56 protein-coding genes (1 of these 56 cut by a window edge) are annotated in these 56,009 nt (G+C 65.9%); 36 read left to right on the forward strand and 20 right to left on the reverse strand.

Annotated features, from left to right (window positions below):
* Positions 1-82 precede the first annotated feature (82 nt).
* From acnA to PKE71_RS11500, 3 genes are all read left to right on the forward strand, one after another.
* On the forward strand, positions 83-2,758 hold the full coding sequence (gene acnA, locus PKE71_RS11490) for an aconitate hydratase AcnA (RefSeq protein WP_271187120.1): 2,676 nt from the start codon (positions 83-85) through the stop codon (positions 2,756-2,758).
* Between the two features lie 251 nt (positions 2,759-3,009).
* A complete protein-coding gene (locus PKE71_RS11495) occupies positions 3,010-3,753 on the forward strand; it encodes a DUF1223 domain-containing protein (RefSeq protein WP_271187121.1) in 744 nt (247 codons plus the stop codon).
* 331 nt (positions 3,754-4,084) lie between these two features.
* Positions 4,085-5,974: a DUF3857 domain-containing transglutaminase family protein gene (locus PKE71_RS11500; RefSeq protein ID WP_271187122.1), complete on the forward strand. Its 1,890-nt coding sequence runs from the start codon at positions 4,085-4,087 to the stop codon at positions 5,972-5,974.
* A gap of 26 nt (positions 5,975-6,000) precedes the next feature.
* On the opposite strand, the gene PKE71_RS11505 is transcribed toward PKE71_RS11500, so the two are convergent.
* The gene (locus PKE71_RS11505; RefSeq protein ID WP_271187123.1) at positions 6,001-6,552 is read right to left on the reverse strand and encodes an ActR/PrrA/RegA family redox response regulator transcription factor; all 552 of its coding nucleotides are present in this window, start codon (positions 6,550-6,552) and stop codon (positions 6,001-6,003) included.
* 40 nt (positions 6,553-6,592) lie between these two features.
* Positions 6,593-7,915, reverse strand: coding sequence for an ActS/PrrB/RegB family redox-sensitive histidine kinase (locus tag PKE71_RS11510; protein WP_271187124.1), 1,323 nt, complete (start codon positions 7,913-7,915; stop codon positions 6,593-6,595).
* Positions 7,916-8,062: 147 nt separating this feature from the next.
* Between PKE71_RS11510 and PKE71_RS11515 the strand changes: the two genes are divergently transcribed.
* The 4 genes from PKE71_RS11515 to PKE71_RS11530 all read left to right on the forward strand — a co-directional run bounded on the left by PKE71_RS11515 (position 8,063) and on the right by PKE71_RS11530 (position 14,111).
* Positions 8,063-8,689 carry an SCO family protein gene (locus tag PKE71_RS11515; RefSeq protein WP_271187125.1) on the forward strand — a complete coding sequence of 209 codons (627 nt, stop codon included), beginning with the start codon at positions 8,063-8,065 and terminating at the stop codon, positions 8,687-8,689.
* 45 nt (positions 8,690-8,734) lie between these two features.
* A complete protein-coding gene (locus PKE71_RS11520; protein ID WP_271187126.1) occupies positions 8,735-10,000 on the forward strand; it encodes a polyhydroxyalkanoate depolymerase in 1,266 nt (421 codons plus the stop codon).
* A 204-nt stretch (positions 10,001-10,204) separates the two neighbouring features.
* Positions 10,205-13,228, forward strand: coding sequence for a TonB-dependent receptor plug domain-containing protein (locus PKE71_RS11525; protein WP_271187127.1), 3,024 nt, complete (start codon positions 10,205-10,207; stop codon positions 13,226-13,228).
* 82 nt (positions 13,229-13,310) lie between these two features.
* Positions 13,311-14,111, forward strand: a complete 801-nt coding sequence (locus PKE71_RS11530) for a hypothetical protein (RefSeq protein WP_271187128.1) — start codon at positions 13,311-13,313, stop codon at positions 14,109-14,111.
* A gap of 56 nt (positions 14,112-14,167) precedes the next feature.
* Here PKE71_RS11530 and PKE71_RS11535 read toward each other — a convergent pair whose 3' ends face one another.
* Both PKE71_RS11535 and PKE71_RS11540 read right to left on the reverse strand, forming a co-directional pair.
* Entirely contained in the window at positions 14,168-15,742 is a 1,575-nt protein-coding gene (locus PKE71_RS11535) for a hypothetical protein (RefSeq protein WP_271187129.1), read from the reverse strand.
* 104 nt (positions 15,743-15,846) lie between these two features.
* Complete coding sequence (locus PKE71_RS11540) at positions 15,847-17,838, reverse strand: transglycosylase domain-containing protein (protein WP_271187130.1); 1,992 nt, start codon at positions 17,836-17,838, stop codon at positions 15,847-15,849.
* A 129-nt stretch (positions 17,839-17,967) separates the two neighbouring features.
* Between PKE71_RS11540 and PKE71_RS11545 the strand changes: the two genes are divergently transcribed.
* From PKE71_RS11545 to PKE71_RS11555, 3 genes are all read left to right on the forward strand, one after another.
* The gene (locus PKE71_RS11545) at positions 17,968-18,405 is read left to right on the forward strand and encodes a hypothetical protein (protein ID WP_271187131.1); all 438 of its coding nucleotides are present in this window, start codon (positions 17,968-17,970) and stop codon (positions 18,403-18,405) included.
* A gap of 21 nt (positions 18,406-18,426) precedes the next feature.
* Positions 18,427-18,603: a DUF1328 domain-containing protein gene (locus PKE71_RS11550; RefSeq protein WP_271187132.1), complete on the forward strand. Its 177-nt coding sequence runs from the start codon at positions 18,427-18,429 to the stop codon at positions 18,601-18,603.
* Positions 18,604-18,739: 136 nt separating this feature from the next.
* Positions 18,740-18,928 carry a hypothetical protein gene (locus tag PKE71_RS11555; RefSeq protein WP_271187133.1) on the forward strand — a complete coding sequence of 63 codons (189 nt, stop codon included), beginning with the start codon at positions 18,740-18,742 and terminating at the stop codon, positions 18,926-18,928.
* Here the strand turns inward: PKE71_RS11555 and PKE71_RS11560 are convergent.
* Positions 18,922-20,802, reverse strand: coding sequence for a cation:proton antiporter (locus tag PKE71_RS11560; protein ID WP_271187134.1), 1,881 nt, complete (start codon positions 20,800-20,802; stop codon positions 18,922-18,924). The two genes, PKE71_RS11555 and PKE71_RS11560, sit on opposite strands and share 7 nt — an antisense overlap.
* Positions 20,803-20,870: 68 nt before the next feature.
* Between PKE71_RS11560 and PKE71_RS11565 the strand changes: the two genes are divergently transcribed.
* Positions 20,871-21,080 (forward strand): hypothetical protein, encoded by a 210-nt coding sequence (locus PKE71_RS11565; protein WP_271187135.1) that lies wholly within the window; start codon positions 20,871-20,873, stop codon positions 21,078-21,080.
* Here PKE71_RS11565 and PKE71_RS11570 read toward each other — a convergent pair.
* Positions 21,077-21,616: a hypothetical protein gene (locus PKE71_RS11570; protein ID WP_271187136.1), complete on the reverse strand. Its 540-nt coding sequence runs from the start codon at positions 21,614-21,616 to the stop codon at positions 21,077-21,079. The genes PKE71_RS11565 and PKE71_RS11570 overlap by 4 nt on opposite strands.
* Before the next feature lie 62 nt (positions 21,617-21,678).
* On the opposite strand from PKE71_RS11570, the gene PKE71_RS11575 reads away from it, so the two are divergent.
* On the forward strand, positions 21,679-22,695 hold the full coding sequence (locus PKE71_RS11575; protein ID WP_271187137.1) for a glycerophosphodiester phosphodiesterase family protein: 1,017 nt from the start codon (positions 21,679-21,681) through the stop codon (positions 22,693-22,695).
* Positions 22,696-22,779: 84 nt separating this feature from the next.
* Here PKE71_RS11575 and PKE71_RS11580 read toward each other — a convergent pair whose 3' ends face one another.
* Complete coding sequence (locus tag PKE71_RS11580; RefSeq protein WP_271187138.1) at positions 22,780-22,992, reverse strand: cold-shock protein; 213 nt, start codon at positions 22,990-22,992, stop codon at positions 22,780-22,782.
* A 325-nt stretch (positions 22,993-23,317) separates the two neighbouring features.
* Here PKE71_RS11580 and PKE71_RS11585 point away from each other — a divergent pair, with 325 nt between their 5' ends.
* Positions 23,318-23,623, forward strand: a complete 306-nt coding sequence (locus PKE71_RS11585) for a hypothetical protein (RefSeq protein WP_271187139.1) — start codon at positions 23,318-23,320, stop codon at positions 23,621-23,623.
* A 226-nt stretch (positions 23,624-23,849) separates the two neighbouring features.
* Complete coding sequence (locus PKE71_RS11590) at positions 23,850-24,872, forward strand: aspartate-semialdehyde dehydrogenase (protein WP_271187140.1); 1,023 nt, start codon at positions 23,850-23,852, stop codon at positions 24,870-24,872.
* Positions 24,873-24,878: 6 nt separating this feature from the next.
* On the opposite strand, the gene PKE71_RS11595 is transcribed toward PKE71_RS11590, so the two are convergent.
* On the reverse strand, positions 24,879-26,885 hold the full coding sequence (locus PKE71_RS11595) for an acyltransferase family protein (protein WP_271187141.1): 2,007 nt from the start codon (positions 26,883-26,885) through the stop codon (positions 24,879-24,881).
* 163 nt (positions 26,886-27,048) lie between these two features.
* Between PKE71_RS11595 and rarD the strand changes: the two genes are divergently transcribed.
* The 3 genes from rarD to PKE71_RS11610 all read left to right on the forward strand — a co-directional run bounded on the left by rarD (position 27,049) and on the right by PKE71_RS11610 (position 29,428).
* Positions 27,049-27,969 (forward strand): EamA family transporter RarD, encoded by a 921-nt coding sequence (gene rarD / locus PKE71_RS11600; protein WP_271187142.1) that lies wholly within the window; start codon positions 27,049-27,051, stop codon positions 27,967-27,969.
* 101 nt (positions 27,970-28,070) lie between these two features.
* Positions 28,071-29,036: an alpha/beta fold hydrolase gene (locus PKE71_RS11605; protein ID WP_271187143.1), complete on the forward strand. Its 966-nt coding sequence runs from the start codon at positions 28,071-28,073 to the stop codon at positions 29,034-29,036.
* Positions 29,036-29,428 (forward strand): VOC family protein, encoded by a 393-nt coding sequence (locus PKE71_RS11610; protein ID WP_271187144.1) that lies wholly within the window; start codon positions 29,036-29,038, stop codon positions 29,426-29,428. The genes PKE71_RS11605 and PKE71_RS11610 overlap by 1 nt, the downstream gene beginning before the upstream one ends.
* Here the strand turns inward: PKE71_RS11610 and PKE71_RS11615 are convergent.
* The 3 genes from PKE71_RS11615 to PKE71_RS11625 form a co-directional block, all read right to left on the reverse strand.
* A complete protein-coding gene (locus PKE71_RS11615; RefSeq protein WP_271187145.1) occupies positions 29,419-29,748 on the reverse strand; it encodes a VOC family protein in 330 nt (109 codons plus the stop codon). The genes PKE71_RS11610 and PKE71_RS11615 overlap by 10 nt on opposite strands.
* A 235-nt stretch (positions 29,749-29,983) precedes the next feature.
* Complete coding sequence (locus PKE71_RS11620) at positions 29,984-31,123, reverse strand: serine hydrolase domain-containing protein (RefSeq protein WP_271187146.1); 1,140 nt, start codon at positions 31,121-31,123, stop codon at positions 29,984-29,986.
* A gap of 65 nt (positions 31,124-31,188) precedes the next feature.
* On the reverse strand, positions 31,189-32,046 hold the full coding sequence (locus tag PKE71_RS11625) for a PfkB family carbohydrate kinase (RefSeq protein ID WP_271187147.1): 858 nt from the start codon (positions 32,044-32,046) through the stop codon (positions 31,189-31,191).
* A gap of 55 nt (positions 32,047-32,101) precedes the next feature.
* On the opposite strand from PKE71_RS11625, the gene PKE71_RS11630 reads away from it, so the two are divergent.
* Together PKE71_RS11630 and arsC are read left to right on the forward strand one after the other, a co-directional pair.
* Positions 32,102-32,950, forward strand: a complete 849-nt coding sequence (locus PKE71_RS11630) for an HpcH/HpaI aldolase/citrate lyase family protein (RefSeq protein WP_271187148.1) — start codon at positions 32,102-32,104, stop codon at positions 32,948-32,950.
* Between the two features lie 84 nt (positions 32,951-33,034).
* Positions 33,035-33,388, forward strand: coding sequence for an arsenate reductase (glutaredoxin) (gene arsC, locus PKE71_RS11635; protein ID WP_271187149.1), 354 nt, complete (start codon positions 33,035-33,037; stop codon positions 33,386-33,388).
* A gap of 15 nt (positions 33,389-33,403) precedes the next feature.
* Here the strand turns inward: arsC and PKE71_RS11640 are convergent, their stop codons facing one another.
* Both PKE71_RS11640 and PKE71_RS11645 read right to left on the reverse strand, forming a co-directional pair.
* Positions 33,404-33,928 carry a GbsR/MarR family transcriptional regulator gene (locus PKE71_RS11640; protein WP_271187150.1) on the reverse strand — a complete coding sequence of 175 codons (525 nt, stop codon included), beginning with the start codon at positions 33,926-33,928 and terminating at the stop codon, positions 33,404-33,406.
* Positions 33,929-34,072: 144 nt separating this feature from the next.
* On the reverse strand, positions 34,073-35,017 hold the full coding sequence (locus tag PKE71_RS11645; protein ID WP_271187151.1) for a hydrogen peroxide-inducible genes activator: 945 nt from the start codon (positions 35,015-35,017) through the stop codon (positions 34,073-34,075).
* A gap of 120 nt (positions 35,018-35,137) precedes the next feature.
* On the opposite strand from PKE71_RS11645, the gene PKE71_RS11650 reads away from it, so the two are divergent.
* From PKE71_RS11650 to rimM, 13 genes are all read left to right on the forward strand, one after another.
* Positions 35,138-35,689, forward strand: coding sequence for a peroxiredoxin (locus PKE71_RS11650; RefSeq protein WP_271187152.1), 552 nt, complete (start codon positions 35,138-35,140; stop codon positions 35,687-35,689).
* 173 nt (positions 35,690-35,862) lie between these two features.
* Positions 35,863-36,384 (forward strand): carboxymuconolactone decarboxylase family protein, encoded by a 522-nt coding sequence (locus PKE71_RS11655; RefSeq protein WP_271187153.1) that lies wholly within the window; start codon positions 35,863-35,865, stop codon positions 36,382-36,384.
* Between the two features lie 131 nt (positions 36,385-36,515).
* Positions 36,516-36,812, forward strand: coding sequence for a hypothetical protein (locus PKE71_RS11660; protein ID WP_271187154.1), 297 nt, complete (start codon positions 36,516-36,518; stop codon positions 36,810-36,812).
* 109 nt (positions 36,813-36,921) lie between these two features.
* Positions 36,922-38,196: a dicarboxylate/amino acid:cation symporter gene (locus tag PKE71_RS11665; RefSeq protein ID WP_271187155.1), complete on the forward strand. Its 1,275-nt coding sequence runs from the start codon at positions 36,922-36,924 to the stop codon at positions 38,194-38,196.
* A gap of 61 nt (positions 38,197-38,257) precedes the next feature.
* Positions 38,258-39,496: a glycosyltransferase gene (locus PKE71_RS11670; RefSeq protein WP_271187156.1), complete on the forward strand. Its 1,239-nt coding sequence runs from the start codon at positions 38,258-38,260 to the stop codon at positions 39,494-39,496.
* 155 nt (positions 39,497-39,651) lie between these two features.
* Positions 39,652-41,796 (forward strand): methyl-accepting chemotaxis protein, encoded by a 2,145-nt coding sequence (locus tag PKE71_RS11675; RefSeq protein WP_271187157.1) that lies wholly within the window; start codon positions 39,652-39,654, stop codon positions 41,794-41,796.
* A gap of 82 nt (positions 41,797-41,878) precedes the next feature.
* Positions 41,879-42,523: a hypothetical protein gene (locus tag PKE71_RS11680; RefSeq protein ID WP_271187158.1), complete on the forward strand. Its 645-nt coding sequence runs from the start codon at positions 41,879-41,881 to the stop codon at positions 42,521-42,523.
* Positions 42,524-42,586: 63 nt separating this feature from the next.
* Positions 42,587-42,889, forward strand: coding sequence for a hypothetical protein (locus tag PKE71_RS11685; RefSeq protein ID WP_271187159.1), 303 nt, complete (start codon positions 42,587-42,589; stop codon positions 42,887-42,889).
* 189 nt (positions 42,890-43,078) lie between these two features.
* Positions 43,079-43,267 carry a hypothetical protein gene (locus PKE71_RS11690; RefSeq protein WP_271187160.1) on the forward strand — a complete coding sequence of 63 codons (189 nt, stop codon included), beginning with the start codon at positions 43,079-43,081 and terminating at the stop codon, positions 43,265-43,267.
* 124 nt (positions 43,268-43,391) lie between these two features.
* On the forward strand, positions 43,392-44,093 hold the full coding sequence (locus tag PKE71_RS11695; RefSeq protein ID WP_271187161.1) for a class I SAM-dependent methyltransferase: 702 nt from the start codon (positions 43,392-43,394) through the stop codon (positions 44,091-44,093).
* 223 nt (positions 44,094-44,316) lie between these two features.
* Positions 44,317-45,864 (forward strand): signal recognition particle protein, encoded by a 1,548-nt coding sequence (gene ffh, locus PKE71_RS11700; RefSeq protein WP_271187162.1) that lies wholly within the window; start codon positions 44,317-44,319, stop codon positions 45,862-45,864.
* Between the two features lie 38 nt (positions 45,865-45,902).
* On the forward strand, positions 45,903-46,364 hold the full coding sequence (gene rpsP / locus PKE71_RS17645) for a 30S ribosomal protein S16 (protein ID WP_348509542.1): 462 nt from the start codon (positions 45,903-45,905) through the stop codon (positions 46,362-46,364).
* Between the two features lie 188 nt (positions 46,365-46,552).
* Complete coding sequence (gene rimM / locus PKE71_RS11710; protein WP_271187163.1) at positions 46,553-47,098, forward strand: ribosome maturation factor RimM; 546 nt, start codon at positions 46,553-46,555, stop codon at positions 47,096-47,098.
* A 135-nt stretch (positions 47,099-47,233) separates the two neighbouring features.
* Here rimM and PKE71_RS11715 read toward each other — a convergent pair whose 3' ends face one another.
* The gene (locus PKE71_RS11715; RefSeq protein ID WP_271187164.1) at positions 47,234-47,743 is read right to left on the reverse strand and encodes a hypothetical protein; all 510 of its coding nucleotides are present in this window, start codon (positions 47,741-47,743) and stop codon (positions 47,234-47,236) included.
* Positions 47,744-47,870: 127 nt separating this feature from the next.
* On the opposite strand from PKE71_RS11715, the gene trmD reads away from it, so the two are divergent.
* The 3 genes from trmD to PKE71_RS11730 all read left to right on the forward strand — a co-directional run bounded on the left by trmD (position 47,871) and on the right by PKE71_RS11730 (position 50,009).
* Positions 47,871-48,611, forward strand: coding sequence for a tRNA (guanosine(37)-N1)-methyltransferase TrmD (trmD, locus tag PKE71_RS11720; RefSeq protein WP_271187165.1), 741 nt, complete (start codon positions 47,871-47,873; stop codon positions 48,609-48,611).
* Positions 48,608-49,000, forward strand: a complete 393-nt coding sequence (gene rplS / locus PKE71_RS11725) for a 50S ribosomal protein L19 (RefSeq protein ID WP_291882159.1) — start codon at positions 48,608-48,610, stop codon at positions 48,998-49,000. Before trmD ends, rplS begins: the two co-directional genes overlap by 4 nt.
* A gap of 298 nt (positions 49,001-49,298) precedes the next feature.
* A complete protein-coding gene (locus PKE71_RS11730; RefSeq protein WP_271187166.1) occupies positions 49,299-50,009 on the forward strand; it encodes an NAD-dependent deacylase in 711 nt (236 codons plus the stop codon).
* Between the two features lie 134 nt (positions 50,010-50,143).
* On the opposite strand, the gene PKE71_RS11735 is transcribed toward PKE71_RS11730, so the two are convergent.
* A complete protein-coding gene (locus tag PKE71_RS11735) occupies positions 50,144-50,554 on the reverse strand; it encodes a metallopeptidase family protein (RefSeq protein WP_271187167.1) in 411 nt (136 codons plus the stop codon).
* A gap of 70 nt (positions 50,555-50,624) precedes the next feature.
* Here PKE71_RS11735 and mmcB point away from each other — a divergent pair, with 70 nt between their 5' ends.
* Positions 50,625-51,092 carry a DNA repair putative endonuclease MmcB gene (gene mmcB / locus PKE71_RS11740; RefSeq protein WP_271187168.1) on the forward strand — a complete coding sequence of 156 codons (468 nt, stop codon included), beginning with the start codon at positions 50,625-50,627 and terminating at the stop codon, positions 51,090-51,092.
* A gap of 252 nt (positions 51,093-51,344) precedes the next feature.
* Here mmcB and PKE71_RS11745 read toward each other — a convergent pair whose 3' ends face one another.
* From PKE71_RS11745 to PKE71_RS11765, 5 genes are all read right to left on the reverse strand, one after another.
* Complete coding sequence (locus tag PKE71_RS11745; RefSeq protein WP_271187169.1) at positions 51,345-52,034, reverse strand: DJ-1/PfpI family protein; 690 nt, start codon at positions 52,032-52,034, stop codon at positions 51,345-51,347.
* Between the two features lie 2 nt (positions 52,035-52,036).
* Positions 52,037-53,032, reverse strand: a complete 996-nt coding sequence (locus PKE71_RS11750; protein WP_271187170.1) for a GlxA family transcriptional regulator — start codon at positions 53,030-53,032, stop codon at positions 52,037-52,039.
* Between the two features lie 82 nt (positions 53,033-53,114).
* Positions 53,115-53,495, reverse strand: coding sequence for a VOC family protein (locus tag PKE71_RS11755; protein ID WP_271187171.1), 381 nt, complete (start codon positions 53,493-53,495; stop codon positions 53,115-53,117).
* Entirely contained in the window at positions 53,461-54,537 is a 1,077-nt protein-coding gene (locus tag PKE71_RS11760) for a DUF4340 domain-containing protein (RefSeq protein WP_271187172.1), read from the reverse strand. The genes PKE71_RS11755 and PKE71_RS11760 overlap by 35 nt, the downstream gene beginning before the upstream one ends.
* Positions 54,534-56,009: the 3' portion of a Gldg family protein gene (locus PKE71_RS11765; RefSeq protein WP_271187173.1), read on the reverse strand. It continues 372 nt past the right edge of the window; 1,476 of the gene's 1,848 nt are visible here — the last part of the coding sequence; its start codon lies beyond the right edge, outside the window; it ends in the stop codon at positions 54,534-54,536. The genes PKE71_RS11760 and PKE71_RS11765 overlap by 4 nt, the downstream gene beginning before the upstream one ends.

The raw sequence follows: 56,009 nt of genomic DNA on the forward strand, positions 1-56,009 counted from the left end.
CCAAAACATACGGCCACTTCGAAATGGCCGACCTCCCACCGGGCATTCCCCGCCCCTTCGACGCCTTACGAGGATGACGCATATGGCCTCTCTCGACAGTTTTTCCTGCAAGCGCACCCTCACCGCCGCCGGTGAGACCTATACCTATTACGACCTCAAGGTCGCCGAAGCGAACGGCCTGACCGGGGTCTCCCGCCTGCCGGCCTCGCTGAAGGTGCTGCTGGAAAACCTGCTGCGCTTCGAAGACGGCAAGACCGTCACCAAGGCAGATATCGAGGCGATGGCCACCTGGCTGACCACGCGCACCTCGGAACACGAGATTGCCTACCGCCCGGCCCGCGTGGTGATGCAGGACTTCACCGGCGTTCCGGCCGTGGTCGACCTGGCCGCCATGCGCGATGCCGCCGGCAAGCTCGGCGCCGACCCGCAGCGCATCAACCCGCAGGTCCCGGTCGATCTGGTGATCGACCACTCGGTGATGGTCGACAATTTCGGCCAGGCCAACAGCTTCGCCAAGAATGTCGAGCGCGAGTACGAGCGCAATGGCGAGCGCTACAAATTCCTGAAATGGGGCGCCAAGGCGTTCGACAATTTCCGCGTCGTCCCGCCGGGCACCGGCATCATCCACCAGGTGAACCTGGAAAACCTGGCCCAGGCCGTCTGGACCAAGGAAGAGAATGGCGAGACCGTCGCCTACCCGGACACCTGCGTGGGTACGGACAGCCACACCACCATGATCAACGGCCTGGCCGTGCTGGGCTGGGGTGTCGGCGGTATCGAGGCGGAAGCCGCGATGCTGGGCCAGCCGGTCTCCATGCTGATCCCGGAAGTCATCGGCTTCGAGCTGACCGGCAAGATGCCGGAAGGCGCCACCGCCACCGACCTCGTGCTGAAGGTCGTGGAAATGCTGCGCAAGAAGGGCGTGGTCGGCAAGTTCGTCGAGTTCTACGGCGAAGGCCTGGATCACCTGTCGCTGGAAGACGAGGCGACGATCGCCAACATGGCGCCGGAATACGGTGCGACCTGCGGCTTCTTCCCAGTCGACAATGAAACACTCGAATACCTGCGCGCCACCGGCCGCGACGACAAGCGCGTCGCGCTGGTCGAGGCCTATTCGAAGGCCCAGGGCATGTTCCGTCCGGACTACACCGAAGCGCCCGTCTTCACCGACACGCTGCACCTGGACATGTCGACCATCGTTCCGGCGGTCTCCGGTCCGAAGCGCCCGCAGGACTGGGTCGAGCTGTCCAAGGCCGCCGAAGGCTTCGCCAAGGTGATGGAGACCGAGTACGGCAAGGGCGGCGAGCTGGACAAGTCGGCCCCGGTCGAGGGCGAGGACTATGTCTTCACCAATGGCGACGTCGCCATTGCCGCGATCACCTCGTGCACCAACACCTCCAACCCCTCGGTGATGCTGGGCGCCGGCCTTCTGGCCCGCAACGCGCTGGCGAAGGGCCTGAAGGTGAAGCCGTGGGTGAAGACCTCGCTGGCGCCCGGCTCCCAGGTCGTCACCGACTATCTGGAAAAGGCCGGCCTGCAGGACGATCTCGATGCGCTGGGCTTCAACCTCGTCGGCTATGGCTGCACGACCTGTATCGGCAATTCCGGCCCGCTGCCGCCGGCGATCTCGAAGACCGTCAACGAGAACGATCTCGTGGCGACCTCCGTCCTGTCCGGCAACCGCAATTTCGAAGGCCGGATCTCGCCGGACGTGCGCGCCAACTATCTCGCCTCGCCGCCGCTGGTGGTGGCCTACGCGCTGGCCGGGTCGATGAAGGTCAACCTGACCACCGACCCGCTCGGCCAGGACGAGGACGGAAACGACGTCTACCTGAAGGACATCTGGCCCTCCTCGGCGGAAATCGCCGAAGCCGTCCGCACCGCCGTCACCCCGGACATGTTCGCCAAGCGCTATGCCGACGTGTTCAAGGGCGACGAGAACTGGCGCGACATCGAGGTTACCGGCGGCCTGACCTATGAGTGGGATCACACCTCGACCTATGTACAGAACCCGCCCTATTTCGAAGGCATGACGATGGATCCGGAAGCCCCGGGCGATGTCGTCAACGCCAAGATCATGGGTCTGTTCGGCGACTCAATCACGACCGACCACATCTCGCCGGCCGGTTCGATCAAGGCCGACAGCCCGGCGGGCCGCTACCTGCAGGAACGCCAGGTGCCGGTTCTGGAGTTCAACTCCTACGGCTCGCGCCGCGGCAATCACGAGGTGATGATGCGCGGCACCTTCGCTAACATCCGCATCAAGAACAAGATGCTGGACGGCGTTGAAGGCGGCTTCACCAAGAAGGACGGCGAGCAGAAGTTCATCTACGACGCCTGCATGGAATACCAGGCCGAGGGCACGCCGCTGGTCGTGTTCGGCGGCAAGGAATACGGCACGGGTTCGTCGCGTGACTGGGCTGCCAAGGGCACCCGCCTGCTGGGCGTGAAAGCCGTGATCGCAGAGAGCTTCGAGCGCATCCACCGCTCCAACCTGATCGGCATGGGCGTGCTGCCGCTGCAGTTCGAGGACGGCCAGTCCTGGGAAGCCCTGGGCATGACCGGCGACGAGATCGTAACGATCAAGGGTGTCGAAGCGCTCGAGCCGCGCGCCGAGATGGACATCGAGATCACCTTCCCGAACGGCGACAAGAAAGTCGCCAAGGCCCGGGCCCGGATCGACACCGAGAACGAGCTCGAATACTTCCGCAATGGCGGTATCCTGCACTACGTGCTGCGCAATCTGGCGCGGGACTAGGCCAATAGTACAAAGCACGCGCTCCATCCTCCCCCTTGATGGGGGAGGTGGGACGCGGCGCAAGCCGCGGGTCGGAGGGGGTGGGAACGAGGTGTTTCCAATTCGCAAGCACAGGGATTCACCCCTTCCGCCCGGCTTCGCCGGGCACCTTCCCCATCAAGGGGAAGGACTGATCGGCTCTCGACGCCGTCACGCCCAAGTGATTGGCGCGCCCGGACCGGGGTGATTATCTAGACAGCATGCGACAGCTGGTGTCCCTCTTCCTTGCCCTGGCCACTGCCGGGCCTGCCCTGGCCGGCGAACCGGATACGCGCGAGACCGCGTGCTGGTCGGAACGGCCGGTGCTTGTGGAACTCTTCACCAGCCAGGGCTGCCCGCTCTGCCCCGACGCCAACCGCTATCTGGGCGAACTCGACCGCCACGAAAACGTCTTCACCCTCGCTTTCGCCGTGTCCTACTGGGACATGTATGGCTGGACCGACACCTATGCGCGGCCGGAATATGTCCAGCGCCAGCGCATGTATCTGCCCAATCTCGATGTCAGCCGCCTCTACACGCCACAATTCGTGATCGACGGCATCACCGACGCACCGGGCTGGAACCGCGACAAGGTTTCCGGTGCCGTGAATGAACGCCTCTGCGCCATGCCGGACAGCCCGGTCATCCGCCTCGAAGACGGTCCGTTCGGTTCCTTCATGGTACATCTGGACGGCGAAGCGCCGGAAGAAGAGCTCGATGTCTGGCTGGTCGCCTACGCGCCGGGCTGGGCGATGGTCGAGATCGGCGCCGGCGAGAATGAGGGCCTCGACATGCCGCACTACAACATGGTCAAGAGCCTGACCTATCTGGGCTCATGGTCCGGCGGCGAAGCCACCTTCATGGGCGAGAGCTTCCGCCGTTTCGGCACGGTCGCCATCGTGCAGGGCACGGGCGGCGGCCCGATCTACGGCTACGCCCACGCCGAACCGGAAGACGAGGACGGCCGGCAGCACTAGAGCACTTGCAAGCCAATTTCAGCTTGAGCCCTCCCGGGCCATCGCCCTAAAGTGGTGCGAGGCTGGGGGATACGGTATGTGGTGGCGTGTTTTTGCAGGTGCTGTGCTGGCAATTCCGCTCAGCATAAGCGCGGTTTTTGTGACCGAGACCTTTCAGCGTGGCCTGTCGGCTAACAGTCCGGACGAACGCGATGTTCTGCGTCCGCTGAGATTCGCCGAAGCGCCAGATCCGGAAGTAAGCTTCGCGCCGATACCGGACTTCGTAGTTGACGTAGATGTCCCGGCCGCAACAGAGAGAAACAAGACCCCGCCCGACGGCGTTCTGCCCCTGTTGTTCGACTATCAGTTCTTCGCCGGACGTAGCCACGCCGACCATTTTCATCGCCAGATCGTCGATACGGCGAACCAGGCTGGTGCCAATGCGATCTCGCAAATCTCGGTTCCGTTCGACCCGGCACGCCAGTCGGTCCAGCTGCATCACCTCGTGCGGACGCGCGACGGTGTCGTGGAAACACTGAACGACTCGGTTCGGCTTGAATTCGTTCGTCCGGACAGCGGACGGGAAACCGGCATGTTCAGCGGGCAGGTCACCGCGCTTCTTCGCGTACCGGGGATGCGCGCAGGCGACAGACTCGAGCTGGCCTATACAATCCGCGATCAGTCCCCGGTCACGGGACATCGCTATACGCTGGCGATCTCCTATGCCGATCAGATGGTTCTGTATGACCAGGTGCATGTGCGCTCCTCCTGGCCACGTGGACCGCTGAATTTCAGCGGCCATGGCGGAGCGCCCGAAGTGAGCGAGACGCACGAGGACGGGCGCACGATATTGTCATACGGTCCCGGACCCGTGGAGTTCACAGAGCCGGATTATCTGACCCCGCCCTGGCGCTACCCCTACCCCGTCTGGGTCGGCACCCAGTACGAGAACTGGCATGAGGTCGCTGAGTGGGCTGCCGAGCTCTTCCAGCCGGTGAGCGATCCCGATGTCGACGCGCTTGCGCAGACAATCATGCAGGCCCACCCGGACGAGGACGAGCGCATTATGGCCGCGTTGCGCCATCTGCAGTCGGAAATCGATTATTTTGCGATCATGCTGGGAGAAGGCGGATACCGCCCCCTTCACCCGGCGGAGACGCTGCGGTTCTCTGAAGGTGATTGCAAGGCGAAGACCCTCCTGCTGATCTCCCTGCTGCACGCAATGGGCATCGAGGCCGAAGCCGCGCTGGTCAGCACCACGACGGGCCGGGGTCTGGACGTCCTGCCCCCGACCCCGCAGGTCTTCGATCATGTCATCGTCACGCTTGCCCGGGGCAATCGCCGCTACTGGCTGGATCCGACCGGCACCCCCCAGCACGGCGACCTGAGAGACCAGCAGCCCCTCGCCTGGGGCTATGCGCTGATCGCGAACGACAACAGCTACGCCCTCACACAGGTCGAGCGTCCGCTCGATCGCGTCCCCTTCCTCGATATCGAGGAGCGGTTCTCGATCGCTTCAGCCGACCGCGACGATCACCGGGCCGTCCTGCGCACGGAATGGGTCTATCGGACCGCGATGGCCGACCTGATGCGTGCCGCCGTGGACTTCAACGGAGAGGATACCGTTCTGGCCGGAATCAACAGTTTCTACGCGGCCCGCTTTGCCGACATGACTCCCATCGGAGAAGCGACCCTGGAGGAAGACCCGGAATCCGGACATCTTGTCTTGTCTGCGGAGTACCAGGTCGAACTGTTCGACTTCAGCGCCGAGGACGCCCCGGAACCGACTTATGTCTTTGTTGCACACGGCCCGTCGCGTCAGATCGTCATGGCACCGCTGGAGAACCGGGAGGCCCCGCTTGCCATGCCCTATCCCTACGATGTGCGGCACCGCATCGTCATCAACCTGCCGGAGGGGGCAGAAGGCTGGATTCCCGACAGTGAGGAAGCGCTGGAATATGCCGCGGACCTGACCGTCGAGAATGATGTATTCGAGCTGATGGATGAGCGCCACTACGACGCCGAACAGACGGTACTGACGGCACGGACCCGCGTCATGTCACCCGAAATCCTGCCGGAGCACTTCACCCGGGTCGGCAATGATCTGCAGACGGCAGATCAACTCGCTTTCATCGTCCTCGGTGAGCACATCAATGTGGCGATGGACCCGGGTCGCACACGCGGCCTGGTCACGCCCAGTGCGCCGCCCATCATACCGGGAATGGCCGCGGCCACACGATAGGGACTGGAAGCGGCCGTGTTCCCGTCCTAGCGCGGTGCGCGCTTTGCCAGGATGCGCTGCAACGTCCGGCGGTGCATGTTCAGGCGGCGGGCAGTTTCCGAGACATTGTGATCGCACAGTTCGAAAACGCGCTGGATATGCTCCCAGCGCACCCGGTCGGCCGACATCGGGTTTTCCGGCGGTTCCGGCTTGTCTTCCGGGTGGGCCAGCAGCGCCTTGATGATGTCGTCGGCATCGGCCGGCTTGGACAGATAGTCGACCGCGCCCGCCTTCACCGCAGCCACCGCCGTCGCGATATTGCCGTAGCCGGTCAGCATGACGACGCGGCAGTCCGGCCGCGAGGCGTGCAGCGATTTCACGACATCCAGGCCGTCACCGTCCTGCAGGCGCAGATCGAGAACCGCGAAGGCGGGCGGGTTGTTGCGCGCGACTTCCTTGGCCTCATCCACGGATCCAACGGCGGACACAATGAAACCCCGGCCCGTCATGGCGCGGCCCAGCCGTGTCCGGAAAGGCGCATCATCATCGAGAATGAGCAGGGATTTGTCTTCGGGAAGCTGGTATTCGATCTCGCTCACACGTCCGTCCTCGTCATTATTCCGGTGTGCAGAACCTTCACTAGCCCAGAGCGGGCGGGGCCTCCACCTCTTTGCGCGGCCAGCGGATCGAGACCACTGCGCCGCCCTGGGGGCCGGCATTGTCGAAACGCACCACACCGCCGGAGTTTTCAATCATCGTCTTGGCGATGAAAACCCCCAGCCCCAGCCCGCCCTGTCCGGGCGTTCCCGAACGGGTCGTGGTGTAGGGCTCGCCAATCCGGGACAGGATTTCCGGTGAGAAGCCGGGGCCGTCATCGATCACGCGGATATAGACATTGCCCGGATCCCAGCGCCCCTCGACGGTGACGCGTGTATCGGCGAAATCGACGGCGTTCTCGATGAAATTGCCGATGCCGTAGAGGATTTCCGGCATGCGACGCAGGACGGGCGGCTCGGACCCCTGGCCCTCGGCCAGCTGCACCTCGACCATCGGCCCCAGACCGCGAAGCGGCGCACTCGCCTCCTCCAGCGCGGCCAGGAATTCGAGCCGGTCGTGACGGATGTCGCTCACCGAGCGCTCCTGGCTGAGCCGCTTGAGAATGTCGCGGCAGCGACGGGCCTGGGCGACCATCAGCTCGGCATCCTCGCGAAGAAGCTCATTGTCCTTGAGATCGCGCAGCATTTCCTTGGCGGTCAGCTGGATCGTGGCCAGCGGCGTGCCCAGTTCGTGGGCGGCCGCGGCGGCCAGCGCGCCCAGAGCCGACAGGCGCTGCTCCCGCGAGAGCACGCTCTGCGTGGCCGCCAGCGCCGTGGCCATGCGCTTGCCTTCCTGGCTGACGCGCCAGGAATAGATCGCCGTGAAGGCAATCGAAATGAAAATCGCCGACCACAGGCCCAGCACGTAGACGCCGGGCAGATGGATCTGCTCGCCGGCGAACCAGGGCAGCGGCAGGCTCCACAGCCACATGGCGCCGGTGCCGGCCATCGCCAGGGCGCCCACGCCGATCGACCAGCGCGGCGGCAGTGCGGCGACCGAGATCATCACCGGCGCGACAAGCATGATGACAAAGGGGTTCCACAACCCGCCGGTCAGCATCAGCAGGACGCACAGCTGGACCACGTCATAGCCCAGCTGGGCAAAGGCCTCCCAGTCGCGGGCAAAGCGTTGCGGCGGCACCGAGAGGGTCAGCCAGGTATTGATCCAGGCACTGGCCAGGATCACACCGAGACAGAAGCCGATCGGCAGTTCGAAACCGATCACGAAGTGAACGAGGAGAACCGTCAGGGTCTGGCCGGCAACCGCCAGCCAGCGCAGCATCACCAGCGTGCGCAGGCGCAAGCGTCCGAAAACCGGGGTCAGCTGGGCGTCACCGCCATATGGATCCCAATCGGTATCGACCATTCAGACCTCCCCCAGCAGCGGGCTGGCATGGACAGACGGGGCAAGCGCGCTTACCTTCGCATCTGCAACATTCCCTTCCGGCGAGGCTTATCATGCTTCGTCCGAGTCCGGATAGACACCGACACCGGACCCACAGATGGAGCGTCCATGCCGCGTCCCGTGATCTGGCTGCTGATTGCCGCCCCGGCCACGCTGATGATCGTGTTCTTCATTCTGGTCCTCACCCGGCCGGGCGCCGAAGCGCCGCGCCAGGCGGGTGTGCGCATCAGCGGCGAGGCGAATATCGGCGGCCCCTTCACCCTGGTCGACCAGACCGGGGCAACGGTGACCGAGGCTGATTTCCGCGGCAAGGCCATGCTGATCTATTTCGGCTACACCTACTGCCCCGATATCTGCCCGTTCTCGCTGCAGGTCATGGCCGCAGCGCTGGACCAGATGGAGCCGGAAGAGCGCGCACGGATCCAGCCTGTGCTGATCACCGTCGATCCTGAGCGTGACACGGTCGAGCAGCTCGCCCGGTACGTGACGTCGCCGGCCTTTCCGGACGGTCTGACCGGGCTTACCGGGACCGAGGAGCAGATCGCCGAGGTCACCGCCGCCTACCGGGTCGTCTACCGGCGCGCCGGCGAGGGCGACGATTATCTTATGGACCACTCGTCCATCGTTTACCTGATGAATTCCGAAGGGGAATTCGTCGATGTGTTCACCCATGGCACCGACCCCGCCGCAATGGCGTCGCGGCTGCAAGACTTCCTTGAGGAAGAGGGCGCATAGTCCCCGGTCCTGAGGGGGCCGCAACACCGCGCCTGAGGAGACGCCATGCTGTACTCCATGTATGAATTCAACCGCATCGCCATCACGCCATGGCGGGCCGCCGCCAATGCCACGCGCCGCACGCTGCGCGCGCCCTGGAACCCGGTCGGCGAGACCATGGCCGGGCGCACGATCGCGGCCGCAGCCGAGCTGTTCGAGAGCGTCACGCGCCGCTACGCCAAGCCGGAATGGATGATCGACAGCACGCAGATCAATGAACGCTGTGTCGGGGTGTCCGAAGAGGTCGTCTGGTCGAAACCCTGGTGCGACCTGCTGCATTTCGAGCGCGACCATGATGCGCTTCTTGCCGCGCGCGGGACTGACACACCTGATCCCAAAGTGCTCTTTATCGCACCCATGTCGGGCCATTACGCGACCCTTCTGCGTGGCACTGTGGAAGCATTCCTGCCCGATCACGAGGTCTACATCACCGATTGGGCGGATGCCCGAACGGTACCGGTGATCGAAGGCCGTTTCGATCTCGACGACTTCGTTGCCTATGTCCGCGAAATGATCGCGCTGCTCGGACCCGATGTGCATGTCGTTGCGGTCTGCCAGCCCGGCCCGCCGACACTCGGTGCCGTTTCGCTGATGGCCCAGGATGATGATCCGGCCCGTCCGGCCTCGATGACCTTCATGGGATCGCCGATCGATACCCGCCTGTCGCCGACCGTGCCGAACAAGCTGGCCGAGGAGAAACCTTTCGACTGGTTCGCCGGCAATCTGATCCACACGGTTCCCGCGCCCAATCCCGGCGCTTTCCGGCGTGTCTATCCCGGCTTCCTGCAGCTGGCCGGCTTCATGAACATGAATCTCGACCGCCACGTCGACGCGCACTGGAACTTCTTCACCCATCTGGTCGAAGGCGATGGCGACAGCGCCGAGAAACACCGCACCTTCTATGACGAGTATCTGGCGGTGATGGACCTGTCCGAGGAGTTCTACCTGCAGACGATCAGCGACGTGTTCCAGGAACACAAGCTGGCCCGCGGCGAACAGGCGCATCATGGCCGTCTCGTGGATCCGTCGAAGATTGTCGATGTCGCCCTGCTCACGGTGGAAGGCGAGAATGACGACATTTCCGGCATCGGCCAGACCCAGGCGGCGCATACGCTGTGCAGCGGTCTGGAAGAAAGCCTGCGCATGGACTGGATCCAGCCGGATGTCGGCCATTACGGCGTCTTCAACGGCCGCCGCTTCCGCGAGCATATCGCGCCGAAGATGAAGGCCTTCATGCGCGAACAGGGTGCAGCCGCGCTCGCCCGCCGCTGACCCGGTTCCACGCCTGGCCAGAACCCGATGCAGACTCTGCCGGACGCGGATCGCTCCCGGCTCCGGAGCGTTGAGTCCACCAACCGTCATTCATCGCGTTGTTTGTCGCTCACCGCTCTTTCACAACGGTTGGTCTTTCCTCAATAGCTCCCACCCTTGCGGGCCCATTACCCTTTTCTTTTCGTAGGTTAATGGGAGGGGGCTTTGTACACACCCATTGAAAAGGGGCGCTTGCTGCGCTCGACAATCCTGGCCGGGCTGGCGGTTGCCAGCCTGTCCGGCGCACCCGTCTTCGCTCAGGATGCGGAACAGATTCCCGAGCAGGCCGAAGACGATGCCGAACCGGAAACGAGCGATCGCATCGTCGTTACGGGGTCACGCATCCGCCGCGACGGCTTCAACAGCGAAATCCCGCTCGACGTGTTCACGGCGGACGATGCGGCGCTCGAGGGGAATGTCGACATCGCCGACTTCCTGCAGTCCGCAACCGTGGCGGCCGGCTCGGCCCAGGTGACCTCGGCGACATCGTCGCAATTCGTCCAGAATGGCGGCACCGGGGTGGAAACCCTGTCCCTGCGGGGTCTCGGGGCCAACCGGACGCTGGTCCTGCTGAACGGACGCCGCGCCGGTCCGGCCGGTGTGCGCGGCGGCGTGTCAGCCTTCGACCTCAACGTCATCCCGCTGGCCGCTATCGAGCGTGTTGAAGTCCTCAAGGACGGCGCCTCGTCGATCTACGGCTCGGACGCTGTGGCAGGCGTGGTGAACATCATCACCCGCCAGGACGAAGGCGGGACGATCGATGGCTTCATCTCGGTGCCGGGGGACGGCGCTGCGGAGCAATACCGTCTGAGCGGGTCCTATGGCTGGGAGTTCGATCGCGGCGGCTTCCGCGTCACGCTGGACGCATTCCAGCAGCGCGAACTGGCCCAGGGCGATCGCGACTATTTCAGCTGCGGCGAACCCTATGTCTTCAATAATGACGGTTCCCGCGCCGACCTGATCGACCCGCGCACCGGCAGCTATTCGTGCGAGGATCTCTACTGGGGCCATGTCTGGGTCTATGACTACGCGCCCTTCTTCGGCGACGGCACCACGAACCTGCCGCTGCAGCGGCCGCGCCTGATCCAGTATGATTATGACGGCTCCCTGGCCGCCAACGGGCTGACCCCGATCGGCACCAGCCACGCCAACCCGTTCTGGTTCACCGCTCCGACCGACGACTGGTTCCTGGTCGATCCGCGGGTGCCGGAACAGCGCGCCCTGGTCAATTACGACCACCCCTTCCAGGACGAGTCGTCCATGGTGCCGGAGACCGAGCGCTACACGGTCTTCGCCGACGGCCATTTCGATGTCACGGACTCGATCGAGCTCTATGGCGAAGCGCTGCTCAACCGGCGCGAGACCTATGTGAACGCCTACCGCCAGTACTGGATCTACATGTATAATGGCGAGGATCTGTGGGGCGCTTATCCGGATCCGTTCGCGGCCGGCTGGGGCGGCATGAACGAGCTCTCGCCGACCCCCATCACCGACCACAATGACAGCTCGGTCAGCATCGACTACCAGCGCTTCGTTGCCGGTCTGCGCGGCGACACGCTGTTCGGCCTCGACACCTGGAGCTGGGACATGGCCTTCCAGGTCTCGCGCTCGGAAGGCGAGTACTGGGACCAGCGCATCTATGCCGATGCGATCTATGACCAGTATTACCGCTCCGGTTCCTGCGTCGGCACGCTCACCTCGATCCGCGGCGCGCCGTGTATCGATGTCGACTGGCTGGACCCGGAACTGCTGCGCGGCAATGTGCCCGACGATGTCGCCGAATATGCCTTCGGCGAGGAAACCGGCCGCACGGTCTACGATCAGCGCTCCTTCGAGGCGGTCGCCAGCGGCGAGGTGTTCGACCTGCCGGCAGGCGCCGTCGCGATGGCGCTTGGCGTCCACTATCGCGAGGACGAGATCAACGACACGCCGGGCGAGCTGACCCTGTCCGGCAATGTCTGGAACTCCTCCGTTGCCGGCATCACGGCCGGTTCGGACACGACCGAGGCCATTTTCGGCGAACTCAGCGTGCCGCTGCTGGCGGATTCCCGCTTTGCGGACTCGCTGGAGCTGACCGTCTCCGGCCGCTACACCGATGTCGAAAGCTATGGCTCCGGCGAGACCTACAAGGTCGGTCTGAACTGGGCGGTCAATGACGTGGTCCGCCTGCGCGCGACCCATGGCACGTCCTTCCGGACGCCGGCCCTGTTCGAGCTCTACCTGTCGAACCAGACCGGCTTCCTCGGTCAGCGCACGATCGATCCGTGTATCGACTATGCGGCCAACCTGGCTGCCAATGTGATCAGCCAGCGGGTAGCCGACAATTGCGCCGCCGACGGTCTGCCGGACGATATGAGCGGATCCGGCGCCGCGGCCACCATCGTGACCGGTGGCGGGTTCGGCGTTCTCGACGCGGAAACATCCGAAGCGACCAATATCGGCCTTGTCCTGACACCGCGGACCATCAATTTCCGCCTGTCGATCGACTATTACGAGATCGAGGTCAATGACGAGGTTTCACGCCTCGGCGCGCCGGGCATTGTCGGCGGGTGCTACAACTCGGAAGACTTCGCCAACGAGCCGTTGTGCGATCTGTTCACCCGCAATTCGCCGACCGATCCCGGCCCGTACCTGATCAACACGGTCCGCGACAGCTTCATCAATATCAACAGCCAGATAAACCGGGGCGTCGATATCAATGCCGACTATCTCCACCAGTTCGACTTCGGCGATCTGTCGGTCAATCTGAGCGCGGCCTACCAGCTGGAGGACAAGACCGACCTGCTGGGCGGTGTCGTGGCCGACTTCAACGGCGAGGGCGGCGATCCCAAACTGGTCGGCGATCTCAGCTTCACCTTCGTGCGCAATGACTGGACCGCCTATTGGGGCATGCGCTACGTGGGCCCGACCTCGAACCGGCAGTCCTACGGCAACGCCGCACAGACCTATGTCGGCCAGCCCGTGAACTACAAGCTGTGGACCGAGACGACGATCTATCACAACGTCTCGCTTCAGCGGACATTCGGCGACTGGTCGGCCCGGGTCGGCGTGTCGAACGTGTTCGACGAACACCCGCCGTCCGTGACCGCCATCTCCGGTGAATACAACACGGTCGGCCGCTCCGCCTTCTACAGCCAGTATGACTGGTTCGGACGGCGCTTCTTCGCCAACATCGTGCGCACCTTCTAGGCCGCACGCCTGATCGAGACTATCGGGGCGGCGGCCATGGCGGCCGCCGCCCCTTTTGCATCCGATGCGACAGGAGGGATACATGCCGCTGATCCGAATGCACGCCGACAATCTGGACGCCCGCAATACCGAGTTTGACCAGCAACCGCTTGCGCGCCCCGTTTTCCTGAATTCCGTGCCCAAGTCCGGCACGCATCTTCTGCGCAATGTGATGCGCATGTTCGTACCGGTCGAGCAGCACTACCCTGCCGCCTTCATCCAGCACCCGATCCTGGCCCAGCACCGCAAGGCCTTCGATGCCGAAGCACCGAAACTGAGCTGGGGGCATCTCCTCTTTTCCGATCTTTCGGCGATCGCGTTGAAAGGCGTGCGCCACATCCTCCTGGTCCGCGACCCCTACGACTGGGTGATCGCCCGGGCGCGGTTTTTCCTGTCCGACACCTTCCAGGCCAATCTGGAGCACCTGAAGAAGGATGCGGTCAGCGTCGAGGACATGCTGAACATGATGATTTTCGGCATTCCGGGCAAAGCGCCGACCCTGTCGGAAATCTATACGCACAACGCCGTTTCCTGGCTGGGAACGGGGATCCATCTCGTGCGCTATGAGGAACTGGCCGTGCATTGCGGCGATCCCGACACGCTGGACGCCCACGCCTATTTCGCCCGGTTGCTGGACGCGGCCGGGGTTGGAGAATTGCCGGAAGACTGGCGGGACCGGGTGCGCGTCGGCGCCGATCGCGGGCAGAGCGGCACGGCGCGGGAAAATCTGGCAGGCCGGAGCACGACGTTTCCCGACACCCTGCCCGACACCCAGAAACGTCTGGTGGACTATGCCGCACCGGGACTTCGGGCTCTGCTGGGCTATGGCACTGGCCCCGTCTGAAATGCAAAAGGGCGCCCGCTTCCGGGCGCCCTTCGCGCTGTTGCCGCCGGTCGCCGCTATTGCGGCGCGTCGGCGCTGAACGTGATCCCCAGTGCATTATAGTCGAACGTGCCGTCCTCGACCTGTTCGGCAATCGTGCCGATGCTGACCGGTTCCGGCGGCGTCACATCGATGGTCAGGCTGCCGCCATTATTGATGAACTGGGTGAGCGCACCGGACAGCTGCGAGAGCAGCGGGCGCGGGATTTCCGGCGGCGCGGACATCATGCCCATGCCGACCATGGCCGCGGTCTGCATCCGCAACTCGTCGGTCGTGATGCCCTGGGCAGCGGCCCCGGCTTCCAGCGCCCGCTCGAGCAGGGACTGATCGACGATGCGAAGGGACATATTGTACAGGATGATCGGTGCCATCATCTCCAGTACGGCATCGGCGTCTTCGGACGGCGCTTCCTTGGCGCCCTCGCCGAAACGTTCGGCCATTTCCGGCAGGGCGGCGTAGTATTCGTCATACCCGCCGAAATCCTGCTCCATTTCCAGGCGGACGCCGTCGCGCAGTTCCAGGTAATTATCGCCGACGGTCTGCATCCGGCCCGTGCTCTCGTCATAGACGGCGCTGGAGGCCATGCTCAGCTCGAGGCTTTCATAGCCCAGCATGCCGATCGCGGTGGCGACCTGGGCGCCGGCTTCCTGCGCCGCGTCCGGAACGATGCGGGCGGAATCGAGCGCGAAATCCCATGTATAGCGGGATCCGGCCTTGTTGATCGTGCCGACCAGATTGTCGAGTGCAAAGCCGACGCCTTCCGCCGACCCTTCGAGCCCGCGCATGGCAAACCGGTCGAACAGGTCCAGCTGCGGCGAGAAGGCACTGCGGTAATACGCGCTCATCACCTCGTCCTCGCCGGCCCCGCTGGCCATGGCTTCCATGAGTTCGGAATAGGCGCTGGACTGGAAACCGGTCACGGACAGCTCGCCCAGACGGAAGGCTACGGGTGCGCCTTCGGACACGGCGTCGACGGAGACATTCATCAGCGCCATCCGGCCCAGCTCGACATCGCCGAAGTCCTGCAGGATGAATTGTTCAACGGAAATGTCGAACGGGCCTTCGCCGTCATCGCCCTGCGCACCGAAACCCTCAAAACCCAGGGACTCGAAGCGATAGGCCGACCAGTCGGGATCGAAATCGTCCTGCCCCGACAGCAAGCGCGCCAGATCGGCCGCCATCACCGCATTGGGGCCGTCAACGGCAATCCGGGAAATCTCGACCCGGCCGCCATCGGCATCGATCATCGACAGCCCTTCGACCGCGAAGGCGTCGAACACGACATCGTCGTCGGAATTGATGCGCGGTGCTTCGAAGATCATGCGCGCGATGTTCATTTCCCCGGGACCGTCGACATCGATATCTTCGTTTGCGATGTCGAGATTGCGGACCACGACATCGGACAGGATGTAGCGGCCGCGCGACCAGGACGCGTCGGCATAGCTGAAGTCTTCACTGGCGCTGCCGATGAGGCCCATGCGCGTCAGCGCGGCCTCCGCATCGGCACGGCTCTGGGCCAGGGCGCTGCCAGCCGGCAATGCGGTCACGACCAGGCCGGACAGGGCGAGCGCGGGCAGGATATCAAGTCTCATGGGTCCCCTCTTTCGATGACAGGAGTTCGTACCGGTCCCTCGGCACGCAACCTAGCACCGTGCCTGCGCGGCGTCCTGCAAAACAGGTGTAATTGCGCGGGGGATTACTCGCTGTCGGGTCCCCCCAGACCCGCCAGGAAAGCGGCGATCGGATCGCGCGGCTCCTCGCGCCCGGCCGGGGTGGCGACGGTTTCGGCATCGCCGACCGGCGGCGCGATGGCCGGTCCATCTCCGGCGGGGCGCGAATGGCCGCTGGCCAGTCCGCTGTGCGGCGCCGACTGCATGTAGGCGCTGAAGATCAGGGCGGGCGGACCGCCCCCCGTCGCGTGATCGCTCGGCGCATTATCGTCATTGCCGGTCCAGATCGCCGTCACCACGTCGGCGCCATAACCGGCGAACCAGGCATCGCGGAAATCATTGGTCGTGCCCGTCTTGCCGCCGGTCTCAAGGCCGGGCACCGCCGCATTTCGGCCCGTGCCCCACACCACGACGGCGCGCAGCAGATCCTGCATGCGCGAAACCGTGCGCGCGTCCAGCACGCGGCGATCGGCCGGCGGCGGCGTTTCGAACAGCAGATCGCCGGCTTCGGTCTCGATGGAGATGATGCCGAAGGGCGAGACCCGGTAGCCGCCATTGGCAAAGGGCGTATAGGCCCCGGCGAGTTCCAGCGGCGTGACTTCATAGGCGCCCAGCGCCAGCGAGCGGTCGGCCCGCATCGGGCTTTCCATGCCCAGCCGGCGCGTCAGCCGGGCGACATGGCCGCGGCCGGTCTCCTCGGCGATCTGCACGGCGATGGAGTTGGAGGAGCGGGCGAAGGCCTCGCGCAGGGTCATCTCGCCGCGATAGGTGTCGTTGTAATTCTGCGGTTCCCAGTCGCCGACGCGCACGGGCCGGTCGTCGCGCACATCGTCCGGTGACAGGCCGGCCTCGAAGGCCGAGGCATAGACAAAGGCCTTGAAGGCCGAGCCGGGCTGCCGGCTGGCCAGGATCGCGCGATTGAACTGCGAGCGGACATAGGAGCGCCCGCCGACCATGGCACGCACTGATCCATCATGCGCCAGCGAGACGAGTGCGCCCTCGCTGACCCCGGCGGCGCGGGCCGGATCGGCCAGCACGCCCTCCAGAGCGGCTTCAGCAGCGCGCTGGGCATCCACATCAAGCGTCGTGCGCACCACCAGATCGCCATGGCTGGGACCGGCGATTTCGCGGACGGACGGGAAAATCCAGTCGATGAAATACTGCGCGCCCGGGCTCGACGCGCCGCGCGATACGCGGATCGGCGTGCTGGCAGCCGCAACGCGTTCGGCCTCGGTGATGCGGCCGGTCTGCATCATCAGGTCGAGCACGACCGTGGCCCGCGCCGCGGCACGGCTGGCATCATTGACCGGGCTGTAGCGCGAGGGCGCCTTCAGGAGGCCGGCCAGCAGCGCCGCCTCGCCCAGCGACACCTCGCTGGCGGGCTTGCCGAAATAGCGCAGCGACGCCGCCTCGATGCCATAGGCCCCGCCGCCGAAATAGACGCGGTTGAGATAGAGCTCGAGAATCTCGTCCTTGGTGAAGCGGCTCTCCAGCCAGAAGGCGAGCATCATTTCCTGCAGCTTGCGGCGCCAGGTGCGCTCGGGCGAGAGGAAGAGGTTTTTCGCCAGCTGCTGGGTCAGGGTCGACCCGCCCTGCACGATATGACCGGCGCGGATATTGGCCAGCATGGCCCGCGACAGGCCGATCACGTCGACCCCGGGGTGGCTGTAGAAGCGCCGGTCCTCGACCGCCAGCACGGCATCGACCAGGAAGGGCGGCAGGTCCGCCACCGCGACTTCGTGACCATGGGCGGATCCGCGGCGTGCAATCAGGCGGCCGCGATGGTCCAGGAAGGCGATGGTCGATGAGCGCTCGACCGCGGCGAGGCTGGACGTGTCGGGCAGATCGCGCGCGACGGATACCAGAAGCGCGGCGGCGGCCAGGGTCCCGATGACGAAGAGAGCCGCAAAGACCCGCCACAGGGGCAGGCCCGGCTTGCCGCCACGCCGCCGTCTGCGGCGCGCGGGCGCCGGGCGGGCGCGGTCGGCCGCAGGGGCATTTCGGGGCCGGCGGGCCATGGCATTTCCTGTGTGAATCCGGACGCCCTATCTGCCGCCTCCAGGGTTAATTCCCCATGAATGGGGCCGGTGGCGGGGAACGCCTGGCGCAGCTGCGCGTTGAATACTCGAGCGGCAAGGAGGCCCGTCATGTCCAGGCTGACACACTTGGCCGGCGCCGCGCTGGGAAGCCTGCTGATTGCAGGTTTCGCCCAGCCCCCGGTGCTCGAACTGCGCAATCGCCCGCCGGAAACGGCAACCGCGATGCCTGTTTCGACCGCCACACTCGAAGCCCTGTCCGTGACGGACAGGACCGGGATTGCCCGCGGTCACGTCATCACCGTCCTGAGACGGCCCGATGACAGCATCGCCGCTCTGGAAATCGCCTGGACGGGACCGGACGCCATTCCGGGCATGACGATCGAGCACGCCGTCGGCTTTCTCGACTACCGGCCGGACGCCAACACGATCGTCGCCCACCAAAGCTGGTCCGAACTCGTGGCCGGATACCGCGCAGCCCGCGTGGAACCGGCCCCGGAGCCGCCGCGCGCCGGCCCGATCGACGCCGCCGGATCCGTCACTGGATAAGAAGCAAAAAAGGAGTCCGTCATGCTCAGCTGGGCAATTCTGTTCTTCATCCTTGCGGTCGTCGCCGCCATTCTCGGTTTCGGCGGCCTGGCCAGCGCCTTTGCCGGCATCGCACAGATCCTGTTCGTGGTGTTCCTGGCGCTGTTTGTCCTGGCGCTCGTCGCCCGGGCCATCCGCGGCCAGTCACCGCCCGCCTAAACCCGTCCGGTCACAAACGACCGGCTGGACGAAAACGCGCTCCGGGACATCCGGGGCGCGTTTTTTTGATGGTCAGGCGGACTTGCGCAGGTCGCGAGCTGGCGTCACCATTGGGGCTCCACAAGGGGTGCTTCCAATGACCGTAAAGCGTGTGTTTCTGGTGTGTGCGGCGCTGCTGGGCGCGGCAAGCCTGTCCGGCTGCGTCATCTATGAAGGCAGCGACGCGGTCTGCCCCCATGGCGACCCCAATGCCGACAACTGGCCCTATTGCGGCGGCGCCCGGCCCGGCGGTTCGCAACCGGTCGACGACTTCCCCGACTACTGACGCGCCGGACCGGCGGGCTCGCCGCTCTCGGCCTGCCCGTCACGCGGCGGCGCAAAGCTGACGATCACACTTCCCGGCGCTTCCGGCGGCTCGCGCCCCGGCCCCAGCAGGATGAGTGTGCCGTTCGGCTGACGCGCCAGAACGAGGTCGGCGTTTTCGTCGAGATCTTCGAGATAGCGCGACAGCGGGTATTCCTCGGTCAGCCGCGTGGTGCGGAAGCGCCAGCCGCGCCACCAGTCGCGCGCCAGACCGTCATAGCCGCGGCCGCGCCGGATCAGGGTCCGGCCCCGGGCCGTGAAGGCGATGGAGCGGGGATCGTCCTCGCCCCGCTCGCCCTCGTCGAGCCCTTCATGGGCCGACAGCTGGTAGACGCGCGACCGGCCCAGCTCGGGCGCATAGTCGATACAGACCAGGGCGTTGTAGGCATCATTGGCGGAGGCCGCGATGAGGGCCGAGAAACGCGACGGTTCCAGCCGCCACTCGGCAGCCTCGGACAGCACCTCGCCGTAATAGACGTCATGCCCGTCCAGCCGTGCAGCCCGCAGGCGCCGCCAGCTGGTGTCGGCCACCGTGTGCGGCACCTCGATCTTCTTCAGCACACCCGCAAGCCCCAGGCTCCAGGGATTGGCACCGACGATCAGCAGCCGCTCCGGCCCTGACTGCGACAGGCCGAACAGGCGCGCCAGCGGCGTCACGGCAAAGCCGCAGCCCACCACGCTGGCGAACACGGTTGCGAAGACCAGCGGCGCCAGGATGGCGGCGTCCTCGCGGCCGGCCTCGACAAGCTCGGCGGCCAGGTGTCCGGCGGTCGCCGCCGCGACCACACCGCGCGGACCGATCAGGCCGACAAAGGCGGTTTCGCGCAGATTGAGGCCGGAATTCAGGGTCGCGAGGAAGATGCCGAGCGGCCGGGCAATCAGGATCAGCACCACCACAAAAGCCGCATGCCGCCAGTTCAGCTCGGCCAGGGCCGACGGCGTCAGCCCGGCGGCGAGCACAACGAAGACACTCGCGACGAGAATGGAGGCGATGCCTTCCTTGAAGCGGCGCATTTCCTCGATCGAGGCCAGCCGCGAATTGGCGACGACAAGGCCGAACACCGTCACGGCGACCAGGCCGGTCTCGTGCGCCAGCGCTTCGGCCGAGGAGAAGCAGACCAGAACCGAGGCGAGCACGAGCGGCGCCTTCATCTGTTCCGGCACCCAGCCGCGGCGGAAGGCCCGCGACAGGCCGAAGCCGAAGGCAATGCCCAGCCCGGCCCCGATCACCGCGCCGAAGGCCAGCGCCCCGGCCGCACCGGCCCAGTCCTGGCCCAGCGCAGTCTGGCGCACGGCCTCGAACACGAACACGGCGGCAAGCGCGCCGATCGGGTCGTTGACGATGCCTTCCCATTTCAGCACCGAGGCGATACGCGGCGGCAGTTTTGCCTGCCGCAGCAGCGGCAGCACGACGGTCGGCCCGGTGACGGTCAAAAGCGCACCGATCATTGCCGACAGGTCGAGCGCCAGGCCCGCCACATAGTGCAGCGCCAGCGTCGCCAGGATGCCGTTGAGCGGCACACCCAGCAGAACCAGCCGCCAGACCGGTTTCGACACGCCACGCAGCTCGCGGAAGTTCAGGGTGATACCGCCCTCGAACAGGATCACGCCGACCGCCAGGGCGATCATCGGCCGCAGATAGCCGCCGAAACTCGCTTCCGGATCGAGCAGGGGCGCGCCCGAGATCAGCGCGAAGACCGGCCCCAGAAGGAGACCGGCCCCCATCATCAGCACGATGGACGGCCAGCGCAGCCGCCAGGCGAGCCATTGAGCGGCAACGCCTGAACCGGCGATGAGTGCGATAGTCAGGGTGAGGTCAGGCGGTGCGTGCATCATGGCGGCGTTGTTAGCGCGTTTCGAACCCGCCGTCGCCTGTGCGACGGCAAACAGTCGGGGAGGCTGTCATGACCACGCTACCGCTCGAGTTCCAACTCGCCCTCGTTTCATTCGCCACGGCGCTGCTGATCGGCGGACCGGTCACGCTGATCGGCGCCTCGAACCTCGCCACCGCAGCCCGGATGGCCGGCGGTGTCGTGTTGCGACGGCGCATGATGTCCGGGCTCGCGGTTACACTGGCGAGCGGTGCTGGCCTGGCATCGGCCTGGCCGTTCTAGCCCTCGCCCTTTTCGGCCGTGTCGTTGTGCAGGAAGTCGAAGCCGATGGACTGCCCGCCATAATCGCCATGCTCGAAGAGATCAGCGGCATCATCGAACCAGCGCACCAGATGCGCGTGCAACCGCTCGAACAGGTCGAACAGCTCGGCATCCGAGACCGGCAGGCCGATATCGAAGACCGGCCCGTTGGCGATGGCGATCTCCATGTGATGCCCCTTCTTGGCGCAGGTCAGCACAAGCCGGATCCAGTCGCCCGTGCGCGACACCTTCACAGCCAGGCCGAAACTGATCGGCCCCAGCGGCAGGAAACCGGTTCCCGAGACAGAAAAAGCGCCGGAGCGATAGGGCTGCGGCACCCAGGCGCCCTCCGGCGGCACGAGATGCACGCACACACCCTTGTCATCGCCGAGATAGCGGCAGAAGCCCGCCGACACATTCTCGGCGACGCTGCGCACGATGGCGTAGTTGTCCAGGCTCAACCGGCCATAGCGCTCGGCGGCTTCGGTCAGCGTGTCGAAACGCGACTTGTCGCTCATTTGTCACTCCTCTTGCCGCAGGGCTCGCGCTAGTGTGCCGCGCAATGCACGGGGAGGGAAAGATGCGCCGACACATCATTCTGGCCGGACTGGCCTTTTCGCTGGCTGCCGGACTGGCCGCCTGCGGCGAGGAAGACACCGTTGCGCCGATCGAGTGGCAGACCCTGTCTGGCCTGCCACCACTCGTGATTGCCCATCGCGGCGCCAGCGGCGATCGGCCCGAGCATACGCTGGCGGCCTATCAACTGGCCATCGAACAGGGCGCCGACGTGATCGAGCCCGATCTGGTGATGACGGCCGATGGTGTGCTCGTGGCCCGCCACGACCATTATCTCTCGACCACGACCGACATTGCCGGCCGGCCCGAATTCGCCGACCGCCGGCGTGAGCTCGACGGCCGGGCCGACTGGTGGGTCGAAGATTTCACGCTCGCCGAATTGCGCACCCTGCGCGCCATCCAGCCCTGGCCCCAGCGCGATGCCGGCTTCAACGGCGAATTCCTGATCCCGACCTTCGAGGAGGTCCTCGACCTCGCCGCGGAATACGGCGTGCTCACCGAGCCCGAGGTAAAGGTGCCCGGACACTATGTCTCGATCGGTCTCGACCCGCTGCCCGAACTGGTCCGCATCCTGCGCGAGCGCGGGCTCGACAGCGCCGATGCACCGATGACCATCCAGTGTTTCGAGCCGGATTTCCTGGCGCGGCTGAATACCGAGATCGACACGCCGCTGGCGATGCTGGTCTTCCCGATGCAGGAACTCGACCCCTCGGCCGATCCGCTGCAGCCGAGTGTCGCGCTGGACGATCTGGCCGTGTTTGCCGATGCCGTCGGGCCGGCCAAGAGCCTGATCATTACCGAAGCCGGTGAGGATACCGGTTTCGTCGCCCGCGCCCACGCGCTGGGCCTTGAGGTCCACCCCTGGACCTTCCGCGACGATGTCCCGCTGGCCGGGGATATCGATATCGCCACGGAGCTGGAACGCGTCTACCGGCTGGGCGTGGACGGTGTGTTCGCCGACTTTCCGGCCACCGCAGTGGCGGTGCGCGATGCCATGACCGGCGAGGCGGCCGGCGAATAGGCCCCGGCCAACAAACCCATCGGCAAAAGAAAACGGCGTGGAGATTGCTCTCCACGCCGTTCGATCTTTGGATCCTGCTGCGCCTTAGTCGGCGTATTGCAGGTTGATCGCCTTCGGTCCCTTGCCGCGACGGTCCGGTTCGGTCTCGAAGGAGACCTTTTGGCCGTCGTTCAGCCCCGGCAGGCCAGAAGCCTGGACAGCGGAGATGTGCACGAAGACGTCATTGCCGCCCTCGTCCGGGGTGATGAAGCCAAAGCCTTTGCTTTGGTTGAAGAATTTGACCGTACCTGTGGCCATGGGGAACCTTCCCTTGAATGCGTGCCCTGCGTGCGGGCATAGAAAAAATGCAATGTCAGCGCCCTGACACTGGTATTACGGACGTAGAAAGTCGGGGAAGGCTGAAGTCTAGGTGTCCGATGTGACCCCCTCACGGGCGCCACCGGGTAGGCGATCAGAATTCCGTCCGGCCTCTGGGGCCGCCCGTCGCCGCGGATATGCGCACGGATTTGCTCGCAAAGCAAATGAAACTCTTGTGGCATGCGCAACAAAACCTTGCTGTCCACGCCAGGCCATGCAGCCGTGGCGGCTTGACCCCGCCGGAAGATCGCATACTCCTGCCGGTATGAGCCGACGCCGCTTTCTCGACCGCACCCATCGCCAGCGTGACCGGCAGCGCCGGTCCACCGGCGGTTTCAACCCCGGCGCGATGATCCGTCTGGCGGGTTTCGGGGCCGCCCTGATGGTCGGCGTCGCGGTCTATATCGGCTTTGCCCGCCAGGGCGAGACGATCTATGACGGCCGCTGGGGCGTCCTGCAGCGGCTGATCACGCCACTCTTTCTGGGCTTCAACGCGCTCGATCTGATCGTCCTGCTGCTTGCCGGCCTCGTCGCCTGGCGCATCTGGCTGCGCATGCAGAAGACGCGCTAGCGGCGCCCCTCAGCCAGACACCTCGGCGCCGGCAAGAACGCCCCACAAACCCGCAAAAGTGAAGTCGATCCGTCCACGCGGCCACCCGAAGACCGCGGGGTTAGGAAAAAATTTGCCCGCAACCCCGCTTTCCCTGAACTCCGCCCTAGCCTTGCCTCAATGAGGGGTTTAAGGCGTCACCTGTCGGCACGAGATCAACTCCGGGCATGCTGAAAGGTCAGTCAAGATGGGCGTGAAAGTCGCGGTTTTCGGTGCAACAGGCGCGGTGGGCAAGGAGATGCTCACCATTCTGGCGGAACGGCTGTTCCCCGCCGATGAGGTGTATGCACTGGCGACCCGCAAATCCATGGGCGTGGAGCTCTCCTATGGCGAGAAGACGCTGAAATGCCAGGACGTGGAGACCTTCGACTATTCCAAGGTCGACCTTGTCCTGATGTCTGCCGGCGGTGAGCCGTCGAAGGAATGGGCGCCGAAGATCGCCAGGGCCGGCGCCATCGTGGTCGATAATTCCTCGGCCTGGCGGATGGATCCGGACGTGCCGCTGGTGGTGCCCGAGGTCAATCTGGACGCCCTGGATGGCGTGAAGAAGAAGGGCATTGTCGCCAATCCGAACTGCTCGACCATCCAGCTCGTCGTCGCCCTGAAGCCGATCCATGACCGTGCCGGCATCAAGCGCGTATCCTGCGCCACCTACCAGTCCGTCTCCGGCGCCGGCCAGGAAGGCATGGACGAGCTGTGGACCCAGACCAAGGGCATCTACGTCAACGACCAGCCGACCCCGCAGAAATTCACCAAGCAGATCGCCTTCAACGTCATCCCGCACATCGACGTCTTCATGGAAGACGGCGCCACCAAGGAAGAGTGGAAGATGACGGTGGAGACGAAGAAGATCCTCGATCCGAAGATCAAGCTCTTCGCCACCTGTGCCCGGGTGCCGGTTTTTGTCGGTCACTCGATCGCGGCACACCTGGAGCTGGAAGACGAACTGTCGGCCGACGAGGCCCGCGCCCTGCTGCGCGAAAGCCCCGGCCTGATGGTCATCGACAAGCGCGAGGACGAGGGCTATGTGACGCCGGTCGAATGCGTCGGCGAATTCGCGACTTTCGTGTCCCGTATCCGCGAGGACCCCACGGTCGAGAACGGCCTCGCGCTGTGGGTCGTCTCGGACAATCTGCGCAAGGGCGCCGCCCTGAACGCCGTGCAGATCGCCGAAGGCCTGCTCAACAAGGGCCTGCTGAAAAACAGCTGATACCGGCTATTGCCCGCCGCCCGGCACCGTCACGGTGCCGGGTGCGGCCGTCGGCGGCGGACCGAACAGGTCCGGGTTCTGCCCGGCATACATCCGGCCGGCCATTTCCGCGAATTCCAGAGACATGTGGTGCTCGTCATAGAAGACGGGGACGCCTTCGGGTGTCCGGGTGAGGCAGGTTTCTGCCCGGCGCTCCTCGCACAACAGGGCCACCCGGTCGATATACATATCCGCCAGCGCCATGACCTCGCCATAGAGCGGCTCTTCCTGCGGATGGCCCTCGAACCCGGTGACATGCTCCGGCGCGGCGCAATTGCGCGGGTCTCCCGTCTCGTTCACGATTCTCGCGCACGGGATATCGGTCGAGAAATACCCGCCCATAACAATGATGCGAAGGTCGGGGTTGCGGGCCTTGAGCCAGGCAAGCAGGTCGACAAAACCGCGCTTGTTCGACCAGAACGGCCCCCGGACGGCGTAGACGAGGTCGTCGAGCGATGCGAGAAAATCGTCGCGGTTGAGAACCTCGAGCCTGTCCGCACAGGCCGGCCGGCCGGACACCAGCCGTCCGTCCGGTGCTATTTCGATGCGGCCGCACGGATTCGTCGTGCCGAAGCGAACGAATTCCAGGCCCGGCTGACCGCCGAAACCGCCCAGCAGGAAGTTGTAGGCATCGGGCTCGTGGGAGTTCCCGAGAAACAGGACACGTCTGGCATCCGGCCGGTTGCACAGCGGATTTCCGCTGTAGAACGCCTCGATCGGGCAGACCTCGTCCTGACGGGAGAAACGGGCTCTCTGTCCGGCCTCGATCTGTTCCGCCGTCAGTGACAGATCCGGTATCCGCCACGCCCAGCCGCCGGCGAACCACGCATGTCCCGCCACAAGTGCGAAAACCAGGCTCACGGCCACCGTCCGGAGCGCAAACGCCCCCGGTGTCAGTCTGAACGTCGCCGCAGCCTGACCGGCACGCCGGTAGAAGTGCCGCTCCAGCCCGTAGTGCAGGCCGGCCGCGGCCACCAGCATCGCTGCAGCCAGCGCCAGTTGCTCGACCGGCGTCAGATCCAGCCCGGTGCGATAGCGGTAAAGCGCGACGACCGGCCAGTGAACGAGGTAGAGGGCGTAGGATATTTTGCCGAGCCAGACACTGACCGGGTTTTCCAGCATCGCACGGCCGAGGCCGGCCTGCCGGTTGGTGAAACTCCCGGACAGAAGCAGCGCGACGGCCCCCAGGGTCGGCAGGAGTACCGCCCCGCCGGGAAAGGCCGTCTCGCCGTCGAACAGAAGAATGCTGGCCAGCACCGACACCAGCCCCGCCAGAAGCACGCCGTCCCGCGCCCAGCCAGGCGGATTGCGGCGCGGCCAGGCCTCCAGCCGAACGAGACATCCCAGGGCCGCGCCTGCAGCGAACTGGAAGACCCGGAAGGGGAAAAGATAGAAGGCGCCCGACAGGTCCCGCCAGCCATAGATCAGCGTCGCCAGGAAACCCAGAACCGCGATACCGGCCAGGATCGCGGGAAGGCGCGCACGGCCGGCCAGCGCCAGCGTCCCCACGATCACGGCCGGCCACACAAGATAGAATTGTTCCTCGACCCCCAGTGACCAGGTGTGCAGAAGCGGTTTGAGCTCCGAGGCCGTGTCCCAGTAGCCGGCCTCCAGGTAGAAGACGATATTCGATACAGAGGCGAGCGCAGCAACAGCGCTGCGGGCAAAACGTTGAAAATCGTCCGGAGTCAGAATGAAGGCTGACGCAATGAAGGTGGCCGCGACCGTGGCCACGAGCGGCGGAATGATCCGGCGCACACGTCCCAGATAAAAATCCCGGAACGAGAAGCGGCCGGCTTCGGCCTTGGCCGCAATGATGGAAGAGATGAGGAAGCCGGAGATCACAAAGAAGACGTCGACGCCGACAAACCCGCCGGAAAACACCTCGATATCCAGGTGGAACAGGACAACCGCCAGCACCGCGATCGCACGCAGCCCGTCGATGTCCGGCCGATAGTCCGTCTTGTGCCGCATGATCCCCCCGTCCGATGCGCCCGCTCCTATAACAAAAGATCGATCCGCACACTTGTGCAATGACCCTGCGTGACCGCCGGCATGACAGACATGCACAGGAAACGGGTCGCATTCCCGGCACGCTCATCCTATGTGCTGGGAATGCTGCGCGAGGGAGTGTCGCATGTCGTCCGAGCCGAATACCGACATCCGCCCCGCGCTGGCGGCCGGCCTGTCCAGCTATCTGATCTGGGGCGTGGCGCCGCTCTTCTTCCAGGCACTGGATTTCGCCAACCCGTTCGAGATCGTGATGCACCGCATTATCTGGGCGGTGCCGATCCTGGCCCTGGTGCTGGCGGTCTCGGGCAAGATGCGCCAGGCCCTGGCCGTCCTGGCCGATCGCCGGACAATCCTGACACTGGTGGGCACGGCGGCCCTGATCTCGGTCAACTGGTGGATCTTCATTTTCGCGGTGAATTCCGGCCACGTGCTGCAGGCATCGCTGGGCTATTACATCAACCCGCTGATGAGTGTGGCGGTCGGCGTGATCGTCCTGCGCGAACCGCTCGGCCCGTTCCGCATCGCCGCCATCGTGCTGGCCGCGCTCGGCGTGGCGAACCAGATCATCGCCGTCGGCCAGGTGCCGTGGATCTCGCTGGCGCTGGCCACCTCCTTTACGGCCTATGGCTATCTGCGCAAGGTCGCCGCCGTTGACGGCCGGATCGGCCTGTTCTGGGAAACCTCCTTCAACCTGCCCATCGCGATCGTCGGGCTTACCATCCTGCAGCTGAACGGGCTGGGCCATTTCCAGGAAAGCCCCGCCCAGGCGCTGATGCTGATGGCGGCCGGCCTGGTGACGGTGGTACCGCTGCTGCTCTACGCCATCGGCGTGCGCGGACTGCACCTGTCGACCATGGGCCTTTTGCAATTCATCGCGCCCTCTATGCAGTTCGCGATCGGCGTGATGGGCGGCGAGACCTTCACCGCCTCCCACCTTGTCACTTTCGCCTTCATCTGGGCCGGTGTCGGCATGTTCGCCTACTCGACCCTGCGGCGACAGAAGAAGCGGGCCGTCGCCGCCGAGGCCCAGGCGGAAGCGGAATAGTCCATCCGGCTGCGGCCTTGACCAAGCCGGGTGCCTGTTCTCTCCTGCGCCGCAACAATAATCGCCTGATCCCCAAGAGGTTTCAGGACCGGAGAGGCCCGATGACCGATTTCCCCCCCGCCACACGTATCGCCACGAACGGCATCACGCTCGCCGTCCACCTTGCCGGACCCGAAGACGGCCAGCCGCTCATCCTCGCCCATGGCTGGCCCGAGCTCGCCTGGTCCTGGAAGAACCAGATCGGTGTGCTGGCCGAGGCCGGCTACCGCGTGATCGCGCCCGATCTGCGGGGTTTCGGCGGGTCCGACTGCCCCGAAGGCGTCGACGCCTACGATATCGACACGCTGGTGGGCGACCTGACCGGGCTGCTCGACGCGCTGGGCCATGAGACCGCTGTCTTCGCCGGCCATGACTGGGGCGGGATCATCGTCTGGCATGCCGCCATGCTGGCCCCGCAGCGGGTTGCCGGCGTGATCGGCGTCAACACGCCCCACCTGCCGCGCGGCGCCGAACCGCCCACGAACACCTTCCGGCAGATCGGCGGCGAGGATCACTACATCCTGCGCTTCCAGGAGCCGGGTTATGCCGAAAGCCGGTTCGAGGGCCGCGAAGACGACTTCTTCGCCTTCATCTTCGGAACCCCGGTGGAGGGCGATCCGGAAGACCTCTACCCGCAGGTCACCCACCTCCCCAAACAGTTCGAGAGCTTCCAGGGCCGTCCGGAAGACAGGATTGTCGTCGGCCCGGAAGACCGCGCCGTCTATGCCGATGCCTATCGCGCCACGGGCTTCACACCGGGCATCAATCTCTACCGGAATTTCGACGCCAACTGGCGGCGCATGGGCGGTGTCGACCACCGGCTTGCCATGCCCTGCCTGATGGTCTCGGCCGAGAAGGATTTCATGCTGCCGCCGAAGCTGGCCGGCTGGATGCCCGCCCTGTGCAAGGACGTGGAATTCCAGATCATCGAGGGCTGCGGCCACTGGACGATGTGGGAAGCCCCGGAATTGCTCAACACCCACATGCTGGACTGGCTGCAGCGGCGCTTTCCGGCTGCGGGCAGCTGATGCATCTGTTCCAGGTCACCCTCGTTGTTGACGATTATGACCGGGCCATCGCCCATTATTGCGGCGCGCTGGGCTTCGAGCTGATCGAGGATACGCGGCTTTCGGACATCAAGCGCTGGGTCGTCGTTTCGCCCGGTGCCGGCGGCGCGAAGCTCCTGCTGGCGCGGGCGGCCAGCCCGGACCAGGCCAAGGCGGTCGGCCGTCAGGCCGGCGGCCGCGTCGGTTTCTTTCTGGAAACGGCGGATTTCGATCGCGACTACGCCCGCCTGCGGGCGAACGGCGTTGAATTCGTCCGCCCGCCCCGCGACGAGGCCTACGGGCGCGTCGCGGTCTTCCGCGATCTCTACGGCAATGACTGGGACCTGATCGGTCCGGTGTCCGCTCAGAACTGATCGACGAGAATGGTGCGGCCGTCCGGGTCTTTCAGCACGAAGTGCGCCGGACCCTCATCGCCGGACGTGCCGGTTTCCGGCTCGATACCCTTGTCTTTAAGCGCCTTTTCCAGCGCGCGGGCATCGGACGGGTTGAAGGTGAGCAGGTCCTCTTCGAACATGCCCTGGAACAGGCCGATCTTCGCTTCGCCGCTCTTCAGGATCAGCCAGTTCTGCTCGACATCGCCGTCAAGCTTTTCAAACCCCAGCGCCTCGTAGAAGGTCAGCGATTTGCGGATATCCTTCACCGCCAGCGAAACCGAGAAATGTCCCAGATACATGCGCGTCTCCTGCCGTCTCCGGGTCACAGGCTAGCGGCGGAGTTCCAGGAAGTCTCGGAGAAACGGTAATTTATCCTTCCCCTTGATGGGGAAGGGGGACCGCGCCGAAGGCGTGGTGGATGGGGTGGGGGCGAGGCGCCGGCAAACGCACGCAGAACAACGGACCACCGGGGTTCACCCCTTCCGGCCCAGCGCTTCGCGCTGACCCACCTTCCCCATCAAGGGGAAAGATGGCTCACAAACACCCGTAAACCGCCTCGATAATCCGCATGGGGCGGGGGTCGCCGGCGAGATAGTGCTGCTGGCGGTTCATCACATAGGCACCGGTCAGGCGCCGGACCGGATCGGCGAAGGCACAGGACCCGCCCCAGCCGGAATGGCCCACGGCCTCCGGCGTCGGGCCGTAGAATTGCGTGCGGGTATTGCGCATCACACCGGCCGCCCAGGAAAGATCGAAGGGCAGCACCTTGTCGGGCCCGGCGACGCGCTCCTTGACCAGCGCCTCCAGCGTGGCGGCCGACAGGAAGCGCTTGTCGTCCAGCTTGCCGTCCAGCGCATAGACGCCCATCAGGCGGGCCAGGGCAGACGCGGTCGCATGGGCATTGGCGGCGGGAAATTCCGCCTTGCGCCATTCCGTGGCGCCGCGGCGGCCGGGCGAGGACCAGGCCTTCAGGAAGGCCAGTTCACGCGGCCGCGTCCGCTCGCCCAGATCGGGCACCTGGCGCGGCATGGCATGTTCGGCTGTGCGGGCATGCTCGCTTTCGGGCAGGCCGACATGGAAATCGATCCCGGCCGGGCCGCAGATATCCTCGCGCAGGATGGCGCCGATCGATCGTCCGTCCGTGCGGCGCGCCAGGGCGTCGGCGATGAAGCCGAAGGTGACCGGGTGATAGCCCGAGCCGGTGCCCAGCTCCCATAACGGCGCCTGGCGGGCCAGACGATCCTCGATCTTCGCGGCATCGAACCAGTCGCCCGCATCCATCTCCTCGGCGATCCCCGACAGGCCCGCCTGGTGCGACAGCGCCTGCGCCACCGTGACCTGCGACTTCCCGCCCGCGGCGAATTCCGGCCAGTAATCGGCCACCGGCACGTCGTATTGCAGAAGACCGCGATCGACGAGCTTGGCCATGACCAGCGCCGCCACCGCCTTGCCGGTCGAATAGACCGGCACCAGCGTGTCGGCCTGCCAGTCCCGTGATTTCTTGCGATCGGCCCAGCCGGCGTGAATGTCGACGACCGTCTCGCCATCGATACGCAGGGCGAAACCGGCGCCGATCTCGTCCTGATCGGACCAGTTGGCGAGAAACGCGTCGCGGACGGGTTCGAAACCCGGCGCAACGGAGCCGTGGACGGCGGGGAGAGTGTCGGTGGTCATGACGATCTGGCTAACCCGTTCCGGGGCACCCGAGCAAGGGCGATACTGACGCATCGCAGCCGCGCCTAGATCGCCTCGGCCTCATAGCTGACCAGCGGCTCGCGCAACACATCCGCCGCGGCGACAATCGGTAGTTCCGGCGCCTTCCACTCATGCGCCCGCATCACGACAGAGACGGTGGCCGCCACGGCATGTTCGAGCGCGGCTTTCGGTTCGGCCCCGTTGACGATGGCACCGATAAAAGCCGCCGTCAGCACGTCGCCCGTGCCCTTGGGGGCATCGGGGATACGCTCATGCGTGACCAGCCAGGCCTCGCCATTGTCGACATACATCACCCCGATCTGCCCGTGCCGCGGCAGGGAGGTGACAATGGCCGGACAGTCGAGCGAGCGCGCCGCGCGCACCATGGAGGCCAGATCGGTCAGCTGGCGCCCGGTGATGTGACCGAGCTCGAAGGCGTTCGGGGTCACCAGGTCGGCGCGGCTGACCAGCTGGTCCTTGATGCCGGCGGCAATGGCAGGCGGCACATAGAGCCCGCCCGGCGCGTCTCCCATGATCGGGTCGACCACGACGATCGGTTCGCGGGCAAAGGCACGGACACCGCGATTGACCCGCGAACCCTTGCGCACGACATCGATCACCGCTGCGGTATCGAAGATCTGGCCGACATCGGCGAAATAGCCGGTCAGCACGACATCGGTGATATCCAGCAGGCCCTGGTCGGAAATGCCGGAGAGCACGCCCTGGAACATGTCCTGTTCCACCGGCCCGCCGCCGGGCGGCCCCCATCCGGGCTGGCGGCCATAGAGCACGGTCGGCACGAGCATGGTGTCGATGCCGGCCGCGTTGAGCACGCGCTCGGACACGCCGCCGCCCACGCGGGAGGCCGCCACGAGACTGGAAAGGATCAGCGCCATCGGCATGGGAAGTATGCTATATCCGATTTTCCCAAGAGCTGAAGCCCCATCCGGACCCTGTATGCGCCGACTGATCCGCTCCGCCCTTTTCGTTCCCGCCTCCAAGCCCCGCGCCATCGAGAAGGCGGCCCATGTCGGCGCCGATCTCCTGATCCTGGATCTGGAAGATGCCGTAGGTCCGGACGAAAAGGACGAGGCGCGCGCCCGCGTGGCCGAGGCGCTCGACAGCTGGTCGGCCTCCGGCGCGATCCGCGCGGTACGCGTCAATGGTCCGGACGCGGCCTGGAATGCCGCCGACATGCGCGAGGCGGCCCGGGCCGACGCCATCGTGTTGCCCAAGGTCAACCAGGTGGGCGATCTGCATGCCGCGCGCAGCGCGCTGAGTGCACATGGCACGTCCATCCCGATCTGGGCGATGGTCGAGACGCCGCTGGGCGTGATGAATCTCAACGGCATTGCCAGCGCCACGGGAACCGGGCTGGCCGGCCTGATCGCGGGAACCAATGACCTCGCCAAGGATCTGCGCTGCACGGCCGAGCATGGCCGCCTTGCGCTGGTGCCGCACCTGGCCGCCATTGTGTGCGCCGCACGGGCGCGCGGGCTCTACGCCCTGGACGGCGTCTACAACCAGTTCCGCGACCCGAAGGGCTTCCGCGCCGAGGCCGAACAGGGCCGCACGCTGGGCTTTGACGGAAAAACACTGATCCATCCCGGCCAGGTGGACCTTGCACATCTGTATTTCGGCCCCACCTCTGCGGAGCTGGAACGGGCCGCCCGCATCGTCGCCGCCTTCGCCGACCCCGAGAACGCCGGAAAGGGCGTGATCTCGCTCGACGGTGACATGGTGGAACGCCTGCATCTGGACGCCGCCCGCGCCCTGCTGTCGGCCGCGGGCGACAATGACGCATGACCCTGCCGTAGACGGCAAATGCAGATGAAGACTTGATGTCGAGTGGCAAGACCGGCTTTCATCACTCGACTTGAGGGAAGAAAAATGAGCGATTCGACGACCATCTGGCACAATCCGCGCTGTTCGAAGTCCCGTCAGACGCTGGCCTTGCTCGAGGCGCGCGGCGGCGATCTCACCGTTCGCAATTACATGGAGGACGCGCCCAGCGTCTCCGAGCTCAAGACCGTGCTGAAGCAGCTCGGCTACACTTCGGCGCACGAATGGCTGCGCAAGAACGAGACGATCTATCGCGAGCTCGGCCTGAAAGCCGTCGAGGACGAGGAAGCCGTGCTGAAGGCGATGTCCCAGAACCCCAAGCTGATCGAACGCCCCGTCGTGATCCATGACGGCAAGGCCATGATCGGCCGCCCGCCGGAACAGGTGCTGGAATTGTTCTAGGGCTGGAGCCCCGGTCTAGCCGCCGACGAATTTTGCGATCCGGGCACCCAGCTTCATCAGCTTGATCAGCGTGCCCTGGGGCAGGGATTTCACCTGGCCGTACCAGCCGGTGAGATTGGTCACGAATTCTTCCATCCGGCGCAGGCGTTCCGCCGCCAGTTCCGGTGTATTGCCGTCGGCTTCGGCGGCATCGGCGCATTCCTGCAGGATCTGGATCGTGGGATCGATCTCGCGCTGTTTCCGGGCCTCGGCGATCGCCATCAGCATGTCCCAGGGTTCGTGCGTCGCCGTGAACCGGTCGCGCCGGTCGCCCAGCACCTGTTCGCGATTGACCAGGCCGAGCGCCTGCAGCTCCTTGAGCGAATTGGAGACATTCGACCGCGCGATCTTCAGCGTGTCGACGATTTCCTCGGCATCCAGCGGCTCATCGGCCAGGTAGAGCAGGGCGTGGATCTGGGCGATCGACCGGTTGACCCCCCAGCGGGCTCCCATCTCGCCCCAGTGAAGGACAAAACGCTGCATCGGTGCGGAGAGGTACATGGGCCGGCGCCTTCACTTGTTTCTGTCTGGAGAGAAACACGAAGCCGTGCGGAAGGCCATGTGGCTGGCTGACGCAGGTCGGGGCCTGTTCGTCGGCCGCATTTTCGAACCGCAAAACCGGTTCCCACTTTTGCTGAAAATGCTTTAGCCAGACGTGCCCGTAGCTGTCGCCGGTCCGTCCTGCATCTTTTCGCCGGGAGCGAGGCTCGCCCGGATGGCCTCGCCCAGCTGGATCGCCTCTTCGGCGCGGGCCGAGCCCTTGCGCCAGGCCACGCCGATCTCGCGGCCGGCGACCGGCGGATCGAAGGGCAGGACGGCGAGGCCCATCTGGTCGACCAGGCCCGCATCCACCGCCATGCGCGGCAGCAGCGTGGCGCCCAGGCCCGACTTCACCATCTGCACCAGCGTGTGCAGGCTGGTCGCAGCGAAGTCCGACCGTGCCGAGCCCGTCGAGCAGACCGACAGCGCATGGTCGCGCAGGCAGTGCCCGTCTTCCAGCAGCAGGAGAGGTTCGTCGGCCAGGTCTGACGGGGACAGCTTGCCGGCACCCGCAAGACGGTGATCGGGCGGGCAGGCGAACAGGAACTCGTCCGACCAGATCGCCTTCGTCTCGATCATCGGCGCTTCATAGGGCAGGGCGACGAGCGCGGCATCGAGACGCCGGTCGCGCAGCGCGTCGAACAGCCGGTCGGTCAGGTCCTCGCGCAGGAAGACTTCCAGCTTGGGGTGCAATGCCCGCAGCGCAGGCAGGACGCGCGGCAGCAGGAAGGGGGCGATGGTGGGGATGACGCCCAGCTTGAACGGCCCGGTCAGCGGTTCTCCCGCGGCCTGGGCGGCGATCACCAGATCCTCGGCCTCCGCCATCACCCGGCGGGCCCGTTCCAGCACCACCTCGCCGGCCGGCGTGAGCGCGGCGCCGCGCGCGCCGCGCTCGACCAGCACAGTGCCCAGGATCATCTCCAGCTCCTTGATTGCAGCGGACAAGGTCGGCTGGGTGACGAACACCGCCTCGGCCGCACGGGAGAAACTTCCGTGCTCTGCAAGGGCGATCAGGAATTGCAACTGGCGGAGTGTGGGGAGCTGGGACATGGTATTGATAATAGTTATGGCTCGCCCAGAAACAATCCATTGGATTTGTCTGTTGCACTGCGTCACAAGGCCCTCATCACAAACGCCGGCACAAGCCGGCCGCACTCAATGGAGAGACCTATGCTGGGTATTGGCGACAAGCTTCCCGATTTCGAAGTCACCGGTGTGAAGCCGGGCTTCAACAATCACGAGGAAAACGGCGAATCCGCGTTCGAGGCCATCACGCAGGACAGCTTTGAAGGCAAGTGGAAGGTGCTGGTTTTCTACCCGAAGGACTTCACCTTCGTGTGCCCGACCGAGATCGTGGCCTTCAACAATCTGGCCGAAGAATTCTCCGACCGTGACGCCGTCGTGCTGACCGGTTCGACCGACAACGAATTCTGCAAGCTGGCCTGGCGCCGCGAGCACCCTGATCTCGACAAGCTCGGTCACTGGCAGTTCGCCGACACGACCGGCTCGCTGGTCGACAGCCTGGGCATCCGCTCCCCGGAAGGCGTGGCCTACCGCTACACCTACATCGTCGACCCGGACGGCGTCATCCAGCACGTCTACGCGACCAACCTGAATGTCGGCCGCAACCCGGAAGACACGCTGCGCGTCCTCGACGCCCTGCAGACGGACGAGCTGTGCCCCTGCAACCGCGCTGTCGGCGGCGACACGCTGGCCGCGTAAGCGGTCAACAGACCCCCGGCTGACGGCGCCACCCTCGCGCGCCGTCGGTTTGCCCCGGTGCCGGCCCTTTCGTGTGACCTGCCGGCCCCGGGGCATCCTCGTTCCCGACCCAGTAAATCCCAAGCGATTGCGGCCCGTCCGGCCGCGCGTGGTTTCCCCTGAAGGAGAGCCCGATGAGCCTCGATGCGCTGAAAAACGACCTGCCCGACTACGCCAAGGATCTGAAGCTGAACCTGTCCTCGCTGGCGCGCGAAACCGATCTGGACGACCAGAAGAAGTGGGGCACTTTCCTCGCCTCTGCCCATGCGGTCGGCGAACCGAAGACGCTGGCCGCCCTGTCGGCGGCAGCAGAAGAGGTTCTGAGCCCGGAAGCGGTGGCCGCAGCCAAGGCGGCCTCGGCGATCATGGGCATGAACAATGTCTATTACCGCTTCCTGCACCTGTCCAAGAACAAGGAATACGGTTCGCTCCCGGCCAAGCTGCGCATGAATGTCATCGCCAATCCCGGCGTCGACAAGGGCGACTTCGAGCTGTGGTCGCTGGCCGTGTCGGCGATCAATGGCTGCGGCCTGTGTATCGACAGCCACGAAGCCGAGCTGCGCAAGCATGGCCTGACCGCCGCCCAGATCCAGACCGCCGTGCGGATCGCCGCGACGGTGAATGCCGTGGCGCACGTCGTGGCCGCTGAAAACTGAATTTTGACGATATCGTGAAAACCCGATGCGTCTGAAGACCCCGGCGCACCGGGTTGTTTTCCGCCAAGAATACGGGCGCGCAAGGATCAGATTGCGCGCCCGTATAAATTCCGTATAATGAGCGTATGTCCATGATCGACCATACGCTCGATCCGCTACCCAAGCGGGCCCATCGCACCGATACCGGTGAACACGATGGCCGGATGTGGTTCTCCAGGGAGACCATGTCCCGCGCGTCGCATTATGCCGACGTATCCTGGCTGCGGATTGCCCTGCCGGCCCTGGCCTCGCTGGGCCTGGTCGCAGCCGGCGCGCTGACCGCCGCCGGCCTGCCGAGCGCGCTGTGCCTGCTGGCCGGTCTGGCCGGTTCGGCCATCACCCTGCCGGCCGCGCTTCTCAAAGCCACCTACGCTCCCCGCTCCCGCTAGAGTGCACTGCAGTCGCATTGCGGCAGCAAGATTGACGCTTTTCGCTCACCCACTAGTGTGCGGGGTCTGTTTGCGCGGCGTGGAGACCGCGTCCAGGGGGAGATAGGCCATGCGCTGGTGGTTCAAGATCAAACTGTGGCAACGCGTGCTCGCGGCGCTGGTTCTGGGCGTGGCGACCGGCCTCGTCATGTCCGGCACGATGGGCCAGGAGGCGGCCACCGCCTGGATCGAGACCTGGCTGCGCCCGGTCGGCGATCTCTTCATCAACCTGATCCGCATGCTCATCGTGCCGCTGATCTTCACCACCCTCGTGGCCGGCGTGATCGCCATGGGCAAGCCGTCCAAGCTGGGCTCGCTCGGCCTGAAGACGATCGCGGCCTATTTCGTCACCACGATCTTCGCGAATGTGATCGGCCTGACCTTCGGCACCCTCTTCCGGCCCGGCATCGGCGTCGACTTCGAGGGCGTCGAACCTGCGCCCGTTTCCACCGAAGCCCCGTCCATCACGGATCGCCTGCTCGAGATCGTGCCGACCAATCCGGTCGCTGCGCTGGCCGATGGCGACGTGCTGGCCATCATCTTCTTCTCGCTGCTGCTCGGCGTCGGCATCATCGCCGTCGGCAAGGCCGGCAAGCCGGTGGCGGACCTGTTCAACTCGGCCTCCGACGTGGTGCTGAAAATCACCCACTACGTCATGGAAGTCGCGCCCTTCGGCGTCTTCGCTCTCGTCACCTATACCGCCGCCAGCCAGGGCATCGAGGCGCTGCAGGCCATCCTGACCCTGATCGTCGCCGTCTATCTGGGCCTGATCGCCCATGCGATCATCACCTATGGCCTGCTGATCCGCGTCGTCCTGAACCTGCCACTGGTGCGCTTCTTCCGCGGCATGACCGACCCGATCGCGGTGGCCTATTCCACGGCCTCCTCCTCGGCGACCCTGCCGGTCACCATCGCGGCTGCCTCGGACAATCTGGGCGTCAAGAAGTCGGTCGCCGGCTCCGTCCTGCCGCTGGGCGCGACGATCAATATGGACGGCACCGCGCTCTATCTGGGCATTCTGGCGCTCTTCACGGCCCAGGCCTTCGGCTATGACCTGACCTTCATGAACTACGTCATGATCGCTTTCACGGCGGCCATCGTGTCGATCGGCGCCGCGGGCATCCCCTCGGCCTCGCTCTTCCTGCTGGCCATCGTGCTGGAAACCTTCGGCGTCACGCCCGAGCACACGGCGATCATTGTCGGCTTCATCCTGCCGGTAGACCGGATCATGGACATGGCCCGCACCGCCGTGAACGTCACGGGCGATGCGGCCGTCGCAACGGCCGTGGCCAAGTGGGAAGGCGAGCTGGACGAGGAACGCTTCCGCGATCCGGCCGTCATCTGACGAGTGAACCGTCTGCGCTCCTGCAGCCACCTTGTGGGATAGCAGGAGCGGAGACGGTCAGTTGCGGATTGCCATTCACTCATTCGGAACACGCGGTGACGTGCAGCCCTATATCGCGCTCGGGCTGGAGCTGCAGGGGCGGGGGCATGACGTCACCCTCTCCGTGCCCCGGGATTTCACAGCCTGGGTGGAGGGTTTCGGCCTGGCCGCCCGGGCCTTCGACCTCGATATGGGGGCCTATCTGCGCGAGGCCGACGCGCTGGGCCTGACGCGCAATCCGCTGAATGCCTTCCGCTATCGCCGCCGCATGGTCGACCCGATGATCGAGGCGACCCTGACGGAAGGCATTGAAGGCGCGCGCGGCACCGACCTGGTGGTCGCCCACCCCAAATGCCTGTTTTCGGCAACAGGCGCCGAAGCCGCCGGCGCCGGCTTCGTGATGACGGCACCCCTGCCGGCCATCGCCCCGACGCACGCCTTCCCCATGCCCGGCACATTCGCGAAGGATCACGGGCGCTTCTGGAACCGGCTGTCCTGGCGGCCGCTGGACTTTGCCATGGCGCCTTTCCGCAAGCGGGTGAATGCCGCACGCGCCGAGCTGGGCCTTGAACCCGTTGGCAGCGCGATCCGGCACGGCAGTTTCGCCGGCCGGCCCTGCCTGCGCCTGATCGCCAACTCGGCCATCATCGTGCCCCGGCCGGACGACTGGGACGCCCACACGCATCTCACCGGCTACTGGATGCTTGAGGACCCGGCGCCGCTGGCTCCGGAACTCGAAGACTTCCTCAGCGCAGGCCCTGCACCGGTCTATGTCGGTTTCGGATCCATGGTGTCCGGCCGCGCGACCGAACTGGCAAAAGCTGCCATCGACGGCCTCCGGCGGGCGGGACTGCGCGGCGTCATCGCGCGCGGCTGGGCAGAGCTGCCGGCCTCACCCGGCCGGGACATCCACGTCATAGACAGCGCGCCGCACGGCAAACTCTTCCCGCGCTGCCGGGCCATTGTCCATCACGGCGGCGCCGGCACGACAGCCGCCGCGCTGACCGCCGGCCGCCCCAGCCTGATTGTCCCCTTCATGGTCGATCAGCCCTGGTGGGGAGAGCGCCTGCGCGAGCAGGGGCTGGGCCCCGCGGCCCTGAGGCCGGCGCGCTTCACAGCCGGCCGCTTTGCCCGCGCCCTGAAACAGATCGAGGCCAGCGAAGTCTGGCGGGTCCGGTGCAACCAGATCGCGAAGGGCCTGGCCATGGAAAACGGCACCGGGCGCGCGGCCGACCTGATCGAATCCGCCGCGAGCCGGTAAATACACGCCCGGATTGAACCGCGTGACCGAAGGTAGAGTATTATCGCAAATTTACCTTAGCTACTGAATAATAAATTCATTCCGGCTCTTTATAAGTAAATTCGATTTAACGTTTGACGATCTATTGGGAGGCTACTCAGGGAGTGGAGCTCTCCATGCTTTCCAGACTCAGCATTGCCGTGAAATTCGGGCTTATCGGTTTTGTGGGTTGTGTCGCACTGGGTGTCGTTCTGGGAACGACAGCCGTCTGGCGCAGCCAGGAGGCTTCGAAACAGGCCGCGGAAACCCGGCTCTATGCCGTCGCGGACGCGCGGTCCGACCAGATCTCCGACTATCTCGAATCGATCAATCACGACATCATGACCGTCGCGACCAATCCGAACACGCTGGCCGCGCTCGACGCGTTCGATACGTCCTGGCGCGAGCTGGGCCAGGGTGCAACAGCCCGCCTGCAGCGCGCCTATGTCACCGACAACCCCCACCCTGCCGGCGAGCGCGAAAACCTCGATGCAGCCAGCGACGGCTCCTCCTACAGTGGCGCACACGCAACCTTTCACCCCTGGTTCCGCAGCTTCCTGCGGGCGCGCGGCTATTACGACATCTTCCTGCTCAACACCGACGGGGATCTCGTCTACTCGGTTTTCAAGGAAGCCGACTTTGCCACCAACCTGATGCGCGGCCCGTACCGCGAAACCGATCTCGGACACGTCTTCCGCGAAGCCGCTGCCTTGCAGGCTTCGGAGATTGCCTTTGCAGATTTCGCCCCGTTTGCGCCGAGCCATGGTGCACCGGCCAGCTTCATCGCCACTCCCGTTTTCGATGCCGACGGAAATCGCACCGGCGTGCTCGCTTTCCAGATGCCGATCAGCCGGCTCAATGCCGTGGCCGGCTCCCTGACCGGGCTGGGCGAGACCGGTGAGGCCTACATTATCGGCGGCGACGGATTGATGCGCACCGATACCCGCTTTTCCAACAGTTCGACCATCCTGGAAAAACGTGCCGGTGACGCGATCGAGGCCGCCATGGCCGCCAACCGGCACAGCGTGATCGAGACCGTCGATCACCTCGGCAACCGGGTCTTTGCGGCCGTCGCACCGACCGAATTCCATGGCGTGCGCTGGGCGACCGTCGTGACCATGACGCGGGCCGAAGCCCTGGCCGCATCGCGCTCGCTGACCCTCACCCTGCTCGTGGCCGCCATCGTTCTCACCCTGCTGATTGGCGCCGCAGGTGTCTGGATTGCCATGAAGGCCGCCAAGCCGATCCAGACCCTCACCGACGTCACCCGCACCGTGGCCGCCGGCGATCTTCAGATCGACGTGCCGCACCGCAACCGCCAGGACGAGATCGGTGCGCTCGCGGAGACGATCGAGCAGTTCAAGCAGAGCCTTGTCGACAAGGCCCGGCTGGAGCGCGAAAGCGCCGAAGCCGAAGCCGCCGCTGCCGAACGCATGAAGGCCGAGCGCCTGCGCATGGCGGACGAGTTCGAAAACTCGGTCGGCGCTGTCGTTTCCGCGCTGGCCAGCGCCGCCACCCAGCTGTCCCAGTCGGCGGAAAGCCTGTCGGCCTCCTCCGAACAGACCAGCAACCAGGCCGTCTCCGTCGCCGCATCGGCCGAGCAGGCGACCGCCAATGTGGAAACCGTCGCGACGGCGGCCGAGGAAATGTCGGCCTCCATCGGCGAGATCGGCCGCCAGGCGGTCGAGAGCTCGCAGCGAGCCACCTCGGCGGAGGAAGAAGCCAGCGTCACCGTGCGGCGGGTCGAAGCGCTGACCGAAGCGGCCAACCGCATCGGCACGGTGGTTTCACTCATCCAGGACATTGCCGAACAGACCAACCTCCTGGCCCTCAACGCAACCATCGAGGCGGCGCGCGCCGGGGAAGCCGGCAAGGGGTTTGCCATCGTTGCCCAGGAGGTGAAACAGCTCGCCGCCCAGACGGCCAACGCCACGACGGAGATCTCCCAGCAGATCGAGGAAATCCAGAACGCGACCGGCGTTTCGGCCAAGGCGATCGGTTCGGTGGCCGAGGCCATTGCCGATCTGAACCGGATCGCCGGAGCGATCTCCGGTGCCATGGAGGAGCAGGCCGCCGCGACGCGCGAGATCGCCAGCAATGTCCAGGAGGCCGCCACCGGCACCCGGGATGTGACGGTCAATATCGCCGGCGTGAACGAGGCTGCCAGCGAGTCCCGCCTGGCCTCCGTGCAGGTGCTCGACGCCGCCAAGGACCTGTCACGCCAGTCCGAAATGCTGCGCGACCAGGTCAATGGTTTCCTCGCCACCATCAGGGCGGCTTAGCGGCCGGCCGCAAAATGTTTGGCGGCGGCGCCTGTCCTGATTAGGCTGGTCCCCGGATGCAGGCTTGGCACCGGGGACGGCCATGAAAATGCACTATCGCACCATCGAACTCGTCGTCGCGGCGAGTGTCGTCGTGATCTCGCTGGCCTCGCTCTTCGTCGCGGTCTTCCAGGGCATTGTCATGGACCGCACCATGAAGGCCTCGGTCATGCCGGTGATCCAGGTGGGCCATGGCAATGTCGGTGAGGACCGGGAAAGCTGGGTGATGACCATCACGGTTCACAATACCGGTCTTGGTCCGGCCGATATCCGCTATTTCGGCATGCGCTGGCAGGGCGAGCCGATCCGCGACACGTCGCAATTCCTGGCCCGCTGCTGTGCGCCGGACAGCGTCCCGGAGGACCAGCGCCTGGGCTATATGCACCAGGCCTTCCGGGACGGCGAGATGGCGCTGGTCTTCGACGAGGTCCAGTCTCGCTTCCTCGCACCGCAGGAGCGCGTCGACTTCATCGCCTTCGACCGCCCCGACGCCGAAACGCAGCCGCGCGGCCACGCCGTCTGGCAGGCGCTCGACTTGGTACGGCACGATCTGCGGTTCGACGTCTGCTACTGCTCGGTCTTCGAGGATTGCTGGCTGGCCCGGTTTCCCGCCCAGTCCCGCGAGCCGGTGGCGCGGTGCGATATCGCTGACTGGTCGGCCGAGCCGGGCCCGAACGAGGCCGGGTGATCCACGCTGCGCTTGCGTACGTATCCTTCTTGTCCCTCGCGAACGGGAGAAGGAGTCCCCCACATGACCCGCCTTTTCCTGCTCGCATTATCCCTGGTTCTGACGGCCCTGATTGCCCTCGCTGTCGGAACCGGGGATTTTTCCGCCGCCGGCGACTGGCTGATATCGCGCCCCTGGGGCCGCGTGACCCTGGCCGACCTCTATATCGGCTTCATCCTGTCCGCGATCGTGATCGGCTGTTTCGAGCGGCGCTGGATCCTGCGCATCGTCTGGATCGCGCCGGTTTTCGTGCTGGGCAATGTCTGGACGGCGATCTGGTTCGCCTGGCGCGCACCGGAACTGTTCCGCCGTCTGGCGGCCTCTTGAAACCGGGCGGGCGCTGCACCATCTGAGCCTCACCGGCCGGTTTCGCGCAATTCGATGCGAATTGTCGAAGTCTTAACGACGTTCTCAATGGAACCGATGCCGGAAAGGTTTCGTTAAACGATTCAACGCTGGAATCGCCCGTGCAGCGACACGGGAAGCGGCTTTGCCGCCGCAAGTGGAGTGAGGACGATGAGCAAGGCTGACTACGGACTGGGAACGATCGCGAAATCCGGACTGATCTGGCTGACCGCCGGACTGGTCTTCGCGTCCGTTTTCGGCGCCCTTCTGTCGGCCAGTGCAGACCGTCCGGCCGTCAGCTTCCGCGAAGCCGCGCCGCAGCCCGTCATGGCGATCCACGAAGCCAAGGCCAACGGCTGACCGGCTCCGGTCACGTATTGCAGCACCCCCAACAGCGATAAATTCGCACCGGTCTCACACCCGGGCCTTTACAGGCGCAACCGGACTCCCGATATGTGATGTTATTACATTTTGGGGGGGAAGCATGCCCGACCGTCAGATCCATCCCGCCTTCGAAGGCGACATGGCCGCCAGCTATGACGCCCGCAACGAACCGATGGCGGCGCTGCGCGACGCGCTGCACCTGCTGGCCGGACGCCTGCTGCTGCAGGACCTGCTCGGGACGGCAGAAATCCTCTGCGTCGGCGCCGGCACCGGCAAGGAAGTGCTCTATCTCGCCAGCCTCGCCCCGGACTGGCGCTTTACGGCGCTCGACCCCTCCGCCGACATGCTGGCAGTCTGCAGGCGCGAGGTCGAGGCGGCCGGCATCGCCGACCGTGTGCGCCTCTTCGAAGGCTATGTCGACGAACTCGATGACGGCATCGCCTACGACGCGGCCACCTCCATCCTCGCCTCCCACTTCATCACCGACCGCACCGAACGCCTGGCCTATTTCACCGGCATCGCCGAACGCCTGCGCTCCGGCGGCATCCTGATCAATGCCGACCTCTCCGGCGACCGGCAGGCCGCGACTTTCGATGCGCTGGAGCATGTCTGGCTGTCTGCAATCCGCGCCGCCGGCCTGGACGATGACAGCGTCGCATCCTACCGCACCAATCTGGACAAGTCGGTCGGCCTCCTGCCGCCGCCGGACCTCGCCGCGCTGATCGCCTCGGCCGGGTTTTCCGAACCCGCGCAATTCTACCAGGGCGGCCTGATCCACGCCCACACGGCCCGTCGCCTTTGAGGCAGGCTTGACTCCGCAGGCCCTGCCGCGTATTGCCCCGCCTTCATCACGCAAGCTCACACGCTTGTCTTACCGGCACATCCGTCCCAACTGACGGGGGAGGCCGGCGAGAACCCCGCTCGGCGAAGTCTTCGCTCAGCGGGGCTGCGACGCTTTGCGCGTGCGGCTGATCGCACGTTCGGGCGGCGGCCTTGCAGGATGAAACGGAATTGAGGACGAACGCATGTTCGACGCACTGACAGAACGACTTGGCGGCGTATTCGACAAGCTCACCGGCCGCGGTGTGCTGTCGGAGAAGGACGTCGATGCGGCGCTGCGCGAGATCCGCGTCGCCCTGCTCGAGGCCGACGTCGCCCTGCCGGTCGTCAAGGACGTCGTTGCGAAAATCCGCGAGCGCGCCGTCGGCGAAGACGTGATCCGCGCCGTCGCCCCGGGCCAGCAGGTCGTCAAGATCGTCCATGATGCCCTGGTCGATCTTCTGGGCGGCGAAGGCGAACAGCCCGGCCTGATGGTCGAGGGCGAACCGCCGGTCGCGATCCTGATGGCGGGTCTGCAAGGCTCGGGCAAGACCACCACCTCCGCCAAGCTGGCCAAGCGCCTGCAGGACGTCCACAAGAAGAAAGTCCTGCTCGCCTCGCTCGACACGCGCCGCCCGGCGGCCATGGAACAGCTGCAGCAGCTGGCCGGACAGGTCGGCGTCGGCTTCCTGCCGATCATGGCGAACCAGCGCGCCGTCGATATCGCCAAGCGGGCGATGAATGCCGGCAAGCTGCAGGGCTATGACGTCGTCATTCTCGATACCGCCGGCCGCACCTCGATCGACGAGGACATGATGGCCGAGGCGAAATCGATCGCCGATGTCACCCGCCCGCGCGAAACCCTGCTGGTCGCCGATGCGCTGACCGGCCAGGACGCGGTGGAGACCGCCAAACGTTTCCATGAACGCCTGCCGCTGACCGGCCTGGTGCTGACCCGGATGGATGGCGACGGCCGCGGCGGTGCGGCGCTTTCCATGCGCCATGTCACCGGCCTGCCGATCAAATTCCTCGGCGTCTCGGAAAAGCCGGACGGTCTGGACGCGTTCGACGCGAAACGCCTGGCCGGCCGCATTCTGGGCCGCGGCGATATCGTCTCGCTCGTCGAGAAAGCCGCCCAGGATGTCGACCAGGACAAGGCCGAACGCCTCGCCAAAAAGATGGCCAAGGGCAAGTTCGACCTCGACGATCTGCGCGAACAGTTCGGCCAGCTGAAGAAGATGGGCGGTCTGGGCGGCATCATGGGCATGCTGCCGGGCATGAACAAGGCCGCGAAATCGCAGATGGCCGCTGCCGGCATGGACGACAGGATGCTCTCCCGCCAGGAGGCGATCATCCTGTCGATGACGCCGCAGGAGCGGGCCAAGCCGGAAATCCTCAAGGCCTCGCGCAAGAAGCGCATCGCCGCCGGTTCCGGCGTGACGGTCGCCGACGTCAACAAACTCATCAAGATGCACCGCCAGATGGCCGACATGATGAAGAAGGTGGGCAAGAAGGGGCGCGGTGGCCTCGCCGGCATGATGGGCGGAATGCCCGGTGGCATGCCGCCGGGCATGAACCCGGCCGATATGGGCCGGGCAACCCAGGACCTGCTGGGCGGCAAGGCCCCCGCAGGCGCGCAATTGCCGGGCCTCGGCGGCTCCGGCTCGAAAAATTCAGGCTCGTCACTGCCCGGACTGGGCGGCGGCGGCCCCTTGGGACCGGACGGCCTGCCGCTCGGCCTCCCGAAGAAGTAATCCCCGTTTCAAAGCTTTAGACCGAAGGAAATCGAACAATGGCTCTGAAAATCCGTCTCGCCCGTGGTGGCGCCAAGAAGCGTCCCTACTATCGCATCGTCGTTGCCGACAGCCGCGCCCCGCGCGATGGCCGCTTCATCGAGAAGATCGGCTCCTACAACCCGATGCTGCCCAAGGATGGCGAGCGCGTGAAGATCGACATGGAAAAGGCCAAGGCCTGGCTCGCCAAGGGCGCCAAGCCGACCGACCGCGTCGGCCGCTTCCTGAACCAGCTCGAGGCCGATGCCTGGGCCTGGGAACACGGCAATAACCCGAAGAAGGGCGAGCCGGGCGAGAAGGCCAAGGAGCGCGAAGCCGAGCGCCTCGAGAAGGAAGAAGCCAAGAAGGCTGCCGAAGCGGAAGCCAAGGCTGCTGCCGAAGCCCCGGCTGAAGAGCCGGCTGCCGAAGCCGAGGAAGCCCCGGCCGAAGAGGCTGCTGCCGAAGAAGAAAAGTCCGAATAGGACTACCTTCAACGTCCGTGCTGCGCCTATCCTTCCCCTTGACGGGGAAGGTGTCCGGCGCAGCCGGACGGAAGGGGTGAATCCCGGTGTCTGCCCATTCAGACACCTCGCCCCCACCCCCTCCACCACGGCTGCGCCGTGGTCCCCCTCCCCCATCAAGGGGGAGGATGGAGTCCGGACCCGAAACCATGACCGACACCGCCGACGATCTTGTCTTCATCGCCGCCATTGCCGGTGCGCATGGTGTGAAGGGCGAATGCAAGGTGAAGAGTTTTGCCGGCGAGCCGGACGCCGCCTTTTCCTATGGCGCGTTTCGCGATGCTGGCGGTGCGGTGATTTTGACCCCGAAGAGCTGGCGCGCGGTGAAGGACGGTTTCATCGTCCGCTTTGCCGAAAACCTGACCCGCGACGAGGCCCAGGCCCTCAAGGGCACGCGGCTTCACATCCCCCGCGCGGCCCTGCCGGCGCTGGAGGACGATGAATTCTATCATGCCGACCTGATCGGCCTGAAGGTGCAGGCGCTGGACGGCAGCGACATGGGCACGCTGCGGGCGATCCATGATTTCGGCTCCGGCGACCTCCTGGAAATCACCGGCACACCGGGCCGCAACGGCGCCTGGATGCTGCCCTTCACCCGCGACTTCGTTCCCCACATCTCGATCGGCAACGGCACGATCACCATCGACCCGCCCGAAGAGGTCGGCTCGAAGGCCGAGGAAGAGGCGGGGGAATAGCGGGATTCACGCCGCTTCCCGTCTTCTTCGCTTATCTCTTTTCACTTTCCCCGGCCTTGTGCCGGGGCCTGGTTGAGTCCGCTTCTGAGGCGCCGCCAGACCCCGGAACGGGTCCGGGGAAACCGGAGGCAGACTCTACGGCCCGCAGCGCCACTCGCCCTCGACCACCATGCGGGCGCCATTGTCGCCGACATAGACCAGACGCGCGGGCATGGGCGGGGATTCCTCGCCCGCCGTCTCCGGCTCGCCTGTCACGATAACATCCACCGTCAAACCGCCGCCGGCCAGGGTTTCGCCGTCCAGCAGCGCATTGAAGCCGCCCGGCGTCTGGCTGCGCACCGGCTCGACGCGGCCATCGACCTTGATCACACCCTCGGAAAACTCCTCGTCCATCACATTCGCCCGCACCAGCATCACCGGCTGGGGCGTGTCGTCGATGTCGAAGGCGCAGGCCAGCTCGCCCGGCAGGTCGGTACCGCGGATATCGTCCGCGGTGAGCGTGCCGATCTCGACGGCCGGTTCCGCGTCTCCGGCCGCGCCGGGCCCGGTCGCCCCTTCAGAACAGGCCACCAGCGCAAGGGCGCTGACAACGCCCAGCCCCGGAAGGCGGCAGGCGGCGGTTTGCATACGGAAGAGACGGATCATCGCGGTATCTCCGGACCAGGTTTCACCCCGACCAACGGCCCGGTCTCCGCTTTGTTCCCGGAGAAAGCCCTCTGGGGGCTGCTAATCCCCTCCCCATTCCCCCCCATCCCTGCTAAACCCGCGCGCCATGACTGACACGTCTGCCCCTTCCCTGCCCTGGACCGCAACGGCCCTGACCCTCTTCCCGGAGGCGTTTCCCGGACCGCTTGGCGTGTCGCTGATCGGCGCAGCTGCGAATCGTGGGTTGTGGGCGCTGGAAACTGTGGACATCCGGGATTTTTCCCGTCATAAGCACCGCTCCGTGGACGACACCCCGGCCGGCGGAGGCGCTGGTATGGTGCTCAGGCCGGATGTAGCCGCGGAGGCGATTGATACGGTGCAGTCTCGCTGGCAAGGCGGGAAACGGCCGTTGATCTATTTGACGCCGCGGGGACGACCGCTTTCACAATCCCGGGTCCGGGAGTGGGCGGCCGGTTCTGGCGTTGTCGTATTCTGCGGCCGGTTCGAAGGGCTCGATCAACGGGTCATCGACAGTCGCGGGATGGAAGAGGTCAGTGTCGGCGATGCCGTTCTGGCCGGTGGCGAAGGCCCTGCCCAGGTTCTCATCGAGGCCTGTGTGAGACTTCTCCCCGGCGTGCTCGGTGATCCGGCCTCGGCCGAAGATGAGAGTTTCGAGGGCGATCTCCTCGAATATCCTCACTATACGCGTCCGCGTGTGTTCGAGGATGAAGAGATCCCCGAAGTCCTGCTCTCGGGGCACCATGGCCGGATCGAGGCGTGGCGCCGGGAGCAGGCGGAAGAGATTACGAAGGCGCGGCGCCCCGACCTCTGGGCGAGGTACGTGGCGCGCAAGGAGAATGCACGATGAACATGATCGAGCAGCTTGAAAAAGAAGAAGCCGCCCGCGTTCTGGGCGAGAAGACCATCCCGGATTTCAGCGCCGGCGACACGCTGCGCGTCCATGTTCGCATCAAGGAAGGCGACCGTGAGCGGATCCAGGTGTTCGAAGGCGTCTGCATCGCCCGCAATGGCGGCGGCCTGAACGAGAGCTACACCGTCCGCAAGATTTCCTTCGGTGAAGGTGTCGAGCGCGTTTTCCCGGTCTACTCGCCGAATGTCGAGCTGATCGAGATCAAGCGGAAGGGCAAGGTCCGCCGCGCGAAGCTGTATTACCTGCGCGACCGTCGCGGCAAGTCGGCCCGTATCGCCGAACGCGTCACCGGCCGCGGCATCGAGAAGCGCGAAGCCAAGAAATAGGCGTCCGCCCTCGTACGATTTCAAAAACCCCGCCGGGAAACCGGCGGGGTTTTTTGGTTTGCGTTTGTCGCGCCGCACTTGTCATCCCGGATGAACGCCCCGCGCAGGCGGGGCGAAAGTCCGGGACCCATAACCACGGTGCTCGCCCGGGTGTCGCCGATGCCGGGCCCGCTTCCGGCCCAAAACACGAGTATGGGTCCCGCCTCTGCGGCCCGCCTGCGCGGGCCATCCGGCCGGGATGACAAAGAATGTGAGGCAAGCCTTCACCTCACCCGCCAATACCGCTTAACTCGGTCCCATGACAGGCTCGCTCGTCATTCTCACCGGCGCCGGCATTTCGGCGGAATCCGGGCTGGGCACGTTCCGCGATACGGACGGGCTGTGGGCGAAGTTCGACTGGCAGGCGCTGGCGACGCCGGAAGCCTTCGCGGCCGAGCCATTCAAGGTGCATGAATTCTACAATGCCCGCCGCGCCAATCTGGCGACCGCCCGGCCGCATGCAGCGCACGCGGCCCTGGCCCGGCTGGAGCGCGACTGGCTGGCGCGCGGCGGCGACTTCCTGCTGGTCACCCAGAATGTCGACGATCTGCACGAGCAGGCGGGCTCGCAGCGCCTCGTTCACATGCATGGCGAGCTGAAGAAGATGCGCTGCGAGGCCTGTCACACGGTCGCCACGGCCTCCGACGAGATCGGCACGGACACGCCCTGCCCGCGCTGCCGGCAGCCCGGCTTTCTGCGGCCGCACGTGGTGTGGTTCGGCGAGATCCCGCTGGAGATGGACCTGATCTTCCAGGCGTTGGAGAGCTGCACCCATTTCGTCGCGATCGGCACGTCCGGCACGGTCTATCCCGCCGCCGGCTTCTCCGAGATCGCCCGCCGCGCGGGAGCGCACCTCACCGAGATCAACCTGGCCGAAACCGATACCTCGCCCGTCTTCGACAGCCACATCACCGGCCCGGCCAGCGCCGCCGTACCCGCCTGGGTCGAGGCGTTTCTGGCGCAGGGGTGAAAGACCGGGCGGCGCGGGCCGGAAGGGGTGAATCCCGGTAGAGGCGAACCTGGAAAAACCTCGCCCCCACCCACTCCACCGCTGCTGCGCAGCGGTCCCCCTCGCCCATCAAGGGCGAGGACAGATACGCACGGTCAGCCCTCATCCTCAATGCGGTGCATGTCTTCGTCGGAGAGGCCGAAATGATGGCCGATCTCGTGCACCAGGACGTGGGCGACAAGCTCGCCCAGAGGAATGTCGCCGCGCTCGGCCCATTCGTCCAGGATCGGACGGCGGAACAGGAAGACACGGTCGGGTTCCGGCGAGGGGTCGATCACCGATTTGCGCGCCAGATCGACGCCGATATAGACGCCGGTCAGTTCGAACGCGTCCTCCATGCCGAGCGCGTCGAGGGTTTCGCCATCGGCGAAGTCGGCGACGAAGATCTCGACGCGGCCGCACATCTTGCGGAAACCGTCGGGCAGGCCGTCCCAGGCCTGGCCGGCGAGGGCTTCGAAGTCTTCCAGGGAGGGCGGCAAAAGATCGTAGGGCAGGGATTGGGTCATGGCCCCCGTATATCGGTCGCGGGCCGGCCTGTCAGTCCGCTTCGGCGGCGGTCTTGAAATGCGAACAAATATGGAACAATCTTGCACCATGGACCTGTCCGACGTTGCCTCCGCCGCCAATCCGGATATCGACGACGCCCAGGCGCTGATGCGCGGGGCGGCGCGCCTGCTCTGGCAGATGGGCTATAGCGCGATCCCGGAATTCATCCTGCCCGATGGCCGCCGCGCCGATCTCGCCGCGCTCGGCCGCAAGGGCGAGATCACCATTGTCGAGGTAAAATCCGGCATTGCCGACTTCCGCGCCGACAACAAGTGGGAGAATTACGCCGGCTATTGCGAACGGCTGTATTTCGCCGTCTCTCAACGCTTCCCGCACGAGCTGATCCCCGATCATGCCGGCCTGATCATTGCCGACGGGTTCGGCGGCGCGGTGGTGCGCGAAAGTCCGGTGCTCGCCCTCGCCCCGGCCCGCCGCAAGGCCCTCACCCTGCGCTTCGCCCGCGCCGCCGCCGACCGGCTGATGCGGGTGGAGGAGTAGGCCAGGGGACATGTACCTCCGGTACGTGTCCCGGAATACAAGCGGAGTAGAGCTTTCTTCCCCACGCGAGTGGGGAAGTGGGCCCTCCGTAGCCCTGGCGAAGGAGGGGTCGAAGGGGTTGCGGCCGCAGGCCGCAAAAGGCGGCCGGACCCGGCTTGCCCATAACGCCGCTCACGCGGCGCCCCTCCGTCTCGCCGCCTTGCGGCGATCCACCTCCCCATGGAATGGGGAGGAAAGAAGCGCGCTTGCCTCCTACACCGTCTCGGCGGCCCGCATCTCGCGCAGCAGCCCCTCGAACGCCTCCATCCGCGGTGCGAAACGCTGTTCCACAGCGCCGCGTACGTGCAGGCAGGCCTTGTCCGGGCTGCCGCAATCGACGGGCGGGTGCGGATCGTATTCCAGGCCCAGCTGGATCGCCTGGGCGACGGTCTCGCCGGCCAGTTCCACGACGACGGTGAAGGCGAAATCGATCCCCGCCGTCACACCGCCGCCGGTGAAGAGATTGCCGTCGCGCACCACGCGCGCCTTCACCGGTTCGGCGCCGAAGGCCGTCAGCAGCGCATGGTAGCGCCAGTGCGTGGTTGCCTGACGTCCCGCCAGCAGGCCCGCTGCACCCAGGATGAAAGCGCCGGTGCACACCGAGGTGACATAGCGGGCCTGCGCGCCCTGGCGTCTGACAAAATCGACGATCTCATCGTCCTGCATCGCCGCATCCACGCCGAACCCGCCGGGAATGCAGATCAGGTCGAGATCGGGACAGGCGGCGATCGTCGTGTCCGGCAGGATGAAGGGCCCGCAATCGGTGCGCACGGGATCGAGCGTCCTGGCGACGAGGTGGACTTTCGCGCCGGGCACGCGGGACAGGACCTGCAGCGGGCCGGTGAAGTCGAGCTGTGTGATGTCGTCGAACAGCAGGAAACCGATATTCAGCGTGGCGGTCATGATCAGGCCTCTTCTTTCAGGGGGGAGGTGAAACGGGCGCGGTAATCGCTGGGCGTCACGCCAAGCTGGCGCATGAAGGCGCGGTCCATGCGCTGGTGCGTGCCGAAGCCGCAGGCCTGCGCCACCGTGTCGATGCGCTGGCGGGTCTCGACCAGAAGGCAGCGCGCCAGATCGATCCGCACGCGTTCGATGAAGGCGGCCGGCGAGGTGGTCATCTCGCGGCGGCACAGCCGGCTCAGCGTACGCGGCGAAACGGCGAGCGTGTCGCACATCGCGGCGACCGACCAGTCGCGCTCCGGCGCGGCCCGCACCGCCTCGGCCAGCCGGGCCAGCCGGCGGTCGTCCGCGCCCTGGGCCGCCAGATCGGCGGAAAACTGCGCCTGGCCGCCGGACCGCATGCGGTAGACGACATTCTCGCGCGCCACGGCCAGGGCCAGGTCGCGGTCATGATCGGTCTCGATCAGGGCGAGGGCGAGATCGATCCCCGCCGTCACACCGGCCGAAGTCCACACCTTGCCGTCGCGCACGAAGATCGCGTCGGGCTCGACCTCCAGCGCGGGATAATAGCGCTGCAGCCGGGCCGCCGAGCGCCAGTGCGTGGTGACACGGCAGCCGTCCAGATGGCCCCGGCGGGCGAGCAGGAAAGTCCCGGAGCAGACCGAGGCGACGCGGCCGGCGCGGTCGAAGGCCGTGTCGATGAAGGCCTGCACATCCGCTTCGTCCAGTGCCGCGCGCACGCCCGGTTCCTCGCCGCCGGCGACGATCGCGGTAGAGCCCGGCCCCAGCCGGGCCGCTGCGGCGGCCGCACTGTCCCCGGCGTTGACGGCCAGCCCGGACGAGCTCGCAACATTGCCCGCCTGCGGTGCGGCGACGCGGATATCGTAGAGCCGGCGGCCCGCGGCCCGGTTGGCGGCCGAGAACATGGCCAGCGGCCCGGTGAGGTCGAGCAGCTGGAAACCGGGATAGATCAGGAAAACGATGGTGTGCGGTGTATCCATGCCCGCCACCCTAGCCTCACCCCGTTATGGCCCAAAGGCCATTCATAGGGCAAATCGGGCCATTCGACGCGAATCCGGAGCTCTAAGCCTCCGGCTTCACGCGCCAGGGCGGGTCGATGCGGTTTTCGCCGGCATGGTAGATCTTGATCTTGTGGCCGTCGGGGTCGGCAAGGATCGCCTCGCGCCACAGCCAGGACTGATCCTCCGGCTGTGTCTCGAAGACCAGGCCCTTCGCCTCCAGTTCGCGCACGCGCGCATCCATGTCCGCATCTTCCAGATAGATCACCGCGCCGGGATGGATCGGGCCGGTCTCGACATGGATGGAAAACGTCGTCTCGCCCTCGGGCGCCAGGAAGCGGCAATAGTGCGGACTGTCGACCAGGAGCCGGAAACCGAGCTGAAGGTAGAAGGCCTTCGAGCGCGGGATGTCACTGACGGGGAGGGTTATCTGGTTCAGCTGCATCGGTTTCGGTCTCCCGCCTGGGATCGGCAATCTGGTCCAGCGGCCGGATCAGGCGGTCCAGCGTCAGCTCCGACAGCAGGAAGGCCCACCCGTCGGCCGCCGCATTGATCGCTCCGGCCGCGTCGCCGGCATCGTCGGTCAGGGCTTGCGCCCGCAACACCGCCCAGCGCGTTTCACCCAGCGCCAGCACGTCCAGGCTCACGCGCACGCCGTCGAAGGTCTCGGCGATATGGCGGGCGACGACCTCGCCTTCAAGGCGCGAGGCTGCGCGCACATCGCGAAAGCGCACCCGCGCCAGCGCGCTGGCCGGACCATTGCCCGCCGCCGCGGTGATCAGTGTCCAGCCGCCCGGCTGGCGCAGGGCGAAGCTGCGCACGCTCGGCGAGGGGCGTTCCAGCCGGTAGGCCGGACCCGCTTCCGGCACGATCGTGCTGACGGCGATGGCGTTGGCGCCCAGTTCCAGGAAATCCAGATCCAGCCAGTGACCCGCCTCGGCGATCGGCGGCAGGCTGGCCGCCGTCTCGCCCGGGCGCGCGGCATAGGTGCGGTTGCGGCCCGGAAAGCGCACATAGATCCCGGTCTCGGTTTCACGTCCGATGAGGATATCGACCCGCACGGCGCCGGAGGCATCGCGCACGGTCAGCCGGGTCGCCTCGCCCTCTTCGCCCCGGCCCCCCAGGCCCAGGCGGGCATGCTTGGCCGGGTCTGCCGTGCGCGCGCCGGCATAGTCCAGCCCCGCCAGGAAGGCGTCGAGCTCGGCCAGCCGGCTCGCGAGCACGGGATGCCCGTCACGGCTGGGCATGATCCAGCCGCTCTCGCTGCGCGTCAGGGTGAAATGATCGGCGGCACTGTCGATCTCGATCTCGGCGGCCTCGGCCACCGCCTGCGGCCAGTCCGGCAGGACCGGGCCGGAAACCTCCGGCTGCCAGGCCTGGCGCGCCTGGTTCCAGGTCAGCCCGGCGGCGAGACCGAGAAGCGCGAGCGCCAGCACGCCTGCAAGGGCGAGCCGGTTGCGGCGCGTCCGGTCCATGCGGTGGCTCATGACGGCCTCCCCCGGCGGCGGCGCACCAGCGCCCCGGCAATCCCGGCCAGGATGATCAGCACCGGCGGCGCACCGATGGTCCAGAATTGCAGCGTGGCGTTCAGCGCATCGATATCGCGGCGGAAATCCCGCTCGACGGCGCGCAGCTCGGCCCGCGTCCCGGCGATCTGGTGGCGCAGGCGCTCGGCCTCCTCGCGCTGGGCAGCGCCCGAGGCGGACAGGAAGGCCGAGGCCTGGCCCGAGCCGGTCAGACTGTCCAGCTGTGCCTCGGCATCGGCGATTTCCTGCTCCAGCGCATCCTGGATTTCCAGATAGCGCGTCTCGGCAGCCTCGCGCAGCCGGTCGACCCGGCTCATCGGCCGCAGCGAGGGCGTGCGCGATCGCACCTCGATCAGCGCCCGGTCGCCGGCCGCCATATCGATCAGGTTCAGCGCCAGGGTGAGATTGTCGGCCACCATCATGTCGCCAACCGCCGGGTCGGAACGGACATAATAAGTATCGTCCAGCCAGTCGGCATCGGCGACCACGGTGATATCGACCGGGGCATCGGCCTGGCCAACATGATCGGCCGGGCTGAACAGCGTGTCGCCCGCGGGCGGACCGTCCGGAAAGGCGGTTTCCGGCAAGCCGGACAGGCGCGCCGCCAGCACCAGCGGTGCCGGTGCGGGCTGATAGCCGCGCAGAAGATCGTCCGGCCCCGGCGCACCGGCGGCGATATCGGCATCGACGGCGGCGCCTTCCGGCGAGGTGACGACCAGCGGCGTCACCGTCATGCCGGGCTGGCCGACCGGTTCGAGATAGCCGGGCGAGCCGAAATTGATGCCCAGATCGAGCGTTGCCGTGGCCAGGTCCTCGCCGGACAGCTGGGCCTGGCCGACCGAGAACCACAAGGGATAGGCGCGGCGGCGCGCCCGCCCGTCGGCATCGACAATCTCGACCGGCAGGCCGAGCGCCCGGTCCATGGCAACGCTCTGGGCGTCATAGCGCACGCCCCAGCGCGCCAGCAGCGGCCCCAGGTCCGAGGAGCGCCGCGCGCGGATCGGCGGCAGACCGTCCGGTCCCGGCCGCATGGCGACATGCGCCAGCGGGTCGATGAAGGCGAGCAGCCGGCCGCGGGTCAGCACGTGCTGGTCGATGCGGTAGAGCTGGGCCTCGCTCAGCTCGCCCGGGTGCAGCAGCAAAAGCGCATCGGCCTCGGGCAGGTCCTGGAAATCGCGATCGACCCAGATAATCTCGTAGGCGCTGCTCAGCTCGGTGACGAAGCGGTTGGGCGCGCCGGTATCCGGCGTGATCGGCAGGCTTGTGACAACGGCGATGCGCGGCCGGCGCGGCCGTTCCAGATCGGAAATCACACGGGTGAGATCATATTCCAGCCGCGCCTCGGAATCCTCGCGGAAGACCGGGATCACCGCCTGTTCGTCGATGGAATTGCGCGCCACCAGGCCGAAATAGAGCGAGGTACCGGCCTCGGT

The sequence above is a fragment of the Maricaulis virginensis genome (genome assembly GCF_027922185.1).
Classification (GTDB): Bacteria; Pseudomonadota; Alphaproteobacteria; order Caulobacterales; family Maricaulaceae; genus Maricaulis; species Maricaulis virginensis.

Coding starts and splice junctions, on each gene's coding strand:
- acnA (WP_271187120.1), top strand. CDS start 83: ATGGCCTCTCTCGACAGTTTTTCCTGCAAGCGCACCCTCACCGCCGCC.
- PKE71_RS11510 (WP_271187124.1), bottom strand. CDS start 7,915: ATGGTCGATACCGATTGGGATCCATATGGCGGTGACGCCCAGCTGACC.
- PKE71_RS11515 (WP_271187125.1), top strand. CDS start 8,063: ATGCCGCGTCCCGTGATCTGGCTGCTGATTGCCGCCCCGGCCACGCTG.
- PKE71_RS11520 (WP_271187126.1), top strand. CDS start 8,735: ATGCTGTACTCCATGTATGAATTCAACCGCATCGCCATCACGCCATGG.
- PKE71_RS11530 (WP_271187128.1), top strand. CDS start 13,311: ATGCCGCTGATCCGAATGCACGCCGACAATCTGGACGCCCGCAATACC.
- PKE71_RS11535 (WP_271187129.1), bottom strand. CDS start 15,742: ATGAGACTTGATATCCTGCCCGCGCTCGCCCTGTCCGGCCTGGTCGTG.
- PKE71_RS11540 (WP_271187130.1), bottom strand. CDS start 17,838: ATGGCCCGCCGGCCCCGAAATGCCCCTGCGGCCGACCGCGCCCGCCCG.
- PKE71_RS11545 (WP_271187131.1), top strand. CDS start 17,968: ATGTCCAGGCTGACACACTTGGCCGGCGCCGCGCTGGGAAGCCTGCTG.
- PKE71_RS11550 (WP_271187132.1), top strand. CDS start 18,427: ATGCTCAGCTGGGCAATTCTGTTCTTCATCCTTGCGGTCGTCGCCGCC.
- PKE71_RS11555 (WP_271187133.1), top strand. CDS start 18,740: ATGACCGTAAAGCGTGTGTTTCTGGTGTGTGCGGCGCTGCTGGGCGCG.
- PKE71_RS11560 (WP_271187134.1), bottom strand. CDS start 20,802: ATGATGCACGCACCGCCTGACCTCACCCTGACTATCGCACTCATCGCC.
- PKE71_RS11565 (WP_271187135.1), top strand. CDS start 20,871: ATGACCACGCTACCGCTCGAGTTCCAACTCGCCCTCGTTTCATTCGCC.
- PKE71_RS11570 (WP_271187136.1), bottom strand. CDS start 21,616: ATGAGCGACAAGTCGCGTTTCGACACGCTGACCGAAGCCGCCGAGCGC.
- PKE71_RS11575 (WP_271187137.1), top strand. CDS start 21,679: ATGCGCCGACACATCATTCTGGCCGGACTGGCCTTTTCGCTGGCTGCC.
- PKE71_RS11580 (WP_271187138.1), bottom strand. CDS start 22,992: ATGGCCACAGGTACGGTCAAATTCTTCAACCAAAGCAAAGGCTTTGGC.
- PKE71_RS11585 (WP_271187139.1), top strand. CDS start 23,318: ATGAGCCGACGCCGCTTTCTCGACCGCACCCATCGCCAGCGTGACCGG.
- PKE71_RS11590 (WP_271187140.1), top strand. CDS start 23,850: ATGGGCGTGAAAGTCGCGGTTTTCGGTGCAACAGGCGCGGTGGGCAAG.
- PKE71_RS11595 (WP_271187141.1), bottom strand. CDS start 26,885: ATGCGGCACAAGACGGACTATCGGCCGGACATCGACGGGCTGCGTGCG.
- rarD (WP_271187142.1), top strand. CDS start 27,049: ATGTCGTCCGAGCCGAATACCGACATCCGCCCCGCGCTGGCGGCCGGC.
- PKE71_RS11605 (WP_271187143.1), top strand. CDS start 28,071: ATGACCGATTTCCCCCCCGCCACACGTATCGCCACGAACGGCATCACG.
- PKE71_RS11610 (WP_271187144.1), top strand. CDS start 29,036: ATGCATCTGTTCCAGGTCACCCTCGTTGTTGACGATTATGACCGGGCC.
- PKE71_RS11615 (WP_271187145.1), bottom strand. CDS start 29,748: ATGTATCTGGGACATTTCTCGGTTTCGCTGGCGGTGAAGGATATCCGC.
- PKE71_RS11620 (WP_271187146.1), bottom strand. CDS start 31,123: ATGACCACCGACACTCTCCCCGCCGTCCACGGCTCCGTTGCGCCGGGT.
- PKE71_RS11625 (WP_271187147.1), bottom strand. CDS start 32,046: ATGCCGATGGCGCTGATCCTTTCCAGTCTCGTGGCGGCCTCCCGCGTG.
- PKE71_RS11630 (WP_271187148.1), top strand. CDS start 32,102: ATGCGCCGACTGATCCGCTCCGCCCTTTTCGTTCCCGCCTCCAAGCCC.
- arsC (WP_271187149.1), top strand. CDS start 33,035: ATGAGCGATTCGACGACCATCTGGCACAATCCGCGCTGTTCGAAGTCC.
- PKE71_RS11640 (WP_271187150.1), bottom strand. CDS start 33,928: ATGTACCTCTCCGCACCGATGCAGCGTTTTGTCCTTCACTGGGGCGAG.
- PKE71_RS11645 (WP_271187151.1), bottom strand. CDS start 35,017: ATGTCCCAGCTCCCCACACTCCGCCAGTTGCAATTCCTGATCGCCCTT.
- PKE71_RS11650 (WP_271187152.1), top strand. CDS start 35,138: ATGCTGGGTATTGGCGACAAGCTTCCCGATTTCGAAGTCACCGGTGTG.
- PKE71_RS11655 (WP_271187153.1), top strand. CDS start 35,863: ATGAGCCTCGATGCGCTGAAAAACGACCTGCCCGACTACGCCAAGGAT.
- PKE71_RS11660 (WP_271187154.1), top strand. CDS start 36,516: ATGATCGACCATACGCTCGATCCGCTACCCAAGCGGGCCCATCGCACC.
- PKE71_RS11665 (WP_271187155.1), top strand. CDS start 36,922: ATGCGCTGGTGGTTCAAGATCAAACTGTGGCAACGCGTGCTCGCGGCG.
- PKE71_RS11675 (WP_271187157.1), top strand. CDS start 39,652: ATGCTTTCCAGACTCAGCATTGCCGTGAAATTCGGGCTTATCGGTTTT.
- PKE71_RS11680 (WP_271187158.1), top strand. CDS start 41,879: ATGAAAATGCACTATCGCACCATCGAACTCGTCGTCGCGGCGAGTGTC.
- PKE71_RS11685 (WP_271187159.1), top strand. CDS start 42,587: ATGACCCGCCTTTTCCTGCTCGCATTATCCCTGGTTCTGACGGCCCTG.
- PKE71_RS11690 (WP_271187160.1), top strand. CDS start 43,079: ATGAGCAAGGCTGACTACGGACTGGGAACGATCGCGAAATCCGGACTG.
- PKE71_RS11695 (WP_271187161.1), top strand. CDS start 43,392: ATGCCCGACCGTCAGATCCATCCCGCCTTCGAAGGCGACATGGCCGCC.
- ffh (WP_271187162.1), top strand. CDS start 44,317: ATGTTCGACGCACTGACAGAACGACTTGGCGGCGTATTCGACAAGCTC.
- rpsP (WP_348509542.1), top strand. CDS start 45,903: ATGGCTCTGAAAATCCGTCTCGCCCGTGGTGGCGCCAAGAAGCGTCCC.
- rimM (WP_271187163.1), top strand. CDS start 46,553: ATGACCGACACCGCCGACGATCTTGTCTTCATCGCCGCCATTGCCGGT.
- PKE71_RS11715 (WP_271187164.1), bottom strand. CDS start 47,743: ATGATCCGTCTCTTCCGTATGCAAACCGCCGCCTGCCGCCTTCCGGGG.
- trmD (WP_271187165.1), top strand. CDS start 47,871: ATGACTGACACGTCTGCCCCTTCCCTGCCCTGGACCGCAACGGCCCTG.
- rplS (WP_291882159.1), top strand. CDS start 48,608: ATGAACATGATCGAGCAGCTTGAAAAAGAAGAAGCCGCCCGCGTTCTG.
- PKE71_RS11730 (WP_271187166.1), top strand. CDS start 49,299: ATGACAGGCTCGCTCGTCATTCTCACCGGCGCCGGCATTTCGGCGGAA.
- PKE71_RS11735 (WP_271187167.1), bottom strand. CDS start 50,554: ATGACCCAATCCCTGCCCTACGATCTTTTGCCGCCCTCCCTGGAAGAC.
- mmcB (WP_271187168.1), top strand. CDS start 50,625: ATGGAACAATCTTGCACCATGGACCTGTCCGACGTTGCCTCCGCCGCC.
- PKE71_RS11745 (WP_271187169.1), bottom strand. CDS start 52,034: ATGACCGCCACGCTGAATATCGGTTTCCTGCTGTTCGACGACATCACA.
- PKE71_RS11750 (WP_271187170.1), bottom strand. CDS start 53,032: ATGGATACACCGCACACCATCGTTTTCCTGATCTATCCCGGTTTCCAG.
- PKE71_RS11755 (WP_271187171.1), bottom strand. CDS start 53,495: ATGCAGCTGAACCAGATAACCCTCCCCGTCAGTGACATCCCGCGCTCG.
- PKE71_RS11760 (WP_271187172.1), bottom strand. CDS start 54,537: ATGAGCCACCGCATGGACCGGACGCGCCGCAACCGGCTCGCCCTTGCA.